Source organism: Bacteroides sp. OM05-10AA (genome assembly GCF_003439055.1).
In the GTDB taxonomy this organism is placed as follows: Bacteria; Bacteroidota; Bacteroidia; order Bacteroidales; family Bacteroidaceae; genus Bacteroides; species Bacteroides intestinigallinarum.
The window spans coordinates 403,700-461,370 of record NZ_QSUR01000001.1; the positions used below are offsets into that span (position 1 = coordinate 403,700).

At 41.2% G+C, this 57,671-nt stretch carries 31 protein-coding genes (2 of these 31 running past the window's edge); 25 read left to right on the plus strand and 6 right to left on the minus strand.

The features are described 5' to 3' along the window. From DXB58_RS01290 to DXB58_RS01325, 8 genes are all read left to right on the plus strand, one after another. Nucleotides 1-1,146: the 3' portion of a two-component regulator propeller domain-containing protein gene (locus tag DXB58_RS01290; protein WP_122135650.1), read on the plus strand. Its footprint begins 3,144 nt before the window's first position; only the last 1,146 of its 4,290 coding nucleotides appear in the window; the start codon falls outside the window, past its left edge; it ends in the stop codon at nt 1,144-1,146. Between the two features lie 162 nt (nt 1,147-1,308). After that, entirely contained in the window at nt 1,309-2,277 is a 969-nt protein-coding gene (locus DXB58_RS01295) for a polysaccharide deacetylase family protein (RefSeq protein ID WP_122135651.1), read from the plus strand. A 13-nt stretch (nt 2,278-2,290) separates the two neighbouring features. Next, the gene (locus DXB58_RS01300) at nt 2,291-3,421 is read left to right on the plus strand and encodes a glycoside hydrolase family 88 protein (RefSeq protein ID WP_122135652.1); all 1,131 of its coding nucleotides are present in this window, start codon (nt 2,291-2,293) and stop codon (nt 3,419-3,421) included. A 278-nt stretch (nt 3,422-3,699) separates the two neighbouring features. Continuing rightward, the gene (locus DXB58_RS01305; RefSeq protein WP_122135653.1) at nt 3,700-4,650 is read left to right on the plus strand and encodes a fimbrillin family protein; all 951 of its coding nucleotides are present in this window, start codon (nt 3,700-3,702) and stop codon (nt 4,648-4,650) included. Nucleotides 4,651-4,681: 31 nt separating this feature from the next. After that, a complete protein-coding gene (locus tag DXB58_RS01310; RefSeq protein WP_117937037.1) occupies nt 4,682-5,572 on the plus strand; it encodes a fimbrillin family protein in 891 nt (296 codons plus the stop codon). Between the two features lie 21 nt (nt 5,573-5,593). Beyond that, on the plus strand, nt 5,594-7,198 hold the full coding sequence (locus DXB58_RS01315; RefSeq protein WP_122135654.1) for a fimbrillin family protein: 1,605 nt from the start codon (nt 5,594-5,596) through the stop codon (nt 7,196-7,198). Between the two features lie 21 nt (nt 7,199-7,219). Continuing rightward, nucleotides 7,220-8,500, plus strand: a complete 1,281-nt coding sequence (locus DXB58_RS01320) for a rhamnogalacturonan acetylesterase (protein ID WP_199487895.1) — start codon at nt 7,220-7,222, stop codon at nt 8,498-8,500. A 67-nt stretch (nt 8,501-8,567) separates the two neighbouring features. After that, complete coding sequence (locus DXB58_RS01325) at nt 8,568-9,341, plus strand: hypothetical protein (protein WP_122135655.1); 774 nt, start codon at nt 8,568-8,570, stop codon at nt 9,339-9,341. A 390-nt stretch (nt 9,342-9,731) separates the two neighbouring features. Here the strand turns inward: DXB58_RS01325 and DXB58_RS01330 are convergent, their stop codons facing one another. The 6 genes from DXB58_RS01330 to DXB58_RS01355 all read right to left on the minus strand — a co-directional run bounded on the left by DXB58_RS01330 (nt 9,732) and on the right by DXB58_RS01355 (nt 25,251). Continuing rightward, on the minus strand, nt 9,732-11,336 hold the full coding sequence (locus DXB58_RS01330; RefSeq protein WP_122135656.1) for a RagB/SusD family nutrient uptake outer membrane protein: 1,605 nt from the start codon (nt 11,334-11,336) through the stop codon (nt 9,732-9,734). A 19-nt stretch (nt 11,337-11,355) separates the two neighbouring features. Then, the gene (locus tag DXB58_RS01335; protein WP_122135657.1) at nt 11,356-14,487 is read right to left on the minus strand and encodes a TonB-dependent receptor; all 3,132 of its coding nucleotides are present in this window, start codon (nt 14,485-14,487) and stop codon (nt 11,356-11,358) included. Nucleotides 14,488-14,693: 206 nt separating this feature from the next. Further along, nucleotides 14,694-15,572 (minus strand): sialate O-acetylesterase, encoded by an 879-nt coding sequence (locus DXB58_RS01340; protein WP_122135658.1) that lies wholly within the window; start codon nt 15,570-15,572, stop codon nt 14,694-14,696. Nucleotides 15,573-15,704: 132 nt separating this feature from the next. Next, nucleotides 15,705-18,668 (minus strand): sugar-binding domain-containing protein, encoded by a 2,964-nt coding sequence (locus DXB58_RS01345; RefSeq protein ID WP_122135659.1) that lies wholly within the window; start codon nt 18,666-18,668, stop codon nt 15,705-15,707. Between the two features lie 202 nt (nt 18,669-18,870). Beyond that, nucleotides 18,871-23,211: a two-component regulator propeller domain-containing protein gene (locus DXB58_RS01350; RefSeq protein ID WP_122135708.1), complete on the minus strand. Its 4,341-nt coding sequence runs from the start codon at nt 23,209-23,211 to the stop codon at nt 18,871-18,873. Between the two features lie 138 nt (nt 23,212-23,349). Next, nucleotides 23,350-25,251 carry a rhamnogalacturonan lyase gene (locus tag DXB58_RS01355; RefSeq protein WP_122135709.1) on the minus strand — a complete coding sequence of 634 codons (1,902 nt, stop codon included), beginning with the start codon at nt 25,249-25,251 and terminating at the stop codon, nt 23,350-23,352. Nucleotides 25,252-25,471: 220 nt separating this feature from the next. Here DXB58_RS01355 and DXB58_RS01360 point away from each other — a divergent pair, with 220 nt between their 5' ends. The 17 genes from DXB58_RS01360 to DXB58_RS01445 form a co-directional block, all read left to right on the plus strand. Continuing rightward, entirely contained in the window at nt 25,472-26,935 is a 1,464-nt protein-coding gene (locus DXB58_RS01360) for a glycoside hydrolase family 28 protein (RefSeq protein ID WP_117937049.1), read from the plus strand. Nucleotides 26,936-27,448: 513 nt separating this feature from the next. Then, nucleotides 27,449-28,993: a rhamnogalacturonan lyase domain-containing protein gene (locus DXB58_RS01365; RefSeq protein ID WP_122135660.1), complete on the plus strand. Its 1,545-nt coding sequence runs from the start codon at nt 27,449-27,451 to the stop codon at nt 28,991-28,993. After that, nucleotides 28,990-29,394 carry a hypothetical protein gene (locus DXB58_RS01370; protein ID WP_122135661.1) on the plus strand — a complete coding sequence of 135 codons (405 nt, stop codon included), beginning with the start codon at nt 28,990-28,992 and terminating at the stop codon, nt 29,392-29,394. The genes DXB58_RS01365 and DXB58_RS01370 overlap by 4 nt, the downstream gene beginning before the upstream one ends. Before the next feature lie 289 nt (nt 29,395-29,683). Then, on the plus strand, nt 29,684-30,994 hold the full coding sequence (locus DXB58_RS01380) for a glycoside hydrolase family 28 protein (protein ID WP_074556772.1): 1,311 nt from the start codon (nt 29,684-29,686) through the stop codon (nt 30,992-30,994). A gap of 303 nt (nt 30,995-31,297) precedes the next feature. Continuing rightward, nucleotides 31,298-33,727, plus strand: a complete 2,430-nt coding sequence (locus tag DXB58_RS01385; RefSeq protein ID WP_369906963.1) for a glycoside hydrolase family 88 protein — start codon at nt 31,298-31,300, stop codon at nt 33,725-33,727. Nucleotides 33,728-33,796: 69 nt separating this feature from the next. Further along, the gene (locus DXB58_RS01390; RefSeq protein ID WP_122135663.1) at nt 33,797-34,909 is read left to right on the plus strand and encodes a hypothetical protein; all 1,113 of its coding nucleotides are present in this window, start codon (nt 33,797-33,799) and stop codon (nt 34,907-34,909) included. Nucleotides 34,910-35,092: 183 nt separating this feature from the next. Next, nucleotides 35,093-36,760, plus strand: a complete 1,668-nt coding sequence (locus tag DXB58_RS01395; RefSeq protein ID WP_122135664.1) for a polysaccharide lyase family 1 protein — start codon at nt 35,093-35,095, stop codon at nt 36,758-36,760. 18 nt (nt 36,761-36,778) lie between these two features. Continuing rightward, on the plus strand, nt 36,779-37,357 hold the full coding sequence (locus DXB58_RS01400; RefSeq protein ID WP_122135665.1) for a hypothetical protein: 579 nt from the start codon (nt 36,779-36,781) through the stop codon (nt 37,355-37,357). A gap of 34 nt (nt 37,358-37,391) precedes the next feature. Continuing rightward, nucleotides 37,392-39,653 (plus strand): fasciclin domain-containing protein, encoded by a 2,262-nt coding sequence (locus DXB58_RS01405; RefSeq protein WP_122135666.1) that lies wholly within the window; start codon nt 37,392-37,394, stop codon nt 39,651-39,653. 20 nt (nt 39,654-39,673) lie between these two features. Next, entirely contained in the window at nt 39,674-42,931 is a 3,258-nt protein-coding gene (locus DXB58_RS01410) for a TonB-dependent receptor (RefSeq protein WP_122135667.1), read from the plus strand. A gap of 13 nt (nt 42,932-42,944) precedes the next feature. Next, nucleotides 42,945-44,486, plus strand: a complete 1,542-nt coding sequence (locus tag DXB58_RS01415; RefSeq protein WP_122135668.1) for a RagB/SusD family nutrient uptake outer membrane protein — start codon at nt 42,945-42,947, stop codon at nt 44,484-44,486. Between the two features lie 17 nt (nt 44,487-44,503). Continuing rightward, nucleotides 44,504-46,228: a DUF5108 domain-containing protein gene (locus DXB58_RS01420; protein ID WP_122135710.1), complete on the plus strand. Its 1,725-nt coding sequence runs from the start codon at nt 44,504-44,506 to the stop codon at nt 46,226-46,228. A 3-nt stretch (nt 46,229-46,231) separates the two neighbouring features. Then, complete coding sequence (locus DXB58_RS01425; protein ID WP_122135669.1) at nt 46,232-47,896, plus strand: hypothetical protein; 1,665 nt, start codon at nt 46,232-46,234, stop codon at nt 47,894-47,896. A gap of 21 nt (nt 47,897-47,917) precedes the next feature. After that, nucleotides 47,918-51,061 (plus strand): SusC/RagA family TonB-linked outer membrane protein, encoded by a 3,144-nt coding sequence (locus DXB58_RS01430; RefSeq protein ID WP_122135670.1) that lies wholly within the window; start codon nt 47,918-47,920, stop codon nt 51,059-51,061. After that, nucleotides 51,061-52,743 (plus strand): RagB/SusD family nutrient uptake outer membrane protein, encoded by a 1,683-nt coding sequence (locus tag DXB58_RS01435; protein WP_122135671.1) that lies wholly within the window; start codon nt 51,061-51,063, stop codon nt 52,741-52,743. The genes DXB58_RS01430 and DXB58_RS01435 overlap by 1 nt, the downstream gene beginning before the upstream one ends. Nucleotides 52,744-52,861: 118 nt before the next feature. After that, the gene (locus DXB58_RS01440) at nt 52,862-54,973 is read left to right on the plus strand and encodes a hypothetical protein (RefSeq protein WP_122135672.1); all 2,112 of its coding nucleotides are present in this window, start codon (nt 52,862-52,864) and stop codon (nt 54,971-54,973) included. Between the two features lie 16 nt (nt 54,974-54,989). Beyond that, nucleotides 54,990-57,671, plus strand: partial view of a DUF4450 domain-containing protein gene (locus tag DXB58_RS01445; protein ID WP_122135673.1) — the 5' portion only. The gene runs 582 nt beyond the window's last position; only the first 2,682 of its 3,264 coding nucleotides appear in the window; it begins with the start codon at nt 54,990-54,992; the stop codon falls past the right edge of the window.

The following is a 57,671-nucleotide window of genomic DNA, read 5'->3' on the forward strand; positions in this document are numbered from 1 at the left end:
GAAGGGAAGCAAACCTTGCAGATTCAGGTTTCGGATACGGGGGTCGGCATTCCTAAAGAGAAGCAGAACGAATTGTTCAAGCGATTTATGCAGAGTAACTTCTCCGGTGACAGTATCGGTGTAGGGTTGCATTTGAGCCATGAACTAGTTCAGGTACATAAAGGAACGATTGAGTATAAGGATAATGAAGGTGGTGGTTCTGTATTTACCGTATGTATTCCGACGGATAAGACGGTGTATTCGGAGAAAGACTTCCTTGTCCCGGGCAATGTACTGCTGAAAGAGGCGGACGGACATGCGCATCATTTGTTGCAGCTCTCGGAAGAACTTCCTGACTCGGAAAAACTGGCTGTTCCTCTGAATAAACGGAAAGTCTTGATTATTGAAGATGACAATGATATTCGTGAATTCTTGAAAGAGGAAATCGGAGCCTATTTCGAAGTGGAAGTTGCTGCTGACGGTACATCCGGATTTGAAAAGGCACGTACGTATGATGCCGATTTGATTATCTGTGATGTTCTGATGCCGGGAATGACGGGATTTGAGGTAACTAAGAAGCTGAAATCGGATTTTGATACGAGCCATATTCCTATCATTCTGCTGACTGCTTTGAGTTCGCCGGAGAAACATCTGGAAGGTATAGAAGCCGGAGCGGATGCTTACATAGCCAAACCGTTTAGTGTAAAATTGTTGTTGGCACGTGTGTTCCGCTTGATCGAGCAGCGCGATAAATTGCGTGAGAAATTCTCCAGTGAACCGGGTATTGTGCGTCCGGCCATGTGTACCACTGACCGGGATAAAGAATTTGCTGATCGGTTGGCTACCATCCTTGAACAGAACCTCGCCCGGCCTGAATTCTCTATTGATGAGTTTGCGCAGATGATGAAGTTGGGACGAACCGTATTTTATCGGAAACTGCGTGGAGTAACGGGATATTCGCCTAATGAATATTTACGTGTTGTGCGCATGAAGAAAGCAGCCGAGTTGTTACTGTCGGAAGATAATCTGACGGTTGCAGAAGTCTCCTATAAGGTGGGTATCAGCGATCCTTTCTATTTCAGTAAATGCTTCAAAGCTCAATTCGGAGTAGCACCGTCTGTTTATCAGCGTGGTGTGAGTAATGATAGTGATTCTACGCAAGATTAGGATGGAATTTTATCCATCTTGTTTCCGGACCTTTATATTGAATAATAGTCCTTATATTTGTGTACAATAGTCCATTGTGCAATAGGGAAGGTACACCTATCTTTGCAGGGTAAATAGTGTCTGGTTATATGTATCCATGTATTTAATCATTATAATAGAATCATGAAAACACTTTCTTTTTTTATTCTGACTTTTTTCTTTTATGCTTTTTGTATAAGTACCCTGTCGGCAGCAGATTGGAAAGTTTATGTTGCTAAATATAAACAGGACAAGACTTGTGCTATCTCCTACACTTTTGATGATGGTTTGGCAGAACATGCCACTGTGGCTGCACCTGAATTGGAGAAGCGTGGCTTTAGAGGAACTTTTTGGGTTTGCGGTTATTATACGGAACAAGGAGCATCATCCAAATTACCTCGAATAACTTGGGATGAACTAAGGAAAATGGCAAAGAACGGGCATGAGATTTCTAATCATAGCTGGTCACATCAGAATGCGAAGCGTTTGACTTTGGAACAAGTAAAAACTGAAATAGAAAAGAATGATAGTGCAATTTTTGCCAATATAGGCGTTAGACCTGTCACTTACTGCTACCCGTATAATTATAAGACTGATGAAATTGTAGCACTGGCTTCCGACAATAGGGTAGGGACACGTACCAGGCAGATTTCGATCGGTGGGAAATCGACTCCCCAACGATTTGCCAAATGGTTGGATGATTTAATGAAAAAAGAAGAGTGGGGAGTAGGTATGACTCATGGAATTAATTATGGTTATGATGCTTTTAAAGAGCCTTCTTTATTTTGGGAACACTTGGATAAAGTGAAGAGCTTGGAAGATAAGATTTGGATAGGTACATTCCGTGAGGTAGCTGCCTATATAAAAGAGAGGGATGATGTTCAATTAAATATTGCCATGAATAAAAAAGGGTTGACGATTACTCCTGAAATGACATTAGACAAGAATTTGTATACAGAACCACTAACCATGGTGCTTGTGGGGGAAGAAGTGAAGGAAGTATCCGTGAAACAAGGCAAAAAGCAGCTTTCTGCACATATCTCCGGAGATAAGGTTATTTTCGATTTCAATCCGTACGCAGGGAAAATAAAAGTAAGTTTCAACTATAAATAATCAAAGAATGTACATGAAGAATAAATTAGTACTATTACTCTTTCTTATCTTGACAAGTGTTGTCAGTGTCAGTGCTCAAACTCTGCCCGATCAGAAGGAAACATTAGAGGTTATGAAAAAGGTGAACGGTTACTTTATGAAAAAGTATGCCGATTACACTACTCCCAGTTTTTACGGTCGTGTACGTCCCAGTAATATCTGGACGCGTGGTGTATATTATGAAGGATTGATGGCTCTCTATTCTATTTATCCGCGTGAGGATTATTATAAGTATACTTACGACTGGGCTGATTTCCACAAATGGGGAATGCGCAACGGCAATACTACCCGTAATGCGGACGACCACTGTTGCGGGCAAACTTACATTGACATCTATAATATCTGCCCGTCAGACCCGAACATGATCCGGAATATCAAAGCAAGTATCGATATGGTGGTGAACACCCCGCAGGTGAACGACTGGTGGTGGATTGATGCCGTGCAAATGGCAATGCCTATCTTCGCCAAATTCGGAAAGATGACCGGAGAACAGAAATACTACGATAAGATGTGGGATATGTACTATTACACACGCAGCCAACATGATGAAACGGGTATGTTCAACCCCAAAGACGGTCTGTGGTGGCGCGATCAGGATTTTAATCCTCCATATAAAGAGCCGAATGGCGAAGATTGCTATTGGAGTCGTGGAAACGGATGGGTATATGCTGCTTTGGTACGTGTATTGGATGAAATTCCTTCTGACGAGAAACACCGTCAGGACTATATCAATGATTTCCTGACCATGAGCAAGGCTTTGAAGAAATGTCAGCGTGAAGATGGTTTCTGGAATGTCAGTCTTCACGACCCGACGAACTTCGGAGGAAAAGAGACTTCCGGTACAGCCTTATTTGTTTATGGTATGGCTTGGGGAGTCCGTAACGGATTGCTCGACCGTAAAGAGTATCTTCCCGTCCTTCTAAAAGCATGGAACGCTATGGTGAAAGATGCCGTACATCCGAACGGATTTCTGGGATATGTGCAGGGAACAGGCAAGGAACCTAAAGACGGACAGCCGGTTACTTACAAGAGTGTACCTGATTTTGAAGATTACGGAGTCGGTTGTTTCCTGCTTGCCGGAACAGAGGTGTACAAATTGAGATAATACACATCGGGCGTAACCAACCAGTCATCTTTAAAATAAGGCAGTCGAAGGCAATTTCTCTTTTTTACGTTATTGCTTTCGACTGCCTTTTCTATTTATATGGAAATAGAATAATATACACTTCTCCATAGGTAATTATACTCTGGAGTCCTTTGTTCCCCTGAATGAATAATTGCCAAGGTATTTGCGTACAATCGTCCATTGTGTAGTTCAATAAGTACGTCTACATTTGCAGAAGTAAAAAATTAAAAAAACAATAACTTAAAATGAAGACATCAATGAAAAACATGTATTTAGCTGCTGCTATGGTAGTGTCATTAGTTTTTTCTGCTTGTAGTGACGAAGAGTCGGGAAAAGCGGACCGTGCTTATAAACCCATCGAAATTTTCGGAAATATCAATGAAGTGGTGAATAATGTTCAGGAAACTCGTGCTGTCGGTGCGACATGGGGATCAGACGATCGTATTGGAGTAACTGTTGAAACAGATGCAGATAATGCGACGGCTAATGCAGTGGATACTTATATCAACATCCAATATCGCAATGAAGCCGGCGGTGCATTCCGTGTTGTAAATGAAGGTTCAACAGATAATAATATCCGTTTGAAGGGAGAAGGTGAGTTTACTTTAAATGCCTATTATCCCTATCAGGGTACGAACGGGACATTGCCGGGTACGGAAGGGGTGATTGCAAAAACGATAAGCGGTGCAGATCAGGCAACGGACAAACAATCGCAAATAGACTTTCTGTTCGCCAAAGCTACCGGAGTTCGTGCGGAGGCTCCCGTTACATTTGACTTTTCTCATAAAATGACCAAAATCATATTGAAATTTAAAGCAACCAATGGTGCTACACTAAATAATATGAAGGTTTACCTGAAAAGTCTGCAGTTGGAAGGCTCTTTTGACGTAAATACCGGTGTGGCTGTTGCTAAAAGTGGTGCTACTCCGAACTCGGAATTAAGTATGGACATTGTTAAACCGGCAGAAGGCGAAATGACTGCATCTATTATTCTATTCCCGCAGGATATGCCGGAAAAAGTTTTGCTGGAAGTGAGAATGAACGATGAAACCTATACGCAATACATGCCCGTCCAGAATCTGGAAAGTGGACATGCCTATCCTTACAATGTGACATTCGAAAATCCTGCTATGACAATTACCAGAGCGGAAATTGAAGACTGGATTGTAGAAGAGGATAAAGATGTGACTGCTTCGGTTACTGAATAAACGACTGACAAGGATTCAAAAAAAGAACGATATGAAAAGATATGAATTATGGCTCGGTAGTTTATTGGTAGTGACAGGTTTCTTAGGGGCGTGTACCAATGTAGCAGAAGACGAGTTTCGGAATAATCAATATCCGATGGAACTAATGGCGGAAAAATCAGCTATGACTTTTACGCGCAGCATCGGGGAGAAGACTGAATGGGATGGGGGAGAAACTGTTTCCCTTTATGATGGTTTCTCACAAAAGCTGTATGAGGTTTCTCAATCAGGCGAAATGAGCGCTAAAAATAATGATCCTCTTTATTGGTATACGACAACGGAAGAAGAAACGTTGTTTGCCTGGTATCCTTCTTCGGAAACCTTATTGACAGAATGGACTGTAGCTACTGATCAAACTAATGAAGAGTCATATAAAAACTCGGATTTTCTTTATGCTTATGAGAAAATGAAGTTCCGTAGCGAACGGAAACTTAAATTCCATCATGGAACAGTAAAGCTGATTATCAATGTAAAAGGTGACGGAGATACGGTGTCGGAGGAAGACTTGAAAGATATGGTGTTTACTGTAAGTGCCATAACAAAAGGCACCATGACAGAAGGCAAATTACAGCCTGCGGCGGGAGTTGAAGCGATAGTGATGAAACCTTATAAGTTGGAAGATGCCAGGGAAGGGTATATTTATTCTTTCCAGTTGTTGATGGTTCCACAGGATATGTCCGGTAAGTCATTCTTCAAAGTTACATTGAAAGATGGCAGGAATTTCGGTCATACACCTGGTAATGGAGAGGGGCTATTGGAAGGTGGGCACCAATATACATACAATGTAGGAGTGGGTAAGCCGGGACTGAAAGTGACAATAGAGAAAGATTCTGTTTCGTGGGATGGTGATGATGAAGAAGTGGAAGGAACGGATAAAGAATAATATTCAAAAATTGAAGCGAAGATGAAACAATATAAATTTATGCAAGTAGCCTTGCTGACCATCATGTTGTTCGGTTGGGCTGGTTGTTCTCAAAATGAAGAAGAAGTTCCGGGAAATGTACGGAATGGCATTGTATTAAATGTGACTGATACAGGACTGATTAGCAATGAACCATCTACACGAACGGAAGATACAGGGTTTGTTACCACTTTTACGCAGGGGGATCAAATCGGATTGTTTGCCGTAAAAGATGGAAGCATATTGGACGAAATCAATAATATGCCATTTACGTTCAATGGCTCAAGCTGGTCGGGCAAACCGATATTGTATGACGACCGGTTGGCTGGAGTGACTTTTTATGCATACTATCCTTATCAATCGGAAATGACAGGGAAAACAGATTTAACAGGTGATGATTTTTTTGCTCCTTTAGTGGCTGGCTGGGAATTGACAACAGAACAAAGTGAACAGAAAACGTATGCGAAGCAGGACTTGATGACTTCAAATGCAACTGCGTTGATTGGTGAAAATGGAAACTATACATTGAGTTTTCAGTTGACACATCGTATGAGTCTGCTTGTTGTAAAGTTGCCTTCCACACGGTATATTTTTACAGATGCAGAGGGAGTGGCAATGCCGGAAGAAACTCCTTACATTGCTATGCCCGTTGATGTAGCGTTCTATCTGGACCATGTGGATGAAGGAACGAAAATCTCTCCTTATTATGACGCGAAGAAAGACGAATATCGTTTGTTAAGAAAACCATCTTCGGAGAATCAAATTATCGGTCATTACAATGATAAACAATGTATGTTTGATACGGCTGAAAAGATGAAAGAAGGGAAGTACAAACGTTTTGTTGTCGATGGCGGATATAAAGAGGTGACTCACCATCTGCAGGTAGGCGATTATTATTATGCGGATGGTAGCGTGGTAAGTGGCAATGAAGCAGAACCTGCAAAGGATAATTGTATTGGAATCGTTTGTTGGGTGGGAAATCCAATGCCTTCTGTACTGTATAAAGACGTAGCGGGAACTCCCTATACAGCCAATAATGATGCATTGCTTCGTTCACATCCTAATTGTGTTCATGGATTGGTAATGAGTCTCTATACAGAAACGGGTAAATTTTCTCCTGCTCTTACTCAAAGTATACATGACTGGTTTATGACCACTTCATTTACTTCTTCTTATGTTTCTGTCACCGGATATTATGATGCAAATGAAAATAATAAAAACAAACCGCTTCGTTTTTTGGGATATAATAACTCGGAAGTACTGGATTTGTATTATGAAACATTCAAAACAGATTTTGAATGTTTCCAATATCAGGATGATTGTGAAAGTAATTTTCCGTCTCCGTCTATTACTACAGGTTGGTATGTTCCCTCAAGTGGAGAGCTTATCGCTTTGCAGGATAAAGATAATTCTTTAGAGAGTAGGCTGAATTCTAAGTTGATAAAAGTATCGGATAAAGCAATGGATACATCTGCTACTTATTGGAGCAGTACGGAACGAAATAATAAGAATATGTATATTGTTACTTATTCCAAAACTGCAGGCTCGGCAGGGACTGGCGGTGTTAAGACCAATGTTTATACTTATCGTTTCTTCCTGGGATTCTAATATAAAGATATTCGTATGATAATGAAGAAAGTAATACTTTTGGTTAGTCTGTTGTTAGTAGCCAGTTGTCTTTTAGTCCGGGCACAAGTTTATAAGTTCGACTTTACTTCCGACAAAAAAGTAAAAGAAGGATATACCAAAGTAACATCTGAAACCTTGTTCAATGACGAACAGGGTTTTGGGTATGACTTGCAACCGTCATGGGATGGAAAAAGCAATCAACCTTTTTTCTTTTCGGTCAATGTTCCAGATGGTAATTATAAAGTGACTGTCACCCTTGGCAGCAAGGATTCAGCAGGGAATACAACAGTACGTGCCGAGTCCCGCCGACTGTTGATTGAGAATCTTCCGACCAGGAAGGGAGAAATGATTGCTGAATCTTTTACCGTCAACAAACGAAATATGAAAATCAGTGAAAGAGAGAAAGTCAAAATCAAGGCGCGCGAAAAGAATAAGTTGAACTGGGATGAAAAACTGACGCTTGAATTTAATGGTGATGCACCTCGCGTAACCTCTTTGGTTATTGAACGTGCCGATAAAGTGCCTACTATCTTTCTCTGTGGCAACTCCACCGTAGTGGACTATGATAATGAGCCTTGGGCTGCCTGGGGACAAATGTTTCCGCGTTGGTTTACCGATCAGGTAGCTATTGCCAATTATGCAGAATCCGGAGAATCTGCCAATACTTTTATTGGTGCCGGGCGTTTGAAGAAAGCGTTGACGCAGATGAAGAAGGGTGATTATCTTTTTATGGAGTTTGGGCATAACGATCAGAAACAGAAGGGACCAGGCAAAGGAGCCTTTTATTTTTTCATGTATAATCTGAAGATTTATATTGATGAAGCACGTTCCAGAGGCGCACAGCCTGTATTGGTAACTCCTACCCAGCGTCGTCGTTTTGATAAGAATGGTAAAATAGTAAACACTCATCTTGATTATCCTGATGCGATTCGTTGGTTGGCAGCCAAAGAAAATGTACCTTTGATTGACTTGAACGAAATAAGCCGTACCCTTTATGAAGCAATGGGAGAAGAGGATTCCAAACATGCATTCGTACATTATCCTGCCAATACATATCCGGGACAAACGAAGGAGCTGAAAGATAATTCACATTCCAATACTTTCGGGGCTTATGAGTTGGCCAAATGCATAATTGAAGGAATGAAGACTGCTGATTTGGATGCAGTGAAGTTTTTGAGGAAAGACTATAAAGAATTCGACCCAAAACATCCGGATAAATTTGAGAATTTCAAATGGAGTCTTTGTCCGTTTACAGAAATAGAAAAACCGGACGGTAATTGATAACAGAAAGATTACTCCGGCATTTGAGAAATAACGTCAATTAAAAAATATAAAATAGAAGAAGATTATGAAAAGAGTAGTAGCATCAATGGCATTGGCGGTACTTGCAGTAGGAAGCCAGGCACAAATTTTAAAGAATGATCTCTTGAAAGGTTATAAGGATGGTGACATTTTGGAGAAAGTGGTTTATGATGACAAACGGGCTCCTATTAATGTAGACACTTGGTGTGGTGCATTTGTTACCACACCGGTTGAAGGGGTTGTAAGTCCTACTGTTGGAAAGGCTTTGACGTATACGGGGTATAGTGAGGCGGGGCCATCTATCAACTTTGGTTTTCCACAAGGGGTGAAAGGTTCTCGTATCAGTGTATATTCATTGGTAGAATCTGGGAAAGTTTACTCCAAAGGAACTTATTATCTGGCTTGCCTGGTAAACTTTGCTAAAGTTGGTTCGAGTAATCTGGCAGATATCTTGGCTGCGAGTGCCAGTTATGTTGGTGGAGGAAATCGTGGTCAGGTATATGTCAGACGCGAAGGAAATGATAAAATCAAATTTGCTGTAGGCTTGATGAAAGAACGTAATGAGGCTCCTATGGTATATGATTATAATACAACGCATCTACTGGTATTGAAAGTCGATTATAATAAGAATGAGGTTTCTTTATTTGTTGATCCTGAATTAAGTCAGAATGAACCGAAAGCCGATGCTGTAGTGGTTGGTGAAGAAGGTGCTTTGAAAGCCGGTCTGAAAGCAATTTCGTTTAGAAATCGCAGTGGTTTTAAAGGAAATATCGGTAATTTCCGCTTTGCAAAAGACTGGGCAGGTGCCATAGGTAAATAAAAGAAGAGCAATCGCAGTATTTATATCATTAAGAAGGGGGAAATTGGATTTACCAGTTTCCCTCTTCTTTTTGTCGAACTCCCATGTCACAGTTTCATATCGGAGATACCTCATTGATTTGTTGCCTTATTGCGGTTCTATATCAGTGTTTTCTTGCAATAAATAGGTTGTTATTTAAAGCTTATATAGAGAAGATGTGAAAAATATAAGATTGATAATCAGAATATGAATACCAGAAGTAAGCCTTGTTTAAAGCTAATTTGTAGAGAATATCAGACTATGGTAAAGGGTACAATCATATCTTGTACATACAAGAAAGTCCCCCAAACTGTCGCCGGGGGACTTTCATTTACTAACCTTCAAACAAATTTATAAATAGTATTATGTCGCTTAATTATATCCTTTGTTCTGTTCGTACAATCCTTCTTTTACCTTCATTTGTGAATCTGGTATTGGATAGATGTATGAGTCTTTAGTAACCAGTTTGTATAATTCGTATGTTTCCGGCTTGCTAATTACTTCGGTTCCACCTGTACCATAGAATTTGAACATATCTTGTAGAACTTCTACATATCGGTTCTGACGTACAAGATCATGCCAGCGAATACCTTCGGATGCCAGTTCCAGGCGGCGCTCCATATCTACTATTTCTGCAAACTTTTCAGGAGTGACACTGCTTGGGATTGTTGAAACTCCGGCACGTTCCTGAATAAGCTTGACAAGTGATATGGCTTTGTCAGTGGGGCCAACTATCTCTGCATACATAAGCATCACGTCTTCTAACCGGATTAGCGGATAATTGATCGGAAAATAAGTACGATCGGCTATTTGGTCATCGATGTCTTCAAATCCTAAAAGTTTACGTTTCATTTTATGCTCAAAGAATTTTTGGAAGAATTCTCCACCTGTATAAGGAACTCCGTCATCATCTACGAAATCATCGGTGTTAATGGTGCTTGGACAACGTTTGTCCAAAGAAACTCCCTCTGTGTCGGTTACTTTGAAACGACCGGCTAATCTGGCTTCGCACCAGATCCTATTACCGGACATTTGTATTTTTGTATAAGAGTCGTTGACTGCCGGAACAGAGTTGAAGACCATTGGATTGCCATAGTTTTTTGCTGCAATATATTGGATTTCAAAAATATGATATTTGTTGTCATTCTCGCTAATCCATATTTTCTTCCATTCATCGGCGGTACTTGCCCAGTATTTGTTGTTGGCGAAAGCATAATCGATCACTTCGCTGAATAGTTGTTCAGCTAATGCTTTTTTTGACTCGTCTTGTATAGGGTAACCGGCCATTGTCAGGTAGACACGTCCTAATAGCGCTTTTGCAGCAGTTAAAGTTGCACGTCCGGCTGAAGCACTGTTTCCCTGATAGTTCAACGGAGTGTCTACCAGCTTTTTTACAGCGTCTTCTAAGTCGGGAACAATCGCTGTTTCATACGTTTCTACAGGTTCGGATTGCTTGATAGCCATTGCTTCATTCACAGACACCGGTTCCAGTACAATAGGGATTCGGCCGAAATAGCGTACCAAATCAAAGTAAGCCAGTGCTCTCAAAAATTTAGCTTCACCGATGAACTGGTTTTTGATAGTTTCCGAGGAGAAGGTTACTCCGTCTGTTTTACTAAGAAACATATTGGCGCGTGCAACAATCTCATATAAATCATTCCAGGCTCCCGAAAGGGTACTGATGGTAGATATGTTCGGGTTGAAGGTCCCTATGTCAATATAATCACGTTGTTTGTCGGTCGTTTTATCTACCCAGGCATTATCAGATCGTACTTCGGACATTAACCAGGAATAATCTGATATAGGGAGCAGACCATTATAGATGCCGATCAAGGCTTGTTCCATTTCACTGGGCGTGGAATAAAAATAGTCTGTAGTCCGTGTATCGTTAGGCTCTACTTCCAGCCAACTTTCACAAGAGGACAGTGATAATGTCAAAGCTAATCCTCCGCTTATAAGATATTTATATAGTTTCATGGTTTCTTTCTTTTTTGATTTAGAATGTAACATTAACTCCTAAAGTAATCACTCTGGCTTGTGGATATGAACCGTAATCATAATCCCCCGTTGAACCGCCATTATTAGCTTCCGGTGAGAAACCGCCGTCGTATTTATCCCACATCAGGAGATTTTCCCCAGATAAATAAACTCTTGCATTTTGTACGAATTTCTTTTTAAGTGGAAGACGATATCCTAATGTTACGTTTTTGATTTTAATAAAATCTGTGCTGTATAGCCAACGGCTGTCATAGAATTGGCCTGTATTGGCATTGTCGATCCCCGGAGTTTTACCGTCGCCCGGTTCTGCTTCTGATTTCCACATATTTTTCCAGTGAGAGAGCACGTTACCGTTAGCTCCCATACCCGGACGGTCCATTGCACGTCCTAATACTCCGTAGATATGTCCCCCAGTTTGTGCTGTAACCAGGACAGATAAATCAAAGTTTTTATACTTGAAAGTATTTGTTATACCGAAAGTATAATCCGGGTCAGGTTTCCCCATTAAGGTACGGTCACTATCACTGATAATTCCGTCACCGTTGGCATCCCGATAGCGTACGTCACCTACTTTCGTATTCTGCATCACAGGGTATTTTTGTAAATCTGCCTGTGTCTGATAGACTCCGACAGCATCATACATATAGAAAGATCTTAAGGGTTGACCTACCATAAATACCTGCGTGGTACTGTCATATCCTGTAAATACAGTGCTATTATCATCTCCCAAGCTAAGGACTTTATTTTGATTATAAGAAACGTTCAGAGAAGTACTCCATTTCAATTTTCCTGTAAGGTTTTGCGTAGTTACTTCCAATTCAAAACCTTTGTTACGGATAGAACCGATATTTCCCCATGCTTTGGTGAAGCCAAGTAATGCGGGAACAGTCACCTGATATAGCAGGTCTTTGGTCGTTTTCACATAATAATCGGCAGAAATGAAAATACGATTGTTGAACAATCCCATGTCGAAGGCAACGTTCCAGCTTTCGGTCTTTTCCCAGCCGAGGTCGGGGTTAGCGAGCGATGTAGGAGCAAAACCATTGATGATTGTTCCGGATGAGTAATTGGCACTGCTTAATTTGGCAAGAGCTGTATTTGTCGGTATAGAATTGTTTCCATTTGCTCCCCAGCTGGCACGCAGTTTCAATGAGTTCATAACGAAGTCTTTCGGCCAGAATTTTTCGTTTGAAATACGGTAAGCGGCAGAAACAGCCGGGAACACTCCCCAACGATTTGCTTTACCAAAGCGGGAAGAACCATCGCGGCGGATGCTTGCAGTCAGCAGATAGCGGTCATCATATTCGTATTGTAAACGCCCGAAATAAGACATCAGGCGGGAAGGAGTGGAAACAGAGGCTGCTGCAGCTGTTAATACAACGTCCGCCATATCGAATACTTCCAGAGAATTATCGGGGAATTGGGTTGCACTTAGTCTGCTGGAAGAACCGCCGGAGCTTTCCATTGAGTAACCAGCCATTGCACCGACCGTATGTTTGCCGATTGTTTTATCATAATGCAGAATCGTTTGAAGAAGAAATTTATTACTGCGTGATTCAGAACGGCTTGCAGTTGTTTTGTAGCCTTCGCTATCTGTACGATATTTGGTTACACTACTTGGAATGAATGAACGGGATTGAGTGCTGCTGAAGTTATATGAACCGGTGACTTCAGCTTTGAGACCGTTCCATATATCCGCTTTTACATAGGCTGCTGAATTGAGCCGGACGCTTTCGCCATGGTTTGTCACTTCTTCCATGTAAGCAATCGGGCTTATTTTGCTGGAGCTTGTCCAACGATAATAGCCGCGTGAGCCGGATCCTGTATAGATGCCATCCTCCGGTTCTGCGAGCGGAGCCATAGTCAGCATGTTTGTAGCCTGACGGTCTTTACCGTCTACACGTCCACCATCGCTCCAGTTGGCTGATGGTGCAAGGTTTACTCCGACAGTAATCCGGTTGAATATCTTGGATTCCACATTGGCACGGAAATTCAAACGTTTATAGTTGCTTTCAATAGCGATACCCTGTTGATCTGTGTATCCCATTGATACGCGATATTTGGTGTTACCGCGTCCGCTTGAAAGAGACAACTGATAATTCTGCATCGGAGCCAGGCGGAAAAATTCGTCCTGCCAGTCAATCAATTGCAAATTACCGTAACCCGGTTCTGTCCAGCGAGGGTCATTCAGGAAATAATAACTTTCCTTTCCACCGATCATTGCCAGGCGGGTGGCGTAATCATCCTCAATCGTTGCCCCTTTGCTTCCGTATTGAGAAATATATCTGTTATTATTATATGCCGTACGAAATTCAATCCATTCTTCCGGGGATAATACATCTACTTTTCTTTCCAATGACTGAATACCAAAAGATGCCTGGAATTGTACCCTGACTTTTTCATCTGCACCGGCTTGTTTGGTAGTAATCAAAACAACGCCATTGGCACCACGGGAACCGTAGATGGCTGATGAGGAAGCATCCTTCAATACTTCAATAGACTGTATGTCTCCGGGGTTAAGACTGCCAAGATCATCGACAGGAATACCGTCCACTACATATAAAGGAGTGGCGTCCGCATTAATAGAGGCGGCTCCACGTACGCGAATCTGTAATTCGGAACCCGGTTCACCGGTAGTACTGCGAACTTCTACACCTGCCAGTTGTCCTTGCAGGGAAGAGGCAATATTGGTTGTAGCCCGGTCTTCCAACTTTTCAGCATTTACTTTGGCAATGGCTCCGGTCACATTTCCTTTCTTGGCACTACCGTAACCGATAGCTACAACCTCATCCAAAGCGATAGCAGACTCTGACAGTTTTATTTGGAGGATTTTATCGGTGATAGTTACTGTTTGAGTATTATATCCGATAAAGGACACCTCCAGCAGTTTGGCACTTTTGGGAGCCGAGAGTACGAATTTACCGTCTAAGTCAGTAATCGTTCCTTTGGCAGTTCCTTTCACTGTGACGTTTGCACCGATAATCGGTTCATCTTTTTCATCTACGACTACACCTGTCACCGTTCGGGTTTGTGCGAACGACAGGGTAGATTGTACTACGAACAGAGTCATTAGAAGGAGATATTGAATCCTCCTCCCCAGACTGCCATTTCCATGCAAAATGTTTTTCATGTTGATATATCTAAGTGATTAAATTAGTAAATAATAGAAGATGCGGACACGGTTTGCCGTTTGCCTGACTTCCTCTGCAAAGGAAGCGTATTAGAAGAAATTACGCTCAAATATTCGTACGGAAAAGATGTAATTTCATACTAATCGCTAAAAAACACATTTGGTATTTGTACGCTATCCCCTATGAAAGTACAAATATAGCCTTTTCAACGGACTGCTTTTATCTGTTCGTACATCTGTTTGCCCAAATATTCAGCCGAATTTTGGTTAAAATGCAAACGGTCGCCCATTAGTTCCGCATCCGACATATCTATCAGATAGGCATTCTTGTCTTCCTTGGCAAAACGTTTCATGGCGGCTTCCACTTCGCTGCCATACTGTTTGTTCTTTTTAGCCACCGTACCGAAAATAAAAGGAAGGTTGGAGTAATCTTTTCCTGTTTTTGCACTTAGATGATTACGCACATAGGTGACTACCGCTTTCAGGTTCTCGTAATATTTGTCTCCGTAAGCATGGTCACTTTCTCCCTGATGCCACAGGAATGCGTCAATTTGATAACCGTTCTTCAATTTGGATAATGTGTTGTCAATGCAACCGTCGATATCATTGATGAAAGACAGGAGTAATGAACGTCCTTTCTCACTGGTCGCTGCGTTGTTTGCCAACCATTCCGGGTTCGCTGACCAGTGGACAGATTTATCCGAAGTGGTGGAAGGCTCTATGGAGGTTCCACCGATTGCCCATTTGATAACATAGAACGGTTCCTGCCACAGCTGTTCCAACCAATAGTAGGTGACAGCATCGTATCCCCAGGTGTTGGGCTTGGCTCTTCTTTTGCTTTTAGGCCAGAAGGGGCGGAATTTACCGTCTGTACGGTTTTGGGCTATTTTGCAATACTTGTAGGCTCCTGCAGTAAAAGCCGTATCTGTTGCCATTGTTTTGATATAGTCCGGTAAACGGTCGTTAGGAACGCGTCCATCGGTATTCGATTGTCCGGCGATGATAATTACATGGGCAGGTTCGTTGTTGCCTGCCATACAGTTGCAACTGAATGCAAGTATAAAAAGGATCAATAAATTTTTCATGATAGAACAATGTTTTATGATTTTATAAACTATTGGGATAATAAAAAGTCCTCCTCACGTTTATAATCGTTCGGGAGGGCTTCTTATCAAACTAACAATCGTGTGAGAAAGCTAATACCTGTTGAAAACTATTTATTTGATTGTTTCGAGAAATTCTACTTCAATGATTCTTAACTGGTTTTTGCTACTGCTCTTTTCCAGTTCCATTTTATTGGCAGCTTTGGCTTCTACTTCAATGATCTGTCCGAAAGCATCCTTGTCACTGGTATTTCCTTTCAGGCGAATGGTTATAGTGTTGGCACGTACCGGTTTTTCTACATTGAGATGAATATACCCCAGACTCTTATCTGTATTTCCGCTCCAAATCAGGGTGTTTCCGGCATATACTTCCAATGGATAACTGCGTGAACGCCACCCTTGCAATTTGATACATATATCGTCTATTTCGGCCTCTCTCTCCAGTGTATAAGCAATCCAGGCTGTGCTCAACTTTCCGTCATTTTTCCATTCCGTCAGTTCGATATCATCATAACTCTTTTCAGCATCGCTGTTATTGGAACCGGCTTTTGCTGAAACGATGCGTACACCTTTTTTGCTATCTTGGTAAGAAGGGGTAGAAGGAGTCTCACCCCTGTCCAGTTGTCCTTTTAAAGTCTCCTGCGGGAGATAAGTGCTCAAGCCTTCAGTAACTTTTACAGGCACTGTTTCCAATGTGAGTGTGGCGGCAGGTAATCCTTTAGCCTGTGCTGTCAAAGTTACTTTTCCGGCAGTAGTTGTGCTGCGAATCAGTGCACGGTTGATGCCACATTCTACCGGAAGTTTTGTATCAAGGATATGATTGTTTTCACCTTGGGCAATCCCTCCACGCCATTCTGCTTGACCGTTAAGCGTGAATTGAACCGTACGATTATCCAACGGGCAACGTTTTCCGTCTTTATCTACAACTTCCACCTGTATTAAAGCCATGTCTGCACCGTCTGCATGGAATCCTTCGGGATTTTGAATAGCGGTAAGTTTCAGTTTGGCTGGTTCACCGGCTGTATGTATAGCGTAGCGGCTGATTTCTTTTCCTGCTTGATTATAGCTGACTGCTTCCAGTTTACCCGGTTTAAATGTTATGTTGTCAAAAGTAAAGAGGAAATTGTATTGGCGTTTGCCTTTCCCCAGAGATTTACCATTCAGGAAAAGTTCCACCTCTTCCCCGGTAGATACCACATGTATGGGTTTTACTGTATTTTCAGGATAATTCCAGTGTCCGATAATGTAGGTCTGGTCTTCTTCCGTATCTACCCATCCGTTCCACATCACCTGATGTGCATAGAAGGCGTCTTTCTCAATACGCATAGCATCTGTCACTCCACTTCTGCGATAGTTTTCCGCTCCCCGGTAATGGGTATTGGTGTCAGAGAAGATAATTTTAGTGCCACCGGAGCTGACCCTGTTGCCTGTTCCGGGACGCTCACGCCAATAATCATACCAGCGGGCTATCATGGTAATGGCAAGTTCATCTTGGTTACGGTTATAATCAGTGGCCGGTTTACCTTTATAGAGCGGACCGTCACCCTCTTTATGGAAAGGATAGCTGTATTCGTCCCAGTATTTTCTTAAACCTTCGTCGCGGCAATATTCGGTAGCCCACATCGGATGATGCTCACTTCGGTTGATATATAGCATTTCGCCGCCGTATTCCGCTTCACGAATATCCAACATTTCACGTGAACCGATAGCACGTCCGCCAAACGGATCATATTTGTCACGAACAGCTTTCATCTCTATCATATGTTCACGGCTGATAGCTTTGTTGCCACATTCGTAGAACAAGATACTCGGGTTGTTGCGGTTATAAATGATTGCATCGCGCATCAGTTCCACCCGTTGCTCCCATTGGCGTCCTTCACGGTCTTTTTCTGCATCTCCGGCAGGCATTGCCTGTATCAGACCTACACGGTCGCAAGATTCTACATCTTGTTTCCATGGAGTGACGTGCATCCAACGAACCAGGTTTGCATTTCCTTTTACCATCAGACCATTAGAGAAGTCGCTCAACCAGGCTGGTACGGATAGACCCACTGCAGGCCATTCATTACTGGTACGTTGCGCATATCCCTTCATTTGGATAACACGGTCGTTCAATTCTATTTTTCCTTCAGCAAAGCGTGTTTTACGGAATCCGGTGCGGGTACTGACTTCATCGAATATCTGATTGCTGTCATCTTTCAAAGCAGTTTTTACCGTATACAGGTAACCATATCCCCAACTCCAGAAATGAAGATTATTGATAATGGCGGATGCCTTTACCGTTTTAGTCTCTCCTGCTTTTAAAGTCACTTTATCACCTTGGAAAGTCTTCAATCGTTTGCCATCGGCATCAAGTACAGTCACTTGATAACTGAACTGGCGGGGAGATTTACTGTCGTTTCTGACTTCTGATTCGGCATGAATGGTTGCTTTACGCCCTTTTATATCGAAATCTTTGGCGTACACATAGACACCTGTTGTTTTCAGGTTACTGTATAAGGGAAGAGTTTGATATACATTATCGGTAACGTACAGAAACACATTTTTGGGGATACCGCCATAGTTAGCATTGAAATTGCGGTCGTTCCACTGAAATTTGGAGTTGGTTCCCTCTTCTCTGTACATCCAGTTGTTATCGGTGCGAACGGCAATTACGTTTTCACCCTCCTTCATATATGGAGTCAGGTCGAATCCCACTGCCATTACGCCATTTTCGTGTCTGCCCAGATTATGACCGTTGAGATAGAAGTCTCCACGTTGACGTACTCCTTCGAACTCGATAAATACTTTCTGATTACTTTTCAGTTCCGGAATCCGGAAACTTTTGCGATACCACACCACTGTATCTGTCAATTGTTCGATGGAGAGTTTAAATGCTTCATCTTCATTGAAAGCATGAGGCAAAGTTACTTGCTTCCATTCACTGTCGTCGAATTTAGTGTCTTTGGCTTTAGGAAAGTCTCCTATTTGCAGCTTCCATTCACTGTTGAAGTTGTATTTTTTGCGTTCGGATGCCTGTCCGTCGATAACAGACAGGGTAGTCAGCAGAAATACGAAAAGGAATAATTTGTGTTTCATGATAATCAATTAAATTGTTCTGCTGCAAAGAAAGTGTATTGAAAGAAGATACACCCGGTATTAAAGTACGGAAATAATGTAATTTTTATCTTTTGATGGAAAAGTGTGACCGATGTTTGTACATAATTTCAGATAATAGTACACATAACCCCATTGGCAGAGAGAATGTGTACTATTATCAGTCAGTTATCATGTATCCTGTTTAAGCATCCGTTTCTCCGTTTTCTTCTCCTTTTTTTTCAGCGGGTTGTTCCGTATTTCCTGCTGTGGTATTGGAGGTCGGAGCTTTTCCACCGTTCTTTTGATAAACAGAGGGTGCTATTCCGAATTGATTCTTGAAACACTTGCTGAAATAATAGGGGTCGTTGATACCCACTTTATATGAAATTTCAGCAACGGTCAGATCTTCGGTCAACAATAATTCCGCAGCTTTCTTCAAGCGAATGACACGCAGGTATTCATTTGGAGAATATCCGGTGACGCCACGTACTTTTTTATAAAACACGGTACGTCCCAATCCCATGAGGTTGGCATAGTCATCTACAGAGAATTCCGTTTCCACCATGTGCTCGTTCAGCATCTCATTCAGTTTTGCAAGGAATTTGCTGTCTTTGTTGTTCGTACAGATAGCTGCATGAACAATTCCCGGTTCATTGGAGAATTTTTCCCGTAACTTGTCACGTTGTTCTATCAGTTTGGAAATTCTGGCCAGTAATAAAGAAATACTGAATGGTTTGGTGATATAAGCATCCGCACCGGATTCGATACCTTCCAGATATTTTTCTTCCATATTGAGAGCGGTCAGCAGAATAATGGGGATATGGCTGGTGGCAAACTCGTTCTTCAGCTTCTTGGTCACCTCAAATCCTGTCATGCCCGGCATTAACACGTCACAGATAATAAGGTCCGCATCATAAGTCTGTGCACGTTCGAATCCGCTGATACCATCCGCTTCTGCTACTACTTCGAAATAATGGCCGATTTCCTCTTTCAGAAATTCGCGGACATCATTATCATCTTCGATAATCAAGACTTTTCGTTTGTTCAACGGTACGGACGGTGCCTCCGGTTCGTCCGTTTTTTCATCTGTAACAAATTCCTTGTGGCGTTGCTCTTCTTCCTCAATCAATAACTGGTTGGGAACAAGGAAATCCTTTTCTTCATAAACACTGGCATCGGTTGGCAGTTCGACGGTGAAGATTGAACCGCCTCCTTCATTCTCATTATAAGAAATTGTTCCTTTGTGCATGTTGACCAAGCCATAGGTAAGATGTAGTCCTACGCCTACGCTGCTGTGTGAGAAGCTACTTTGCATAAAGCGCTTGAACAGTTCGGCACGTTTCTCTTTCGGAATGCCCAATCCCGTATCGATCACCTGTATACAGAGTTGTTTCTTCTGTTCCTGTATGTCTACTTTGAATATAATCTTTCCGTTGGAAGGAGTATATTTGAAGGCATTGGAGAGCAGGTTATAGACCACTTTGTCGAGATTTCCCTTATCCACAGGCATTTTGTAAGAGTTTAGCGAAGGTTCGAAACGGAAATCCATGTTTTTGGATTCACTCACGTCCTTGAAACTAAGGAATATCTCATAGCAGAAAGCAATGACATCTGTTTCTTCCAGAGAGAGGGCGAGTTTGTTTTTCTGCATTTTCCGGAATTCCAACAACTGATTGATAAGTCTCAACATTCGCTTCGTACTCTTGTCCATGATCTTCAGGGAGTGTTGCATATCTTTGGAATGATTCCCCATATTGACGATTCTCTCCAAAGCACCTTGAATCAGTGTCAGCGGAGTGCGGAATTCGTGGGAAATATTGGTGAAAAATTCCAGCTTATATTCCGTTAACTGGTTTTCAACGGCGATACGGTTACGCAAAGCATTGAAATTTCTGATAATGCGGAAACTGAAATAACCTGCTATAGCAATTAGAATAGCATAAATCAGATAAGCCCAGCCGGTTTTCCAAAAAGGCGGAGCTATTATGATTTCCATCACGTTTTCTTCTCCCCAGATACCGGCAGCGTTACAAGCTTTCACATGAAGTTCATATTTACCCGGAGGTAGATTCCGGTAAGTGGCAAAGTTGAGGTTAGAGGGCGAACTCCATTCCGTGTCGTATGGAGGGAGGCTATAAGAGTATTTGGATACACCATCCAGGTAATTGAAAGTAGAGAAAGAAATCGTGAATGAACTCTGATAGTATTTCAGGTTCAGTTCGCCAATATAGGGTATGGCTTCCTGTAAAGGCGAGTCTTCCACTCCCGGGAGCATGTGTGCGCCATTGATCTGAAGTCCGGTGAAGATGACGGAAGCAGGTTTATCCAGATTTTCTATCTTGTTGGCATCCAGTACTACCAGTCCATAATTTGTACCAAACAGCAATTTCCCGTCGTTGCTGACGCAAGCGGTGTTTTCACTATATACATTTCCTAAAGTATAAGAAGAGAAAAAGTAATTCTCTATTTGTCTGGTGCCCGGGGTGAAACGGGAAATTCCGTATTCGGTTGCGATCCACATTTTGTTGTCCTTATCTTGAATGATGGACTGCACAACTGCATTGGACAATCCGTCTTTTATGTCATAGCAATCGAAAGTGAGGTGTTCATAATTGTCTCCCGGATGGCAAACTGCAAATCCTGCTCCGGCTGTACCAATCCACATATTGCCTTCATCATCGTTCATCAAACACCGTATCTCGTTACTGGGGAATGTGCCGTTGGCATGATTGTAAATCACGTAATTCTTGGGTGATGCAATCAGTGAATCCGGATGGAAGATATAGATACCATTGTTGGTGCCTACCCACATTTGTCCGTTTTTGTCTTCTTCGATGACGCGTATGCGCTTTTCACTGTAGTTGTCTTGTAAGAAGTGTTTAAACTGGTAGCCGTCGGCCGTTTTTACTGCTAAGTTTAATCCTCCACCGAAAGTACCCAACCACATACGTCCTTTCCTGTCCCGATAGATAGAATAAACCTGGTCGTTGGAAAGAGAGTTAGGGTTCTTGGCGTCATTCTTATACCATTGGTTGGCACCGATGCGAAGGCCAAGTCCTCTCATTCCCAGCCATAAGTTTCCCTCCGAATCTTCATTCATGCTATACACGTTGTGGGTGAAATCTTCTTGCCGGAGTACTTTGGTCAGGGCAGAGTTGTATTCGTAAAGGCTGCCCATGCGGTTGGCCATATAGATATGCCCGTTTTGAGTTTGGAAGAGCATACGAATGGTATTCGAGCGGTCAGAACTATTTTCACCGCTGGGGTGAAGGCGTTGTGTCCCTTTATTCAGAATTTCCAGGTGGGATAATCCCGAGAATTCGGAACTTACCCAGATGCCTCCGGAACGGTCTTCCATTACAAACTGAAGATAGTTGGAGTTGATATGGCTGGATTGATTGACTTCGAATGTGAAGTGCTGTAAATTACCTGTCGATAGTTCATAAGCGTAAAGTCCGTTCCCATAAGTCGATATCCAGAGAATGTCCCGTGAGTCGTGTACGATGCTGTAACGTTCCACATCAATGTAACCGATATGTTTGGAGGAAAGAAATTGGAAAGGCTTGATTTTACCGGTGGTTATGTTTACATACCATAAGTCGCCGGTATAGTTGTGTACCCATACATTTTTCTTATTGTCTCTGGTGACTGCGCCGTTCTTGATGTTCAATTCTGTGTAACGGCTTAGTTTTCCGGTCGGGATATCCAATATGTAGCTGCCGTTGACAGTGAACAATACCCATTTATCTTGCAAAAGGAAGTTACCTGTAACACGGCTCGTATCATCAAAACTTTCGGCTAGCGATGCAACTTTCTCCAATTTATCTGCAGAATAGGTATGGCGATAGATTTCATTTTTGTCAGTAATGATACAGGTATATTTATCATAAGAGATGATGTGCTCCCAACTCTGCTGATGCGGGTCGAGATTGTTTGTTTTACCATTTTGATACTTTAATAATCCTTTATTCGTACCAATCCAGATTTCTCCTTTCGCACTTTCCAGAACAAATTGCACCTTATCGGAAGGCAGATTGCCCGATTTTTCTTTATACGTCTGTGATGAAAACTTTCCGTCACGATAAACGACTCTACGACAACCGTTCTGGTTATGCCATAACCAGATGGAGTTGTCGGAAACGATGATGAACTTGGAATAGTTTTCCTTGTACTCCCCGTTTCCCGTGAAATCTACGAAGCAGCCATGCCGCAAATCATAACAACTGATGAAAGAAGAAATAGTGGAGATCCACATAAAACCATTCGGATCTTCTTCCATGCTCCGGATGCGGGAGTCGGCCAATGAGAGCGGGTTGTTTATATCCGGATAGATATTGACGAAAGAATTGCCGTCATAATAACTTAATCCGTTGAGAGTTCCCAGCCAGATAAATCCTTTACTGTCCTGCATCATATAACGGGTCGAATTATTTGCTAATCCATCTCCGGTAGTCAGCTTATTGGATCGAATTTCAATGGAAGCCGACAGTGGATAGAGATAAAGAAACAAAAGCGAGAATATAAGGTATGTATTCTTCTTCATAGTGGATTTATATGTGTTATATACAGGCAAAGATAGTTATTTCTTTGGATTTTAAACAAATTTGCCCTTTGTATAGCGAATATACTAAGGGCAATAGATGTGTATTTGTGGTTGGCGCTGATACTTTTAATACAATGTTTACTTGAATTGATAGCCTCTGAAAGTACCCTTCATCTTGATAAGATCCGGCCCGAAATAGAATCCGGGTTGCGTTGGCTGGTTATAGCCAACATTCTGGGTAGCGATACTGATTCTGTATATGGGTTCCTCAAGGAAGGTATGGAATCTGTATTCGGTTGGGATAGTCGACACATAGAGACGAAGAGAAGCGTTATCCTCGGAGCGCACGAGTACTTCTTCCCGCCAGTCGCCTATCATATCACCTTGTAGGCAAGGATTTGATTTCGTTCCATTGTTGAAAAGAGTCCCCGTGAATTTGACAAGCGGGACAAACTTCTTGTTTTCCCAATCATATTTAATAATCATGTTTCTATCCAGCATTTCACGCAATAGGTCTCCATCCCACCAAACGGCCATATTGGTAGGCGTATTTCTCATTTTGGGAGCAATGACTTCTCCTTTTACGTTTCGAATCCCTTGCGAATCTCCTGACCACATTTCTACGCCCGGATGAGTCGGGTCGATGTCTGCCGCCATGCAACGGCCTACGTCGGTATTACTTTTGATTTGCAACAATACTTCTCCCGTTGCAGCATCTCTATAAGTGGAGCCGTCACGTTTGTTTTCGTGACAGTCCCACACTTGCAGACCTTTTCGTGAAGGGTCAAAATGAGTTAGATGGATGGCATCTCCATGTCCCATTCGGGTAGAATAAAGTCCCTTGCCATTGTGGTCGATAGCACACGAACCATAGATGATTTCGTCGCATCCGTCACCGTCCACGTCGCCTACACGCAGATTGTGGTTTCCTTGTCCGGCATAATTTTCGCATCCGGGATTGTTACTGTCGAATATCCACCGGTTTTTCAGTTCTTTCCCATTCCAGTCGAATGCAGCCAGAACTGTGCGTGTGTAGTATCCCCGACACATTACAACACTCGGATGTATTCCATCAAGGTAAGCAACGCAGGCCAGGAAGCGATCGCTTCGGTTACCTTTTGCATCTCCCCAATCGCTAACATTGCCACGGGCAGGGATATAGTCGATGGTGTGCAGTGCCTCACCGGTGTCTCCTGAAAAGACGGTCAGATATTCCTTACCTTTCAGGATGCGTCCTTGTTTCATTATCAGATTTCTGCTTGGGTCGAAAGTTCCCTCTTCGCGATAGTCCGCATTTGCGTCTCCTATTACTTTTCCTTTGCCGTCTATTGTTCCGTCGGCAGTCCGCATCACCACTTCCGCTTTGCCGTCACCATCCAGGTCGTACACCATAAATTGGGTGTAGTGAGCTCCTGCACGTATGTTTTTACCCAAGTTGATACGCCACAGCTGTTCTCCGTTCATTCGGTAACAGTCGATATATACTTCACCCGTATAACCTTCGTGTGAGTTGTCGCGTGAATTGCTGGGATCCCATTTCAGGATAATTTCGTATTCGCCGTCACCGTCTACATCTCCGATAGAGGCGTCATTAGGGCTGTAAGTATAAGTCTCGCCCGCCGGTGTGACTCCGTTTGCCGGTTTTTGCAGGGGAATTTCCAGATAGCCGGAAGGCGCATTTTCCGGCAGTGTGTATGTACCGTCAATGTGATGTGTCTCTTTTCCTTTTATAACGGGACGCACTTCGTAAACAGCTGCTTTCTGACTGTTGTTCTTATCACGAAACAGGGTGCTGACAGTGACAGGCGTGTCTGTCAGTTTCTTTCCGTCTTTGTACACATTAAAGCCGGTTTGTATCGGATCAGAAGAAAGATACCTCCATGAAACGATCACTTCTGAAGGATTCTCGCGAATGGCAACTACACCGCGGTTTAGTTTCTCCCGTTGTAACTTTGAATAGTTATAACCGGTTTGTGCCGTCATTGTTGCAACAGGCGGTAACATGAATATGCACAATAGATAAATGGCAATTTTTCTCATATTTGTTTGATCGGTTTGGACCTTATTATATTTATTCACTCGCAAAATTACTCCTTTTTTGAATGTACGAAATGGAGAAATGTACAAAGACTATATACAATTGTGCACCTTTTGAAATTAATTATCTATTCGACATAATATTCTATCTTTTACGTACATCCGTCCATTACCTCTTTGATGAGATGCGATAATTTTGCAACGTGAACTAAAAGCAGGAATTATGAAATATCTTTTATCTATTGTACTATTGGCATTGATTGGTTTTACGACTCCCAAAAAGACAGTTTCCGTTTATGATTGGGGAAGCGCGTCTGTAGAACCGGATTTATCGTGGGCTGATCAGGTGGGGGCGCAAAAAACTCCCAAAAACAAGGAATGGGATGCTGGGAAGTTCGGATTGCGAAATGATACCTCCGTATTCAGTACCCATGCCATTCAAGCGGCTATTGATGCTTGTTATCAACAGGGAGGAGGTACGGTTGTTGTTGCTCCGGGATATTATAAAATAGGAGCCTTGTTTATCAAGAGCGGAGTGAATTTACATCTTAGTAAGGGCACCACCTTGCTGGCAAGTGAGAATATTCTGGATTATCCGGAGTTTCCTTCCCGTATTGCAGGAATCGAAATGACGTGGCCTTCAGCTGTTATCAATATAATGGATGCGGAAAATGCCGCCCTTACGGGGGAGGGATTTATAGATTGTCGCGGAAAAGTTTTCTGGGATAAGTATTGGGCTATGCGGGAGGAATATGAGAAGAAGAATTTGCGGTGGATTGTGGATTATGATTGCAAGCGCGTACGGGGGGTACTGGTTTCCAATAGCAAACATATCACCTTGAAAGATTTTACATTGGTGCGTACCGGATTTTGGGCTTGCCAGATTTTGTATTCAGATCATTGTTCGGTGAACGGTCTTACTATTAATAATAATGTAGGCGGTCATGGACCGAGCACAGATGGCATTGATATTGATTCGTCCACTAATATTCTGATAGAAAACTGCGATGTGGATTGTAACGATGATAATATTTGTATCAAGGCAGGGCGTGATGCGGACGGGCTGCGTGTGAACCGTCCGACAGAGAATGTGGTGGTTCGTAATTGTATTGCCCGTAAAGGTGCGGGGTTACTGACTTGCGGAAGTGAAACTTCTGGTTCCATTCGTAATGTACTGGCCTATGATCTGACAGCTTATGGTACAGGAACGACCCTACGTCTGAAATCATCCATGAATCGTGGCGGAACGGTTGAGAACATCTATATGACACGTGTTGAAGCTGATAGCATCACTCATATTCTGTCTGTCGATTTGAACTGGAATCCGAAATACAGTTATTCTGCGTTGCCGGAAGAATATGAAGGGAAAGAAGTTCCTGAACACTGGACTACGATGCTGACTCCGGTAGAACCGAAAGAAAAGGGGTATCCTAATTTTCGGAATGTGTATTTCTCTCATGTAAGAGCAGGTGCGGCAAAGCGTTTTATTTCTGCTTCAGGGTGGGATGCCAGTCATCGTATCGAGAATTTTTATCTGTCTGATATTAGTGCGGAAGTGGAATCTGTCGGGAAGATAACTTATGGAAAGAACTTCCAGTTGCAGGATATCCATTTGAAGGTAAAAGATAAAAGCAGGTTGCGTCAAACGGATAATGTGGATAGTAAGATTGAGATTAATTACAAATAATTCTTCTTATGGGCGGAATGCTCTTGACAAAGCCTTTTTTATGTTGTATATTTGTGGATGTGAATATCAATAAATAAAAGGTATCATTAAAAAGAATGAGAAAGAAACTGGTACAATATAATGACAATATAGTAGGAAATTCTTGCAGTAGTTAAACTGTGAGAGTTTTCGTATGAGCTAAAGGCTGCGAATCTTTATGGGATTTGTAGCCTTTTTTGTTGCAAAAAATCATGGTTATGCTCTTAATTTAGGAATTTATAGTTTATAATAAATTGGGGTGACGTTTATAATAAACTCCTCAATAATTTATTAAAAACGGTGGAGAGGATTATGAAAGATGGGTCAGCTTTTTTCTTCTTTAATGTAAGATGAAATATAACTTGATTAGGATTTTCCTATGGAAAGTAAATGATATAAACGTAGTTGTCACAAAATTCTATTCTTTACGTACGATATTACAGTTCTTGTGATATAAAAAGCAGTAGCTTTGCAATAACATAATAATGATATACCATGAAACGCATTGGTCTTTTTCTCTTTTTCATAGGATGTTTCCTTTTATCTCTTCCGGCGACGAACTATTTTGTGGCCATCAATGGAAATGATTCGAACAGTGGGACGATTGATAAGCCTTTTGCCACCTTGGGCAAAGCACAATCAAAAGTAATGGCAGGAGATACTGTATATATCCGGCAAGGGACATATCGAGTGTCGGAAGCAGAGATAATGGAACATTATACAGCTGGAAGTACCACTTGGAGCCGGGTGTTTAAAATGTCAAAGAGTGGAACTGGTCCGGATAAACGAATCTGTTACTCCGGCTATAAGAATGAGCGTCCTGTTTTTGATCTTTCGGAAGTAAAGCCGGAAAACGAACGTGTTATTGTATTCTATGTGAGTGGCTCTTATTTGCATTTCAGAAATATAGAAGTAGTGGGGATACAAGTGACTATTGTAGGACATACCCAGTCCGAATGTTTTCGCAATGAAGGGGGCAGTGATAATGTCTACGAGCATTTGGCGATGCATGACGGCATGGCTATCGGCTTCTATATAGTGACAGGTAAAAACAATCTGGTGTTGAATTGTGATGCATACAATAATTATGACCCTGTATCCGATGGCGGTAAAGGAGGAAACGTCGATGGATTCGGGGGACATCTTACTTCGCCCCAATATACGGGTAATGTATTCCGAGGCTGCCGTGCCTGGTATAATAGTGATGACGGGTTTGATCTGATAAACTGTCAGGCAGCTTTTACCATTGATAACTGTTGGTCTTTCCTGAATGGATACACGAAAGATGGTGGCAAGGCGGGTGATGGCACCGGATTTAAGTCGGGAGGATATGGAATGAGTGATAATCCCAAAGCACCAAGTGTAATTCCCATGCACATCGTCCGGTATTGTCTCGCTTATATGAATAAAAATAAAGGTTTCTATGCTAACCATCATTTGGGAGGAATAGCCTGGTATAATAATACAGGTTATCAGAATCCGTCTAATTTCTGTATGCTGAATAGAAAGACTGCATCGGAAGCTGTTGATGTGCCAGGGTATGGTCATATTATTAAGAATAACTTGTCGCACAAACCGAGATCTTCGGGAAAGCATATCATAGATGTTAATCAGGCTGAATGTGAAATAGTGAATAATTCTTTCCTTCCGGTGGGGATGGTTGTGACGGATGATGATTTTATCAGTCTGGATGCCTCTCAACTCACTCTACCTCGTAAGTCGGACGGAAATCTTCCTGATATAGATTTTTTGCGATTAAGAACGGATAGTCAATTATATAATGCCGGAGTGGGGTGTTTTCTTACAGAAGGTGATGAAGATACTGCTTATGGATGGTTGGAAGATACAGCTATCTTTGTTGAAGGGGATGTTGCAAAAGTGGTAGGTAAGGGTGCGGAGGCTTTTGTGCATTTTTATATTAATGGGAAGGAGGTCTCTTTTTCTGATAGGCAAGTAGACTTGTCTGTTTATAAAGGAGAGATTGATTTACAAGCGACAACAGATAATGGCGAAATAACTAAATTGAAAATTATCAGATGATAGAAAAATGTAGATTCTTTCCTCTATTGCTACTATGTGTCCTTTTTACATCATGTAGCAAAGAAGAGGTTCTTGCAGAGGAAGCAGGCATGACTGGAAATCCTCATTTCACTTGGGATACTACTGTCGAACTGGAGCAACCGAATAACTGGTGTATGACTTTGTCCACAGAAAAGATTGCGATAACTAATATTGCAGAAGGTAGACAGTATATACTTACTTGGAAAGGAGGACTCACAGCCGGGCAGAAAACTGATGGAATATTAAAGACTGTTGTGCGAGGTGAACAGACAAGGAGTACGGATTTAGAACTGCTTGAAATAAAAGATTCGGGTAGTAACACTTATGAGTTCTTTCTCCGTGGTGGCGGACGTAAAGGAGAAATTGTGATTACGAGATAATATTCTGCCGGGGAAAATAAATCTCCAAACGTCGATATAAGAAAAAAGTCTATTTGTAGCGTGTCTTCTTTTATAAAGAGGATGCGCTTTTTATTTAGGAGACGGAGAAACTGTACTGATTTTAGGTATGTAGAAAAGTGTATCCGGATATGGAATATTGTATACGAATAAGTCGTATTTGAGGCTTTTGCATGGAACTCCATAAGAAAATCAATATCTCCATATCCTTAAGCTTGGGGTGAATGGGCAGATGCGATACTTTTGCAGAAAAAGTAATAAGCAGTAGAAAATGATAAAATCAGCAATTTTAATAGTAGCGGCATGTTGTAGCTTACAACTATTTAGTCAGGAGAAATTTCCCGATGGTAAAATGATACCGGATTGGTTTTACCAAAATGAGAAAACTGATATCAGTATAATGGGAAAGAAATTCTTGATTACAGATTATGGAGTAGTGAATGACAGTACACTGCTACAAACTGAAAGAATCCAGACCGTTATAGATTTGGCATCCGACAATGGTGGGGGAGTTGTTGTCATTCCGGAGGGTACTTATCTTAGTGGTGCACTTTTCTTTAAACCGGGAACACATTTACATCTGGAATCAAAGGCTATATTAAAAGGCAGTGATGATATTAGCAACTTTCCTGTAATAGAAACACGGATGGAAGGACAGAATCTGAAATACTTTTCTGCCTTGATTAATGTTGATAAGATTGATGGTTTTACTCTTTCCGGGAAAGGAACGATTGACGGAAACGGTGAACGATACTGGAAATCATTCTGGTTGCGGCGGCGGGTTATTCCTAAATGTACTAATATGGATGAATTACGTCCCCGTTTGCTTCATATATCCCATAGTAATAACGTACAGATTTCTGATGTACGGCTGGTGAACTCTCCGTTTTGGACGACTCACATTTATAAGTGTGATAGTGTAAAACTCTTGGATTTACATATCTATTCTCCTTCTTCTCCTGTAAAAGCTCCCAGTACAGATGCTATTGATATTGATGCATGTAAAAATGTACTGGTTAAGGGATGTTATATGTCTGTCAATGATGATGCGATTGCTCTAAAAGGCGGGAAAGGACCATGGGCGGATCAAGATCCCGATAATGGTGGCAATTGTGATATTATTATTGAAGACTGTACTTTCGGATTTTGTCACGGAGTGCTGACTTGTGGAAGTGAGTCAATCTATAATCATAATATAATTCTCCGGCGCTGTGATTTGGATCAGGCTAAACGCCTTTTATGGTTGAAAATGCGTCCGGATACTCCTCAACAGTATAAGTACATCTTGGTTGAAGACATAAAAGGGAATGTTCGCAATTGCATCTTTATTGCTCCATGGACACAGTTTTATGATCTGAAAGATCGCAAAGATATGCCGGTCTCATATTCCAGCTATATAACGATGCGTAATATTCGCCTGGATTGCGATTCCTTTTTTGCTGTAGAGAAATCAAATCAGTACAAATTATCCAATTTCTGTTTCGACAATCTGGCTATCAAGGCGAAAAAGGATGTGAAGATAGATGAAAACATAATTGATTCACTCATCATAAGAAAGGTTGAAATAACTAAGGTGAATTAAAAAAAGAATGGCAGAAAGACTGGAAAATTGTACATGGCCTGTAAAATTGTACAAAAACGACGTCTGATAGGCTGTACGCATATGAATTTACATAAGAAAGTCGAATTCTCCATATTCCTTTTCTTTAATTCTGTCATGTAATACGGTATCTTTGACATGTACTTATTTAGTAAAACATTGAATCTAAAACTATAAAATACAATGAAATTCTGTAGAATTATTTTTTGTCTGTGGCTATTGATCTGTTTTTTCCCTTTGGGAATTTATGCAGATATACAACTTCCCTCCATATTATCAGATAGTATGGTACTTCAGCAAAATGCGAAAGTACGTTTCTGGGGAAAAGCGCGTCCCGGAGAGAAAATCCAGGTAAAGACTTCATGGGATCATAAGAAATATAAGGTGGTTACTTCAGAAAACGGTCATTGGGAATTGATGATACAAACACCGGCAGCCACTTCCGGACAGTCTGTGATATTGAAAGGTGATAATAAGATTCATATCAATAATATATTAATAGGTGAAGTTTGGCTTTGTACCGGACAGTCAAATATGGAATTTCCAGTAGCTCGTAATCCGCAAGTGAAATGGAAAACAGGAATGTTGAATGAAGCGGAAGAAATGAAAGATGCTGATTTTCCGGAAATCCGTCTGTTTCATGTAGAACATCAGATGGCACCTGATGGTGAAAAAGAGGATTGTACTGGAAAATGGGTGGTTTGTAGTCCGGAGAATCTAAAAGACTTTTCTGCTATAGGATTTGTCTTTGGGCGTAAATTGTATAAGGAATTGAGTACACCGGTTGGTTTAATTCAGTCTACTTGGGGAGGAACACATGCCGAATCCTGGACAAACATGAAAGTGATGGAAAATAATCCGCTGTATGCCGATGTCTTAAAACAATATTCAAAGGAAAAGGTGAGTAGGGAAAAAGATAAGTGCAAGATTCCGGCTACATTGTGGAATGGTATGATTGCTCCTATAGTAGGATATACTGTAAAAGGGAATATCTGGTATCAGGGAGAGTCTAACTCTGTTCGCTATGAGAAATATCAGGAAGTATTTACTAATTTGATAAATAGTTGGCGGAAAGAGTGGAATCAGCCGGATATGCCATTCTATTTTGTACAGATTGCACCACATTATAAACAACCGGCAGGTATTCGTGAAGCACAATTAAAAACATGGTTAGGTGGACTTGAGAACATTGGTATGGCAGTAGTGACGGATGCAGCCGATTCTACAGACATACATCCACGAAATAAAGTTGCACCGGGCGAACGGCTGGCAGCTTGGGCATTAGCAAAGCAATATGGTAAAAAGATTGTTTATTCAGGACCTCTCTACAAATCTATGAAAGTGAATGGGAGAGAAATTACATTAGATTTTGATTTTGCGGAAGGTGGCCTGCAGACACCTGGCAATGAACCGGTAAAAGGATTTTTTATTGCTGGTAGTGATGCGCGGTTTTATCAGGCTGAAGCCGTAATTGATGGAAGTTCGATCACACTTTCTTCAACTTATGTCTCTGTACCTGTAGCTGTACGCTACGGTTATGGGACTTTCTTTAGAGTGAATCTGTTTAATAAAGCCGGACTTCCGGCAGTTCCTTTCCGTACAGATACTTTTGCTCCCGACACTTATTATCGACTATTTGCCGATTCGGAAATTCGCCGTTTTCCAGAAGCTTGGCAGTTGGATCATGGAAAACGCCTGTATTTTGGCTATGCGCAAGGTGTAGGTTGTTGCGCAATGTTACAGGTTTGGAAGAAAACAGGAGACCCGAGATACTTTGATTATGTGGAAGCATGGGCTGATTCTTTGATAGATGATAAAGGAGATATTCATTTATATAAGAAAGAAACCTATAATTTGGATTATATCAATTCCGGGAAAGTTCTTTTTGATTTATACAATGAAACCCAAAAGGAGAAATATAAATTGGCTATCGAGAATTTGATAGATCAATTGAAAAAACAACCTCGTACAACAGATGGAGGTTTTTGGCATAAAAAAATATATCCTTATCAGATGTGGTTGGATGGATTGTATATGGCTTCTCCTTTTATGGCTCGATATGGAGCTGAATTCAATCATCCGGAATGGATTGATGAGGCTGTTAAACAGTTCACTCTCTGCCATCAACATACTTATGACGCCAAGACTGGACTTTATTATCATGCATGGAATGAGGATCGGAGTCAGCGATGGGCTGATCCGGAAACCGGTCATTCCCCAAATTTCTGGGGACGTAGTATCGGTTGGTGGTTTATGGCTTTGGTAGATGCTTTGGAATATATTCCCCAAGATCATTCAGGTTATGCTGATATGATTAAATGGACGAAGGGCTTAGCGGAAACTCTTTCAAAATACCAGGATAAAAACGGCTTGTGGTATCAGGTGATTGACCAACCTTCACGTACAGGCAATTTCCCGGAAGCTTCTGTTACAACACAATGTATGTATGCCTATATGAAAGCTGTGAACAAGGGATACATTGATAGTCGGTATCGTGCCATTGCAGAAAAGGCTTTTAAAGGTCTGTGCGATAAACTGCTGATTTCAAATCCGGACGGAACATTGACATTAACCAAATGTTGCCAAGTAGGTGGATTAGGTGGTAAGCCTTATCGGGATGGCAGTTTCGAATATTATATAGGAGAGAAAATGAGAGATAATGATGCTAAAGCAACAGGCCCTTTCATTATGGGATGTATTGAACTGAACAAATAATATAGAAGTAGAAATGATAGGAAATTTTCGACTATTGTTTCAATTAATGAACTAATAAAATGTAGTACCATGAAAAAAGAACAAATTATCAAATCGATGTTATTTTTAATTATTCCTTTGCTTGTTATCTCATGTGATGGTAATGGCTTTATGGAATATGAAGAGACTGCATTGATGCAAAGAGATGCGCAGCAAGGACTTTTAAGTGACGAGGCAAGTGATAATACATGTATGGTTAATCTGAATTTATTTACAAAACCTTATTTTGATTATCAGTATAATACAGGTGATCATGTAGATGAGTGTTTTGTATATATTGATAATCAGGAAGATCATACTAGATGCCTTTATCCACAAAGTGGAAAAAATGTAAAAGGTAGTTTTATGATACCTTTCGGAAAACATCGAATTAAATTGAATATAGAAATTGATGATGGTAAATCATATATATATCCGATTGAACTATGTAATGCTTTGGTAACTTTAAAGAACGGTGAAGCAAGTATGGTGCTTTACGATAGAGTTATTCTTAAAAGAGCAGATTCTTCTTTCACAAATTCAGCCTTTACAGTTGAATTTGATGTAGATTTTCCTTATGCTGAAAACAATGATTATACATTAGATATTACATTAGGATTTTATGATGAAACATACGACGATGGTTCTTCAGGTCCTTATGTAAACGGAAACGTTAGTGTTTATACTTATTATCAATGGGAATCCATTTTTGAACCAGCTAAGCCAACTTATATTGACTTTGTTCTTGGAATTGTATATAATTCTACTCAAAAGGAATATTGTTATAAAGGGTATTGTGAACAAGAACTTTCTATAGATAGAAATGGAATGGTTATTAATAATGTAAGTTGGCATAAAATGGTAAGATTACCTAATGGTGATGATATTGGATATGAATTATATTTAATAACAGGTATATGGGCTAAATTACAGTCGAATATTGATACAATGATTGGTGAAACAGAAGTATCTTGGTATTCAGCTTATTATAGAGTAAAATGGGATGACGGAGAATATTCAGAATGGTATCCTATGGATGAATTAGACGAATCTTCAGTTAGGATAGATGCTACTATCGATTATTATCCCAACATTGAGATTGTATGTTTCAATACCAAAGAAATTCAGGATGCTTATGCATCACAATGGGGCATTGTACCTTAATAACTAAAAAATCTTGATTTTTACGTATAAAGATGGGATCAATATTAAAATAGATATTCAACTACTGATTGCGTAAATAGCAAAATAATCAAGTATACTTGATAACTGATATACAATTTTTTTAGGTTTGAATTTAATTTATTAATCAAATAAGTATTTCTTAATTATTTTTTTATATATAAAATGAGAAACACAGCAACTTTTCAAAAAAAGGCATATCCAATTGCCGTGAGATGCTTAACAAGCATTTTATATTTCTTTTTGTTTTCGCTTTCCTCGCTAGCGGCTTGTGTAGATAAAGAACCTGTAGATGAGGAGGATGCAGACCCTGCCATCAATCCTCACAGTTCATTTTTGGAGGATGAAGAAAGTGGTGGTTCTACAAGTTCTGGTCCTGCATTTCCTAACTTTGCCAATAACGCGCCAGCATTTCCAGGAGCAGTGGGGCACGGTAGAAATTCGGAAGGAGCCCGTGCCAGTAGTAATCGAGAGGTTTATGTTGTAACCAATTTGAATAATAGTGGTGCTGGATCGTTTAGAGATGCTGTTAGTCAGTCAAACAGAATCATAGTATTCAATGTATCTGGATTGATTGATTTGAATAAAGAGGTGCTTGTATTCAAAGATAATCAGACGATTCTCTGCCAAACAGCTCCCGCTCCCGGCATTGTGCTCTACAATGGCAGAACGTCTTCTACCAATGCTGACAACGTGATTGTACGTTATTTGCGTATGCGTGCCGGTCGGCAGGTTAGTAGCAGTGATAATATAGATGCGGGAGGGGCAGCTTACGGTCATGATCAAATTTATGACCATTGTTCTTTCACGTGGGGAACAGATGAATGTTTCTCACTCAATAATGATAAGCAGCCGGAAAGACTCTATAACATAACATTGCAGAATTCAATTCTAGGACAAGGATGCCAGAATCATTCTTGCGGAGGTTTAATTCAAACCGGTGAAAAAGACGGAATTACTATTTTCCGAAATCTATTAATTGATAATAAGACCCGTAATTTTAAAGTAAAAGGGCTGAATCAATACGTTAATAATATAATCTATAACTGGGGAAATGGAACAGCTTATGATGCAGGAGGTGAATCCGCTGGAACCTCCAATACGGTGATTGAAAACAATTACTTTATTAAAGGACCGGCATGGACATGGCAGAATTTTGCGGAAGTAGATGTAGACCCAAGTATTATTGGTGATGAAGAGCAATGTCGAAAATCCGGAGACGGATATTATGAAGTTAAATATCAAGTGAATCCCGCCAAACCACTCACCGGTGGTGGAGGTACGGGTACATTCTTTTCCTATTGTGTAGGCAACTATTATGATGAAGATAAAGATGGTACTTTGAACGGATTTGAACTTACGCAAAGCAATTGGAATACCTATTGTAGTGCTGTGATAGATCGATTAAGTGCTCCGGATGCTTTACATCCGACCATTTCTTCTACAACCAGTGCAACAGAAGCTTACTATTGGGTGGTGGAGAATGTAGGTCCTGTTTTGCCAGAACGGGATGCAGTCGACAAATTTTTGATTAGCGAACTAACCTCATTGGGAATTGAAGGCATGATTTTTCGTAATCAGACGATAGAACGTCAATATCCACTGGCCAATATTTGGAACGCTGAATTTGCAGTCAGTGTAACCGGTCCGATAGACACGGACAGTGACGGCATACCCGATGATTTTGAGGATAAATGGGGGCTAAATAAAAATAATGCAGGAGATGCTGTTCGGATTGCAGAGAACGGATATACAATGATTGAGAACTATGCTCTTTCTCTTGAATTCCCGGATGAGTATGAAAAGGCTTGGAAAGAAGCATACGGTGAATAACTAATAATAAATCATATTATGAAAAAGTACAGATTTCTAAAAGCTATTTGTTTGTCCTGTATTGTCTTTTTTGCTATTTCGTGTACAAATGAAGACTATTTTATAGAGGCAACCAAATCTAAGTCAGTGCAAACGAGAAGCATAGAAACAGATACAACCACTTTTGTTGCTATTCTAAATATTTATGCTAATTCTTTTAAGGATTATATATTCAATTATTCTACTCCTGAGGCATATAGAATAGATCAATGTTTTGTATGGATAGATGATCATTATGATTATTTTAGACCATTAGGCGGGCTTTTAAAAAACGATGAATACGTTTGGAGCTATTTTGATTTAACCTATGGAACTCATCACGTAAAAGTAAAAGTGTTGATTGATGAGGGAAGATACTATGGTATAAAAAAATGTAGAATGGTTGTTGCATCACAATGTACAGGGTTGGGTACTATTTTTTTTGACGAAACTGTAGATAGAATAGAACCCGGAGGTTCTCTTTCTAACGCTGATTTTGAAGCTGAATTTGATGTTGATTATCCTTATGTGCCAGAGCACGAGTATGCATTAGATATCGAACTTTTTTTTGAAGAATAAAGCAATATATTAGAAATTCATAAATTATTAAACAATGAGAAACGCAACATTTTTACGAAAAATGCTTTGGCTGTTATGCATTCCATTACTCTTTACTGCCTGTAAAGATAATATGGACGAGCACTACGAAGTGCCAGACTGGGTAGCAGACAACGCATGGGAAGTATTAAGTTCTAGTGAACACGGAAACTATTCCATCTTCCTGCAAGGAGTTGAGATTGCCGGTTTCAAGCAAATGCTTGAAGGTAAAGCAATCCTGACTATTATGGCACCAGACGATAGCGCTTTCCAATCCTATCTAAACGAAAAAGGTTATGCCACTATTTACGACATGCCTGTAGATGAGGTAAAAAAAGTAATAGGTTACCACGTTCTTTATTATTCTTATAATAAGGAGAAGCTGGTAAACTTCCGCCCGACGGGAAATACGGAAACGGAAGAAGAGCAGAGTGTAGCAGCAGGTCTGTATTACAAACACCGAACAAGAAGCAGTGATGCGCCAACAATTGAGACAACTGCTACAGGGTCTTCTGTTATGGTGTACCACTTGGAACGCTATTTGCCGGTATTCTCTTATCGCTATTTCCAGACGAAAGGTATTGATGCGAAGAGCAATTACGAAGCTTTTTATCCTAACTCTACTTGGACAGGAGAAAATGGATTCAACGTATCTAACGCATCAGTAAAAGAATACGGAATAATTGCTAATAATGGCTATATTCATACGATTGATCGGGTGATTGAACCATTGGAAACAATTTATACCGAATTGAAGAAACAAGATGAATATTCTATCTTCTTCAATTTATACGATTCCTTCGGTGAATATATTGCCGATAATACATTAAGTGATTCCTATGCTGCCGCATACGGGGTAGATACCCTTTATCAGTATCAGCACAACAGTCTGCCGAACATTGCTTGTGAATGGCCTACAAGCAGTTATCTAAATTTTACGTTATTGACTGCTACCGCTTACAGCATCTTTGCACCGTCAAACACAGCCATTAATCATTTCTTCGACAATTTCTGGAAAGTCGGAGGTTACTCTTCATTGGGAGAGGTTGATCCACTGGCTCTTAACTATTTTCTATACCAGTTTATCTATGGTGGCTCATTGGTATTTCCCGAAGAAATAGGAACAGGAAAACTGGAATCCTTACTCGGTTCGCCAATCAATATCAATCCGGCAATGTTGAATGAAAAAATCATGTGTGTGAATGGTGCACTCTACGGAATGAACGAGATTCAGGAGCCGAGTGCATTTGCGTCTGTAGTAGGACCTTTGTTCCAATATCGGGATGCACGTTCTTTCCTTTATGCATTGGGAGGGTCTTCCCTGATATCCTCTTACACATCTAATTTAGTGAAATATATTATGCTTGTTCCCACTGCGGACCAATTCGATGCTTCAGGTATTAGAACCGTTTATAGTACTCAAGGATTGGAAGAAATGGGGGATGATGGTTGGTCAGAAATCAGCAGTTCTGTCAAACAGAATATTATGTATTTACACTCTGCCAGCATTCCTAGTGGCCAGGATAGTAAATTACCGGAGGATGGAATGAAAGTAATCCCTACGCAGTCCAGTTGGAACTTCTGGTTTGTTAAGGACGGAGAAATTACTTGTAATGCTATTTTCAATCAGCAATTGAATCCTCAATTCAATGGAGAGGTCTTCTTCCCGTTTACGAAACTGAAAGACGGTTCTAACGGCAGTGCCTACAGCTTTGATTGTAATCAGCTATTTATGGCAGAAAGTGGTGACTTGAATTACAATCTTGCTATTTGTGCGGACAGGAATTATCCGTATTACTGCTTTACCCAATTACTGCGTCAAACAGATATTATATCTAATCAAGTACTGATGAATATTTTCTTAAAAGGACGGTTTGTCGCATTTATTCCTACCAATGAAGCTATCAAACAAGCTTTATTGGATAATAGGATTCCGGGAGCAACCAATGCCTCATTTGATGCCAATGGTGAGTTGACTGGTGACTTTGATAAAGCAAAATTGGCAAACTATCTGAACTCATACTTTATGACTGCCAAACAAAATGTGATAGCTTCTTATCCTTATATTGGATCTGATTTCAAGAGTGGACGTTATTGGAGTGAACGTACAGCAGAAACTGAAGGAGCGACTGTGCCACAACTGATTTATACAGATAACGGGACTTCACTGAGTATCCAGTTGGAAGGATACAAAGAATGTCATGTGATTCCAGACTATTACTACTTTCCGTTCGCATACGAAGAGGGTTGTTTCCACCTGATTGATGACGTCTTTTGATTAACAGAAAAATAGAGATTATGAAATTATTAAAATACATACTGATTGCTATCGTATTCGCGACAACTGCCGGCGAAGCTTTTGGACAAGCTAAAGTCCTGTCCGGTAAAGTGACCGAGATGTTTGGCGCGACAGCAGAGCCTATGGTGGGAGTAAATGTTAATATCCTTAATTCCCAAAACCGTTCATTAGGCGGTACTATCACAAATATGGACGGTATTTACAACTTGAAAGTACCAAATGAAAATAATCTGACCATCGTGTTTTCTTATATTGGAATGAAAACCCAACGAATCAAGTACAATGGTCAGACCAGGCTGAATGTCACCATGAAAGACGATACACAGTCTATCAATGAGGTGGTAATCTCGGGAAAACGAATAGAACGTAACGACATGGGTATCAGCTCTAGAGAGCAATCTTCTGCCACACAGAAAGTCAATATGGAAGATTTGGTAGCTATTGCTCCGGTTACTTCTATTGAAGATGCCCTGCAGGGGCAGTTGGGTGGTGTCGACATTGTATTAGGCGGTGGTGACCCCGGTGCACGTGCCTCTATCCAGATTCGTGGTGGAAGTACGCTGAACGCCAATTCCGAGCCGTTGATCGTAGTCGACGGTGTACCTTATCCGGCTGAGATTGACGATAATACGGATTTTTCGACCATCAACAATGATGACTTGGGTGCCTTGCTAAATATTTCACCGCAAGATATTGAATCCATTGAGGTTTTGAAAGATGCGGCGGCTACTGCTGTTTGGGGTACCAAAGGTGCTAATGGTGTGTTGGTCATCAAAACAAAACAAGGAGTGCAGGGAAAAACGCGTTTCAGTTTTTCTTCCAAGTTCTCCGCCAAGTTTGAACCGGAAAGTATTCCGATGCTGGATGGTAATCAATACTCGGCCTTAATTTCCGATGCTCTGTGGAATAGTGCCAATTACATTGGTCTTGCTAACTCTGCCAGCTATTTGCAGATGCTTTACAATTCACCGGAGATCGGTTATCAGCCGGACTGGACTTATTTTGACGAATATAACCAGAATACAGATTGGCTGTCTGAAGTACGTAGAAATACGCAATCATGGGAAAATACTTTTTCTATGAGTGGTGGAGGAGAAAGAGCAACTTACCGTTTCTCTTTAGGTTATCTGGATGAAGGCGGTACGACTGTCGGAACCGATTTCAGTCGTTTGAACTCCTCGTTAAACGTACGTTACAAGTTTTCTGACAAGTTAATTTTTACAACGCAATTCTCTTTTGTTCAGTCTACGAGAAATAATAATTATTACAATGTACGTACAGAGGCTTTCCGTAAAGCACCAAACAAATCTCCTTACTATATTGACGATGCGACTGGAAATTATACTTCACAGTATTTCAATCACAATGAAAATTCCACATTAGATCCGGCCTTTGACAGCAAAAAAAGTCGATATTACAATCCTATTGCTATGGCGAATGAGAGTGTCAACAAAACTATCCAGCGGGAAAGTAAGATGAATTTCAACATTGAATACAACATATTGAATGGGCTAACTTATTGGGGTAATGTCAACATGAATATCCGTAATACGAAAGGACGCATGTTTTTGCCGCAAGTAGCTACCGGACTTGCCTGGACTGACAGTAATGCAAACCGCAGTACAGATACTTCTTCTGACCAATTGACCATCAATACCGAGAACAAGTTGATCTATCGTAAGAATTGGAATGATAAGCATAGCATTATTGCGACCGGTGTCTTCCGTACTGTGGAAACGACTAAATCCAGTTATGGAAGTGAAACTTCCGGTAACGCTTCTTCCGGTCTTGCCGATCCTACTATCGGAAGTGCCGTACGTAAAATTAGTTCTGGAGATTCTAAGACGCGTAGCATCAACGGTGTGGCTTTAATGAACTATACTCTGTTGAACCGCTATATCGTCAATGCTTCTTTGGGATTAGAGAGCAACTCAACTATGGGTAAATCGGAACGTTTAGGAATGTTCCCTACTGTCGGTGTCGCTTGGCATCTGGCAGATGAGAAATTCATGGACTTTTCGAACGATTGGATGGATGAGTTTAAACTTCGTTTTAGTTTAGGACAGACGGGGAATGCTGCCTCTGGCGCTTCGCTCTATCTGGGTTCGTACGCCTCCGGAGACAATTACATGGATATGAGCGCCATTACCCCGAGCAGCATGCAGCTCAATCGCCTGAAATGGGAAACAACCACTGAATATAATACAGGGCTGGACGCTTCTTTCTTAAAAGGGAAACTTCGCTTCACGGTCGATGTCTATCAGAAATATATCAAAGATCTGTTGCAAAAGAAAGTTAAAATGCCAACTAGTATTGGTTATGGAAATGGCTATGAAGTCAGCTACATGAATTCCGGAAAGATGACGAATAAAGGTTGGGAATTCCGTGTTGATGCCGTCCCGTTTGAAAATAAAGACTGGCGTGTAGGGTTCTACTTTAACATCGCTCACAACGAGAACAAGATTACGGAAATGCCGGATAACTATACCGAAGAAAACTATACCTTCGGTAATGGCATCTATGCATACCGTAGAGAAGAAGGACGCCCGATGGGTTCTTTCTACGGCTATCGCTACAAAGGTGTTTGTCAGAATAAAGATGCTACGTATGCACGTGATGCAGATGGCAACGTGATGAAAGATATTTCCGGTAACGCGATTGTTATGCGGAATGGAACAGCTACCATAGCTCCCGGAGATGCTCTCTACGAGGATATAAATCATGATGGTGTCATCAATCAATATGATATTGTCTATTTAGGTAACTCTAATCCGAGATTCACCGGAGGTGCTGGTGTCAACGTCAGCTATAAGCAATTTAAGCTGTCGGCTATTTTTTACGGACGTTATGGACAGGACGTAGTCAACTCTACCCGTCTGAATAATGAATCCATGCGTGGAATTGACAATCAAAGTACGGCTGTCCTTAGACGTTGGCGTAATGAAGGCGATCAGACAGATATTCCGCGTGCACTTTATGGAGAAGGATACAACACACTGGGTTCCGACCGTTTTGTGGAAGATGCCTCTTACCTGCGTTTGAAATCGTTGTCGTTCAACTATCGCTTGCCGAAAAAAATAATTCAACGTTGGGGATTTAGCAATATTGATGTATATGTCACTGGATACAACCTCTTTACTTGGACTAAATACACCGGTCAGGATCCGGAAGTGAAGACCGAAAATACATATGCCACAGATAGTGCTACTACACCGGCTTCTATTCAACTTGTTGCCGGCTTTAATTTAAGTTTTTAAAAGATCTACGAACATGAAAAAGATATTTACTATATTGTTACTGTCCGGAAGTTTGTTGGTGAGTGGATGCAGCGATTGGCTCGATGTTCTGCCCAAAGATAAGCAATCTACCGATATGTACTGGGAGTCTTCCGAAGATGTGGAAGCCATTCTCGCTCAGGGATACAGTCGTTTACGTACTTGTGTTCCCTATATCATCAATTGGGGAGAGTTGAGAGGAAGTTCCGTCATCGTCCCTGGCAGAGGAACAAAAACCGGTCTGATTCAGAACTTTCAGGTGTTGCCCAGTACATCAACAGTTCAATGGGGTACCTTCTACCAAGTGATCGGTATGGCGAATGCTGTGTTGAAATATGCACCAACCGTGATGGACAAAGATGCGAGTTATTATGAATCGAGGATGAACTCACATCTGACAGAAGCCTATTTTCTACGCGGACTGTCATACCTGTATCTGGTACGTAACTTTCGAGAGGTTCCCTTGATTACCGAACCCTACGTAGACGATGCCATGCCTAATGATGTAGCCAAGTCATCCGAAACCGAAATTTTGGAGCTGATAAGAAGTGATGTACGTGCAGCGTTGGCAACCAATGCTGCCAAAGAAACATTTGACGGAACATGGGCTACCAAAGGACGTGCTACCAAATGGGCATTGTACGCACTGATGGCGGAAACTTGCCTTTGGGCAGAGGATTACGAAGAGTGTGTCACCTATGCTGATTACCTGATCAACGCCACAGCCGCTATGCGACCAGTATTTATGTCGACACCCGGACAATGGTTCAATATGTTCTATCCCGGTAACAGTAACGAATCTATCTTTGAAATACAATATGATGAAACCAATTATGCGCAGGGAAGTGGAAGCCCGTCCAAGGTTTTCCCCTATGGCACTGATGTTACAATAGACTCTTATATGTATTCTGAGCCGATGACTCTTCGCTTAATAGATGAATACACACAACATAGAGGAGATGAAATAAGTCGCACCTATTATGGCTCGTTCGCAGGTACTGCTTATGCTAACTATCCGGACAACGGTATTATCTGGAAATATTCAGGAATGGGAGTCGCCGACCGGGAAGCTGTACGCACCATTCTGGATGCCAATTATATCATCTATCGTATGGCAGACGTAATGTTGATGAAAGCGGAAGCACTGATTCGTATCGGCGGTTCTGCTAACTGGACAGAAGCATTGGCTATAATTAATCAGATACGCGAACGTTCAGAGCTAAACCCACGAAGTGAAGTCAGTGCGGACAATATTAACGAAGCTACTGAAGAAATGTTATTGGAAATGCTATTGGACGAACGCGACATGGAGTTTGCAGCAGAAGGCAAGCGTTGGTATGACCTATTGCGCTACGGTAAGCAGCAAAACTTCAAGTATAAAGCCCGCTTTAAAGCAATCATTATGGAGAATAACCTTACTGCGGAAAATAAATGGCTGAGTTCTGTTTTGGATAACGATAATGCTTGGTATCTGCCAATTCCTGCTGAAGATATATTCAACAACTCGTTATTGACACAAAATCCTTATTATGAATAATTAAATAACGATATATGATGAAAAAACTGAAAAAAATATACTGGATGCTGCTCATCGTTTTATGTGCAGCTTGTAATGATCCGTATGACGGAGACACTTTTGTGGTCTTTGATACACAGCCTGCTGCAACTTATTTATCCAGCAGGTCGGAAGACTTTTCCGAATGGATTCACATCATGAAATATGCGGACTTATACAATGCGGTGAATCAGGCTACCCAGCGCTTCACTCTTTTTGTTCCCAACAATACAGCTGTACAGGAGTTTTACACTCGGAGAGGGGTTTCTTCCATCGAAGAATTGGGAACGGAATATGCACGTAATTTGGTGTCTTATCATATTATACAAGACACCATTAATCAAGCAACTTTTATTGAGAAGGAAGGTGCATTGGCTAAGAAAACTGTTTCTGACGATATTTTGATGGTATCATTCGGAAGTGCGGAAAATGGCGGTGGTGGTATGCGGTCCGTTTATCTGAACAGTGAAGCCCATGTGCTTGAATTTGCAAATCCGGTATCCAACGGTTACGTATATGTGTTAGGAAATACGTTAACTCCGCTTACTGAAAGCGTATATGCCCGGATATCCGAAAGCGGACGTCCTTACACTCTCTTGAAATCCGCTTTAGATGCGACGGGATGGGGAGCAGAGTTGGACATTATCTATGATGAATTGAAAAATGATCAGGGACAAACTATCAAGCAGAAACGCAATTACACACTGTTAGCTGTAACGGATGATGTTTTTCATGATACAGGTGTCAATAGTCTGGCTGATTTAGCACAACTGTTGGGAGCAAGCAGCGACTATAGTAATCCGGAGAATGCATTGTATAAATATGTAGCCTATCACATCCTGACCGGAAGTTATGATTTGAACAACTTGCAAAGTTTCGACAGTGAAAATGCGACTTCTAAGATATGGAACACATCGTGTAAAGGAAATGTGGTAAGAATAAGCCAAGAGGAAGATAGAAAATTTTACTTGAACTATCAGGACGAAGCAAACAAAGCTGTCTTTGTGGAAGACGCTTGTAATTTGCAAGCTAAGAATGGCTATATTCATCAAGTTTCCACTTACCTGCCGATTGCGGATGTAAAACCGGAAACTGTATTGTTTGATGTATGTAATTTCTCTGTTATCAAAGACTGGATTGCAGACGGTCATGGAGAGGAGGGCATTAAATTTCAGGAATCATTTGGAACGGCAGAGAAGAAATGCGACATCTCAGAACTCAATTGTTATGAATATGAACTAAAGAATCCATCAGGAGCTTTTGATAAATATTATAATATTACCTATTTTACTACCCGGACGAATAATGACTGGAAAACTGCCCGCAATTATGACTTTCTAATGTTGAACATTGGTAATACAGGTTGGATTTCAATGGAAACACCGTCTATCATCAAGGGAAAGTACAAAGTAACATTACACTTTGGTTATGCTACATCTATGGATTTTATCAGAACAAAAAGCGGCGGAAGTAACGGAGGACAAATGATTTTCAGCTTTGATGGAGATCATTCAGTCACACGTGCACCGTATACCAGTTCAACCACTACTCTCAAAAGCAACAAGTTGGGATGTTATGAAGATGTGATTTATGATGAGATAGAATTTACAGAAAACTCTACTCACACATTCAGACTGGTATTGACAGACCCTGCTGCTAGTGATAAATCCGATTATCGTATATACTTAGATTATTTAGAATTTGAACCCATATTTGACGAATAAACCATGAAAGCAAAAAAATATATACTCGGCATTGCCCTTATCGGATTGATAGGAAGCGGTTGTACTAACACATGGGATGAGCATTATGCTCAAAACGCCAGTACGGTTAATAATACGGAGATTTCCATTGTCAATGAATCCCTTACCGATTATTTGGCTCAAGAATCCTCTTTAAGTAATATGTACCAGCTGTTCAGCGAAACAGGCATGGTGGAACAATTATTGGCGAAAGAACAAATGTACACCATTCTGGCAGTGGAGTCAAGCATTGCAGCGGGGGATGATCCTATATACACCGCTCAGACCTATATCTCTGATGCCTCTATCTCACCTTCAAATCTGGAAGACGGACAACGTCTTTTGATGTGGAGCGGTAAATATTTGAATATCAGTAAAACCGATGGGGAAAATAATACTTCTAGTATTCAATTTAATAATGCAACCGTAACTCGGGTAGTTAAACTGACCAATGGATATTTGTATTTGTTAGATCAGGCTATCAATGCTCCGCGCAGCATGTATGAGATCATAGAAAATTTGGGTGACGATTATTCTATCTTCCGTGAAATGATCTTGTCACGTAATGTTTTGACATTTGACAGAGACGCGAGTAAAGTGGTAGGAGTAGACAATACGGGAAATACCGTATATGACTCGGTATTTACCGTAAGAGCTCCTTATTTTGAAAAGGTAAAGTTTGACATCATGTCCGAAAATCTCAGTGCTACCATGCTAATCCCGTCCAATGACGTAATCAATAACGCATTAAGCGTAGCACGGAAAAATCTGGAGAACTGGAATATGACACGTGCAGACAGCATTCTGGAAAACTGGATATTTCAATCGGCTTTCTTTAATAAGATTTATGATAAAGCCAGTTTTGAAAGCAATGAGGACTTAACTTCTGTATTCAGTAAACAATGGCGCACGACCGTGCAGAAAGTGGATCTTGACAATCCGATATCCATGAGTAACGGAGTAGCTTACCATGTCACTGAAATGAAGATACCTACTAACGTATTGATATATCGCCTTAAAGAGCTTTTCAGAAACTACGAATATTTGAGTGCCGATGATAAAGATACGTATTTCAAGACTACCAATCTCTCATTTAACAAGATTAGTGAAACGGATGAAGCGAACTGCGCAGGATGGGCAGCATTAGGATTCCCTACGATATATTACAGAGTTCTCTATTTTAACTTGACAGATCCTGATAATCAAATATATACGCTTGATTATACACCATTTAGAGGTGAAACTGTGGGAACTCGCTATGTGGCTACTCCTTATAAGGTTCCTCCTGGAACATATACGCTCACCATGGGGTTCAGACAAAAGAAAACTTTAGGAGCGATTGCCGTTTCAATTATCAAGAATGGAGAAGAAATTCCTGTAGCCACTCTTTCTCAGTCGGTGCTTAATAATGCATCTGCTTACCACTATGATCGTGGCGGAGGCGGATATCCGGAAGGAATAGATGAAGCTGTTGCACAAGGATTTAAAAATAAATCAAAATATGATCGTGATGGAGGTGCTGTAGGTACAGTCACTATTCCGGGAGACGAAGCCAGCGAAATTATGATACGTCTTAGTGGATCAGGTTCCAATCTATCTGAAGCAGCACTATACCACTGGTGTTTAAGACCAACTGCGGACTGTTATTAATCTTATGAAAATAAAGACAACATGAAAAAGATACAAGTTTTATTTTTCACCCTGTTACTTTGCTTGGTCGCTGTCAATCTGTATGCACAGGAACAAGGCAAAATAAGCGGTAAAGTATTATCCACCCTGAATGTTCCGATTGAGGGTGCGGTAATATCCGTCACCGGAAGCGAAAATGTCACTACGGATAAGAGCGGAGTTTTTCAAATTGAATGCAAGAATCTACAGAAAGCCACTATTTCTGTCTGGGCTGCCGGATATTATACAGTGCTTCAAGCAGTGGATAATCGTAAGGAGATGACGATCATTATGATTCCTGAATCGGAATACAAATATAATGAAACAACAGTATTGCCTTTCCGTATTGAAACGAACGAAGTGACTACTTCTGCAGAGAATATCACTAAAAAAGATTTCGTACCTGCTGGTATGAAGATAGATCGCGCTTTGGCTGGACAGATTGCAGGTTTGCAAGTAACCCGTGGCAGCGGTATGCCAGGAGAGGGAAGTTTCATCAATCTTCGCGGAACACGTTCTTTTGTGGGTAATAATGCTCCACTGGTAGTCATCAACGGCATTCCTTATATACCGGACGTAAATGATTCACCATTGATTAACGGATTGAGCCGTAATATCTTTCAGGCTTACAACCTCAATGATATTCAAAATATCACCGTTTTGAAAGGTGCGGAAGCGGCTTTATATGGCTCTATGGGTGCTAACGGTGTCATTCTGATTGAAACAGATGGTGCTACATCGGAGAATATGAACACGGAAATCAGTTATTACGGTCAGTTTGGTGTCAACTGGAATAACAAACGTATGCCCTTGCTGAATGGTATAGATTACCGTTCTTATCTATCAGACATGGGAATGAGTTATTTCGGAAATATGGATGAGTTCTTTACCGAATTCCCTTTCATGAGCGACCCAACTAATAGTAGATACGCCAACTATTACAATAACAATACGAACTGGCAAGATGAAATCTACCGGAGCGGATTTGTGACAGAAAATCTGTTTCGAGTAGAAGGTGGTGATGCTATCGCCAAATATGACTTGTCTTTGGGCTACTCTAAAGAAGACGGAATACTGAAAAGTACTCAGCAGAACCGCTATCATACACAGTTGAACGGAAACTTCTTAGTAAGTAAGAATTTTGAAGTCTATGCTACTGTCGGATTGGCATATATCAACGGTAATTATCAAGAACAAGGGATGAATGTGCGTACCAATCCTTTACTCGCCGCTTATGCGCAGTCTCCGTTGCTTGCTCCCTATCAGAAGGCTGATAACGGAGAATTTACTCCGATTTACTCCGACTACTATTATGGAATCAGCAAAAATATGGACTTTGCTGTAAGTAACCCGTTAGCCATTGTCAATGACTTGGATGCGAACAGTCGCCAATATGATGTGAATATTAAGGCAGGTTTCAATTATAAAATATTTCCCGGTTTTTCTCTTAATGGTGTCTTCGGGCTTTATTATAACTATAATAAGGAGCATATTTTCGTTCCAGGCAGAACAGATTTTACTATCGTTCCTACTACAGATACATATGGTACTGAAGAAAATACGATACGGGAAGGTGTAAACGAAACGACTAATTATTTTTATAACCTAAACGCACGCTACAGCAAGCAATTCAGTAGCCGTCATGCTTTGAATGCTATGGCAGGAGTGCAAATATTGACCACTCTGCAGGAATACGACGGGGCGTACGCTCGCAACACAACCAATGACTTCTATCAGGTACTGGGTTCGGCTGATGCTATCGGTCGTTATTTCGACGGTTATCAGAATAAATGGAACTGGGCTAATATTTATGGTCACATTGACTATACTTACAATAATGTATTGAATGCTGCATTGAATATGTCTATTGACGGTTCTTCAGCTAACGGAAGATACACCAACCATTTCCGAGTATATCCGTCGGGCGGAATCACATGGATGGCGAAGAATATGTCTTTCCTTATAGACAAGGATTGGATCACCCGTCTGGATTTGCGTGCAGAATACAGCCTGACAGGAAACAGTCGCTTTTCTTCCAATTATGGAAAATCTTATTATAGTAGTTCACCCTATATGGCTGTATCGGGTATTATGCGTACCCAAATCCCGAATACGCATTTGAAACCGGAGATAACTTCCCAGATGAATTTAAGTCTGGATGCTTCTTTCTTGAGAAACCGTATTAGTCTGGGAGTAGATTATTATCGTGGCAGAAGCAAAGATGTAATCATGAACATTGGAAAATCTGCGATCTATGGAACATCTGCTTACTATGCAAACGTCGGAAAAATTGATAATAATGGAGTGGAGCTTTCATTACAAGCTTCCCTCATTCGTATGCGTGACTTTGAATGGATTGTAGGAGGTAATATTTCTTTCATGGAGAGTAAGATTAAATCATTGGGCGGAAATAGTCAGGAAACTGTTCAATATAGTGACGGTTCGATGATAGTAAGTCGTGTAGGTGGAAATCCATATGAATTCTACGGATTGCAAGCAAACGGTGTCTACTCTACCCAAGCGGAAGCGAGTGAAGCCGCATTGATCAACAGCAGCAATCAGGCATACAGTGCTGGTGATGTACGTTATGTAGACCAGAATAATGACGGACGTATTGATTCTAAAGATTATGTATCATTGGGTAGTGCCACTCCTGATTACTTTGGAGGGTTCTATACCAATATTCGTTATAAGCATTTCTCACTGGCGGCCGAATTCTCTTATTCAAAAGGAAATGAAGCATACAATGCGGTAAGAAGGACATTGGAATCAGTTTCTTCTTTCTCTAACCAAAGTGTAGCAGTGACTAATCGTTGGAATGTAGAAGGACAGGTTACTAGTATTCCACGCGCTAGTTATGGAGATGCTATCGGTAATAACAACTTCTCTTCCCGTTGGATTGAAGATGCATCTTTCCTGCGTATGAAGAGTATTACGCTAAGCTATAATTTCGACAAACCGGTTTGGAATTTCTTCCGTTCAGGAACAATTTACGTGACAGGGGAGAACCTGCTGACCGCTACCAAATATTTGGGAATGGATCCGGAATTCGCTTATTCATCAGGTAGCAATGCTACACAAGGATTTGATTATGCGAAAGTGATGCAACCGAAATCTGTCAAACTGGGTATTAACTTGAAATTCTAATTATGAAGATGAAAAAGATATTATTAAACGTTGCTTTTATTCTGACGGCTGCCTTATTGGGAGGATGCGATGACTTCTTCAATCCTGATACGGATGTTACATTGGATAATGAGGATTATATATCAGAAGAAAGTGAGATGTACTCCGGCTACATTGGTATCATGACCAAAATGCAAGCCATTGGAGACAAAGTGATTTATTTGAATGAACTCCGGGGAGAAATGGTGGTGCCGACTGCAACGGCACCCACAGAACTCTACAATTTGTACAATTACGATGATGATTTAAGCGGTAATTCATACGCAGACCCTTCTGGATTCTACGAAGTAGTAAATGCTTGTAACGATTATCTTCGGAAATTGAAAGCATACGAAGAAAAGAACTCTATTAATGAAAGCCACTATAAAGCATTAGTTAGTAGTACGCTACGTATCAAAGCATGGATGTTTATGACAATCGCTAAAATCTACGGAGAAGTGGCATGGGTGGACAAACCAATGACTTCGTTGAGAGACCTGTCACAGTTTGATATATTGAATCTTGACGAAACGATGGTAGCTTGCAAGAATCTGTTAGATATTGGTTATGACAACATTGACGGGACTTACGAAACAGCGTGGAAAGACTGGGTGGACCCGGATACAGAACTGGCAAATAGTGAATATCGTCGTTGGGATATGATGACTCCTCCTTACTATGCTATATATGCAGAGATTTGTTTGTGGTTAGGCAGATACCAGCAATGTATCAACCTGATACTTAATAAAATGAATAGTATATATCAAAGTACCACGAATCAATCTATTGCTTTCTTACGTAATGATATGTTGTTCAGCCATTATACCAATTTCTTTAATAACGAGACTCCGTATGACTATGAATCGGCATCTGCAATTATGTATGACTATCAAAACAGGCAGACGAACAGCCTGCTGAAGCATTTCGACTCTGATTATCCGAATAAATATTGGCTGGCACCAGCAGAGGTTGCTGTAGAACGTTTCAGAAATAATGAATTCGGGCCGCTGGGCAATAAGGATAAAGATTTCAGAATGGGTTATACGGTATCTGAATACAATGGTAAATGGGTTATCAGTAAATTCCGTCCAACTTCTAAACCTGTACGTAACGCTTATCGCGATGATGTATTCGTATATACTTACCGCGGTGCAGACCTTTATTTTATGTTGGCGGAAGCATTCAATCAATTAGGCAGAAGATCTGTAGTAGACGCACTGATTAATGTAGGGGTCAATGCTTACTCTAGTGAGTTTGATATTGATGAAGAAGGTACTTATTCCGGGAATTGGTATGGTATTACTCCTCATTGGACGAATAACAGTACTGTATATTATTATTCAAACGGGACAACAGGTATTGGTAGTCGTAAATATGGTGACAGAGGGATTCGTGGAGTAGAAGTAAGCTATAGTAACCTAGGAGCACGTACCTTCACATCTAATGTGCAAAATAATGACGAAGAAATATTGAAAGAAATGATGTTGGAAATGGCGTGCGAAGGAAAAGTTTATCCGGCTATGATTCGTATGGCGAAACGTTATAAAGATAATAGTTTCATGGCGAAATATATTTCGGAAAAGTATGAAAGTACTGGCAATGCTGCAGCCATCCGTTCCAAAATAATGAGTGGAGATTATTTCATTAAATGGAAGTTAAAATAAAAAATCCTCAAATCATTCTTGGGTGTGGATTAGGTTGGGGTGACGCGGATTTTTGAATGAGAATCCGCGTCATTGTTTCAAATATAAATACTTTTGCAAATAACAATAACAAAAAATGATGAAAACATTAGCAGCATATATTGCAGCACTTCTTGTTTGGACAGCTTGCGGAGACGGAAAACAGTCCGTTATTGACCGTGAGGCGCTGGTAGAAAGAAATAGTCCCGTTGTTACGGCATTCGATTCATTGGCTTCCCTTTCTGTAGGAAATGGAGAGTTTGCTTATACGGTAGATATAACCGGTTTGCAGACATTTCCGGACAATTACAGCAAAGGTGTTCCATTAGGAACGCAAAGTCAGTGGGGATGGCATAGCTTTGCCAATCCGGAACAACTCACTCCGGAAGAAACCCTGAAAGAGTACGATTTTGGGCGAGGGAAGAAAGAACTTTATGCCACACAGTTCAAAGAGAAAGGCAGACAGCAAGATGCCGCTAACTGGTTTCGTGTCAATCCACACCGTCTTCATTTAGGGATTGTCGGTTTCGACGTGAAAGAAGATACAGATATTGAACAAGTGACTGATATTCATCAGAAACTTTGTTTGTGGAATGGAAAAATTGAGAGCAGGTTTAAATTAAATGGTGAAGATTATCAGGTGGAGACTGTCTGCCATCCTTCCAGTGATATGATTGCTGCTCATATAACCTCCAAGGCACATACCGGAATTTGTTTTCGCTTTCCGTATCCTACAGGAGGACACTGTGATGATGCTTGTAATTGGGAAGCCATTGATAAACATACGACGACGATTGTTACTCAAAATGAATCTTCTGCAGTCCTGAAGCACACTTTAGATAGTACAGAGTATTATATAACTTTGCATTGGGAAGGGAAAGCGACTTTGAATGAAAAAGCAAAGCATTATTTTGTCCTGACCCCGATAGACGACAAATTGGCTTTTACCTGTGCTTTTACTAGTGAAGCTCCTTCTACGCAGACTGTCACCGTGGAACAGATTCAGGAAGAAGCAAAAAACTATTGGAACTCTTTCTGGAAAGAAGGTGCGGCTGTTGACTTTTCGGCATGTACGGACCCACGGGCAAAAGAACTGGAACGACGTGTGGTACTTAGCCAATATTTGCTTGCTATTCAGAGTGCAGGTACTACTCCTCCGCAAGAGACGGGACTTACTTATAATTCATGGTTTGGTAAATTTCATCTTGAAATGATCTGGTGGCACGAAGCTCAATTTGCTCTTTGGAATCGTAGCAACTTACTTGACCGTACATTAGGCTGGTATGAAAAGGCTGAACCGATAGCGCGTCAAATAGCCCAAAGACAAGGGTTTGATGGTGTTCGCTGGATGAAAATGACCGACCCTTCAGGAACAGAAGCCCCTTCCAAAGTAGGAAGTTTTCTGATTTGGCAACAACCTCATCTAATTTATTTGGCAGAATTACTTTATCGTGCCGATCCGACTAAAGAAGTACTAGAGAAATATAATCGTTTAGTACAAGAGACAGCTGAATTTATGTATTCCTTTGCTACCTATGATGAACTGGAAGGACGCTATGTGTTGAAAGGTGCCATCCCCGCACAAGAAACGTTACGTGCTGCAGAAACAATTAATCCTCCTTTTGAACTTTCTTACTGGCATTTTGCAATGCAGACCGCCCAACAATGGCGTGAGCGCATGGGGCAACAGCGTAATCTGGAATGGGATGAAATGCTCGACAAACTTTCACCTCTAGCTTATAATGCAGATGGACTTTATTTGGCTGCTGAAACAGCCATAGATACTTATAAAGATATTCGTTATACTTCCGACCACATGGCAGTATTAGGGGCAGTCGGTATTCTTCCGATGAATAAACTTATCCGGGAAGATTATATGAAAAATACATTGCACTGGATTTGGGATAACTGGAATTGGGGTAAAACCTGGGGATGGGATTATCCGATGACGGCTATGAATGCTGCCCGTTTGGGTGAACCGGAAAAGGCCGTCGGAGCTTTACTGATGGATAAACGCACAAACACATACTTGCCGAATGGTCATAATTATCAGGACGGTCGTTTACGTATTTATTTACCGGGTAATGGCGGCTTGCTGACTGCTATTGCGATGATGTGTGCCGGTTGGGACGGATGTACGGAGACTAATCCGGGATTTCCGAAAGATGGAACTTGGAATGTCCGTTGGGAAGGATTGAAGCCATTACCATAATCAAACACAAAAAAATATGAGTTATTTTCATCTGAATCTTATTTTAAAAGGAAAGCTGACAGTTTGTTGCCTCTTGATGTTGCCGGCGATACCATTAAATGCTCAAAGAGAGGCAAAGCAGATCGGTGACTTTAAAGAATCCATTTCCTTGAATGAACATCTGCGAGGTACAAAAAGGACGTTGCAATATCGTCCCGATGGTGATGAGTTTGTTTGTGTCAATGGTAAGAATCGGTATACCCGTGCTTTGTACGGTAGTCACAGTCCCTTTCGGGTAGAAACAAGTGACCGACCGGTTTTTGCTTTTTATAATAACGGACGCGGAGGAAATATAAGTTTCAAAGTCATTCTTCGTGACGGAACAGAATTGGCGCTTGACTGCACCGGGCATTGTGAATCCCGTTATTCGGCTGGAAAACGTACCTATTATTTGACGGACCCGTCTTGGGGAAAAGGAGAACTGCGTATTTCTGTATTGGCATTAGCCGATATGGATGGAGCTATTTGGCGTTTTTCTCCTTCGAATATGCCTAAAGGAGCTATACTTCGTTGGCAACATGGGGGAGCTACCGGAAAACGTTTGAGTCGTAATGGAGATATGGGGGTAGATCCGGCTGATTGCTTCGAACTTCCTGTCGAAGCGACTGACCTTGTCACTGGTGAACTTCCCTTGCAGAAAGAAGTATACTTGGTACGTGGGGAGGTTCCCGAAGACTATAATGTCCGTAAACTCTATCAACAAGCGGAGGCAGCTTCTTTGGCATTGGCTTCTCATTTGAAGATAGAAACGCCGGACCCTTATTTGAACACTTTGGGTGGTGCATTGGTCGCAGCTGCCGATGGAATTTGGGATGGGCAAGTCTGGTTGCACGGTGCTATTGGCTGGCGTATGCCATTGAGTGGGTGGAGAGCCGGGTATACCGGTGATGCTTTAGGATGGCATGATCGGGCACGTACTCATTTTGATGCTTATGCGGCCAGTCAGGTGACTGATGTTCCGAATACAATTCCGCATCCGGCACAGGACTCCACAATGAATCTGGCACGTTCGGAAAAACGTTGGGGAACTCCTCAATATAGTAACGGTTATATTTGCCGGAATCCGGGGCGCAATAATCAAATGCATCATTATGACATGAATCTTTGTTATATGGATGAACTCTTATGGCATTTCAACTGGACGGGAGATACAGCGTATGTCCGTAAAATGTGGCCTGTAATTACCCGTCATCTTGCTTGGGAAAAATTAAATTATGATCCGGACAATGATGGCTTATATGATGCTTATGCTTGTATCTGGGCAAGCGATGCACTTTATTACAATAGTGGTGCTGTCACCCATTCATCAGCTTACAACTATCGTTCCAATAAAATGGCAGCTTTTCTAGCTTCCTTGATAGGTGAAGATTCTGTACCTTATCAGAAGGAAGCCGAACAAATATTGAAAGCGATGAATAAACGCCTTTGGATGCAGAGTAAAGGTTGCTGGGCGGAGTATCAGGATTTCATGGGACATCGTCGGCTTCATGAAAGCCCGGGATTGTGGACTATATATCATGCACTTGATAGTGAAGTTGCTGATCCTTTTCAGGCTTATCAGGCTACGCGCTATGTCGATACGGAAATACCTCATATTCCCGTATGTGCCGATGGACTGGAAGAGGGATATGCAACGATTGCCACTACCAATTGGTTACCTTATTCCTGGAGTATCAATAATGTGGCTTTTGCAGAGGTGATGCATACAGCTTTGGCTTATTTTCAGGCAGGACGTCCGGAGGAAGGATGCCGACTGATGAAAAGCTCCTTTCTGGATGGTATGTATCTAGGTAACAGTCCCGGCAATTTGGGGCAAGTCAGCTTTTATGATGCTGCCCGTGGAGAGTGTTATCGTGACTTTGGAGATCCGATAGGGGTAGCTTCCCGATTACTGGTACAAGGATTGTATGGCATTTTACCCGATGTATTGAACGGGAAGATGGTGATTCGTCCGGGATTTCCCGCAGAATGGTCAAAAGCTTCTATTTCTTTGCCTGACATAACCTATCACTTTGTCAGGGAGAATGATACAGATATTTACCGGATAGAGCAACGTTTTAAGGCACCTTTGGCATTGACATTACAAGTGAATGTCGGGAGAGAAAGGATTCATTCTGTGAAAGTAAATGGGAAAGAAGTTGACTGGAGCTTTGCGGAAGCTGCTTCCGGTTATCCGGTGGTTGTTATTCCTGCTTCTTCTGCCAAAAAAGCAATTGTTGAAATTGTGTGGGAAGGAAACAGTCTGAATCCGGTTCTGCCTGAAATACAGGCGGAGGTTTTAGCGGAGATCCGTGTTCCATCCATTTTAGGGGCGGTATTCGGTGAAATATATGATCCGCAGGGAGTTTTGGTACAACCGAACGTTAGTGATACATCTATTAGAAGTAAAGTCAACGATCATTTAGGGCATCATACTTTCTTTGTTCGCATGAAACAGGGACAAATGGAATGGTGGCAGCCTGTGAATATACAAATATCAGAATTAGAAAAATCATCGGTCGTTCTCCCTTTCTCACAGGTGAATACATTAGAGTGCCGGATGATAAATATGGATTCTCTGTTCAATGCGAATGTTACTGATATTTTCCGGAATAAGTATCTCACTCCCCGTTCACCTTATACCACTCTATCGCTTCCTATTCAGGGCATTGGTGAGTGG

Coding starts and splice junctions, on each gene's coding strand:
- DXB58_RS01305 (WP_122135653.1), top strand. CDS start 3,700: ATGAAAAACATGTATTTAGCTGCTGCTATGGTAGTGTCATTAGTTTTT.
- DXB58_RS01405 (WP_122135666.1), top strand. CDS start 37,392: ATGAGAAACGCAACATTTTTACGAAAAATGCTTTGGCTGTTATGCATT.
- DXB58_RS01310 (WP_117937037.1), top strand. CDS start 4,682: ATGAAAAGATATGAATTATGGCTCGGTAGTTTATTGGTAGTGACAGGT.
- DXB58_RS01360 (WP_117937049.1), top strand. CDS start 25,472: ATGAAATATCTTTTATCTATTGTACTATTGGCATTGATTGGTTTTACG.
- DXB58_RS01315 (WP_122135654.1), top strand. CDS start 5,594: ATGAAACAATATAAATTTATGCAAGTAGCCTTGCTGACCATCATGTTG.
- DXB58_RS01295 (WP_122135651.1), top strand. CDS start 1,309: ATGAAAACACTTTCTTTTTTTATTCTGACTTTTTTCTTTTATGCTTTT.
- DXB58_RS01395 (WP_122135664.1), top strand. CDS start 35,093: ATGAGAAACACAGCAACTTTTCAAAAAAAGGCATATCCAATTGCCGTG.
- DXB58_RS01345 (WP_122135659.1), bottom strand. CDS start 18,668: ATGAAACACAAATTATTCCTTTTCGTATTTCTGCTGACTACCCTGTCT.
- DXB58_RS01355 (WP_122135709.1), bottom strand. CDS start 25,251: ATGAGAAAAATTGCCATTTATCTATTGTGCATATTCATGTTACCGCCT.
- DXB58_RS01340 (WP_122135658.1), bottom strand. CDS start 15,572: ATGAAAAATTTATTGATCCTTTTTATACTTGCATTCAGTTGCAACTGT.
- DXB58_RS01325 (WP_122135655.1), top strand. CDS start 8,568: ATGAAAAGAGTAGTAGCATCAATGGCATTGGCGGTACTTGCAGTAGGA.
- DXB58_RS01350 (WP_122135708.1), bottom strand. CDS start 23,211: ATGAAGAAGAATACATACCTTATATTCTCGCTTTTGTTTCTTTATCTC.
- DXB58_RS01320 (WP_199487895.1), top strand. CDS start 7,220: ATGAAGAAAGTAATACTTTTGGTTAGTCTGTTGTTAGTAGCCAGTTGT.
- DXB58_RS01425 (WP_122135669.1), top strand. CDS start 46,232: ATGAAAGCAAAAAAATATATACTCGGCATTGCCCTTATCGGATTGATA.
- DXB58_RS01430 (WP_122135670.1), top strand. CDS start 47,918: ATGAAAAAGATACAAGTTTTATTTTTCACCCTGTTACTTTGCTTGGTC.
- DXB58_RS01400 (WP_122135665.1), top strand. CDS start 36,779: ATGAAAAAGTACAGATTTCTAAAAGCTATTTGTTTGTCCTGTATTGTC.
- DXB58_RS01370 (WP_122135661.1), top strand. CDS start 28,990: ATGATAGAAAAATGTAGATTCTTTCCTCTATTGCTACTATGTGTCCTT.
- DXB58_RS01380 (WP_074556772.1), top strand. CDS start 29,684: ATGATAAAATCAGCAATTTTAATAGTAGCGGCATGTTGTAGCTTACAA.
- DXB58_RS01385 (WP_369906963.1), top strand. CDS start 31,298: ATGGTACTTCAGCAAAATGCGAAAGTACGTTTCTGGGGAAAAGCGCGT.
- DXB58_RS01410 (WP_122135667.1), top strand. CDS start 39,674: ATGAAATTATTAAAATACATACTGATTGCTATCGTATTCGCGACAACT.
- DXB58_RS01300 (WP_122135652.1), top strand. CDS start 2,291: ATGAAGAATAAATTAGTACTATTACTCTTTCTTATCTTGACAAGTGTT.
- DXB58_RS01420 (WP_122135710.1), top strand. CDS start 44,504: ATGAAAAAACTGAAAAAAATATACTGGATGCTGCTCATCGTTTTATGT.
- DXB58_RS01335 (WP_122135657.1), bottom strand. CDS start 14,487: ATGAAAAACATTTTGCATGGAAATGGCAGTCTGGGGAGGAGGATTCAA.
- DXB58_RS01330 (WP_122135656.1), bottom strand. CDS start 11,336: ATGAAACTATATAAATATCTTATAAGCGGAGGATTAGCTTTGACATTA.
- DXB58_RS01390 (WP_122135663.1), top strand. CDS start 33,797: ATGAAAAAAGAACAAATTATCAAATCGATGTTATTTTTAATTATTCCT.
- DXB58_RS01415 (WP_122135668.1), top strand. CDS start 42,945: ATGAAAAAGATATTTACTATATTGTTACTGTCCGGAAGTTTGTTGGTG.
- DXB58_RS01440 (WP_122135672.1), top strand. CDS start 52,862: ATGAAAACATTAGCAGCATATATTGCAGCACTTCTTGTTTGGACAGCT.
- DXB58_RS01365 (WP_122135660.1), top strand. CDS start 27,449: ATGAAACGCATTGGTCTTTTTCTCTTTTTCATAGGATGTTTCCTTTTA.